The 56,197-nt window shown below is 56.3% G+C and carries 54 protein-coding genes and 1 other RNA gene (2 of these 55 running past the window's edge); 33 read left to right on the plus strand and 22 right to left on the minus strand.

What is annotated here, in order from left to right:
* The 4 genes from cyoB to RRF55_RS17080 form a co-directional block, all read right to left on the minus strand.
* On the minus strand, window positions 1–850 hold the 5' portion of the coding sequence (gene cyoB / locus RRF55_RS17065) for a cytochrome o ubiquinol oxidase subunit I (RefSeq protein ID WP_002891638.1). Its footprint begins 1,142 nt before the window's first position; 850 of the gene's 1,992 nt are visible here — the first part of the coding sequence; its start codon is at window positions 848–850; its stop codon lies off the left edge, out of view.
* Between the two features lie 19 nt (window positions 851–869).
* The gene (gene cyoA / locus RRF55_RS17070; RefSeq protein ID WP_002891641.1) at window positions 870–1,814 is read right to left on the minus strand and encodes a cytochrome o ubiquinol oxidase subunit II; all 945 of its coding nucleotides are present in this window, start codon (window positions 1,812–1,814) and stop codon (window positions 870–872) included.
* A 479-nt stretch (window positions 1,815–2,293) separates the two neighbouring features.
* On the minus strand, window positions 2,294–3,769 hold the full coding sequence (gene ampG, locus RRF55_RS17075) for a muropeptide MFS transporter AmpG (RefSeq protein ID WP_004178749.1): 1,476 nt from the start codon (window positions 3,767–3,769) through the stop codon (window positions 2,294–2,296).
* Window positions 3,770–3,812: 43 nt separating this feature from the next.
* Window positions 3,813–4,391: a lipoprotein gene (locus RRF55_RS17080; RefSeq protein ID WP_002891647.1), complete on the minus strand. Its 579-nt coding sequence runs from the start codon at window positions 4,389–4,391 to the stop codon at window positions 3,813–3,815.
* Window positions 4,392–4,693: 302 nt separating this feature from the next.
* On the opposite strand from RRF55_RS17080, the gene bolA reads away from it, so the two are divergent.
* From bolA to RRF55_RS17125, 9 genes are all read left to right on the plus strand, one after another.
* Entirely contained in the window at window positions 4,694–5,011 is a 318-nt protein-coding gene (gene bolA, locus RRF55_RS17085) for a transcriptional regulator BolA (RefSeq protein ID WP_002891649.1), read from the plus strand.
* Window positions 5,012–5,356: 345 nt separating this feature from the next.
* Window positions 5,357–6,655, plus strand: a complete 1,299-nt coding sequence (gene tig / locus RRF55_RS17090; protein WP_004147333.1) for a trigger factor — start codon at window positions 5,357–5,359, stop codon at window positions 6,653–6,655.
* Between the two features lie 309 nt (window positions 6,656–6,964).
* The gene (clpP, locus tag RRF55_RS17095) at window positions 6,965–7,588 is read left to right on the plus strand and encodes an ATP-dependent Clp endopeptidase proteolytic subunit ClpP (RefSeq protein WP_002891804.1); all 624 of its coding nucleotides are present in this window, start codon (window positions 6,965–6,967) and stop codon (window positions 7,586–7,588) included.
* A 250-nt stretch (window positions 7,589–7,838) separates the two neighbouring features.
* Window positions 7,839–9,113 carry an ATP-dependent protease ATP-binding subunit ClpX gene (gene clpX / locus RRF55_RS17100; protein WP_002891807.1) on the plus strand — a complete coding sequence of 425 codons (1,275 nt, stop codon included), beginning with the start codon at window positions 7,839–7,841 and terminating at the stop codon, window positions 9,111–9,113.
* A 183-nt stretch (window positions 9,114–9,296) separates the two neighbouring features.
* Window positions 9,297–11,651 carry an endopeptidase La gene (gene lon, locus RRF55_RS17105; RefSeq protein WP_004151336.1) on the plus strand — a complete coding sequence of 785 codons (2,355 nt, stop codon included), beginning with the start codon at window positions 9,297–9,299 and terminating at the stop codon, window positions 11,649–11,651.
* 209 nt (window positions 11,652–11,860) lie between these two features.
* Complete coding sequence (gene hupB, locus RRF55_RS17110; protein WP_002444653.1) at window positions 11,861–12,133, plus strand: nucleoid-associated protein HU-beta; 273 nt, start codon at window positions 11,861–11,863, stop codon at window positions 12,131–12,133.
* 214 nt (window positions 12,134–12,347) lie between these two features.
* Window positions 12,348–14,222 (plus strand): peptidylprolyl isomerase, encoded by a 1,875-nt coding sequence (gene ppiD / locus RRF55_RS17115; RefSeq protein ID WP_023284735.1) that lies wholly within the window; start codon window positions 12,348–12,350, stop codon window positions 14,220–14,222.
* Window positions 14,223–14,370: 148 nt separating this feature from the next.
* Window positions 14,371–14,739, plus strand: coding sequence for a helix-hairpin-helix domain-containing protein (locus RRF55_RS17120; RefSeq protein ID WP_002891859.1), 369 nt, complete (start codon window positions 14,371–14,373; stop codon window positions 14,737–14,739).
* Between the two features lie 111 nt (window positions 14,740–14,850).
* Entirely contained in the window at window positions 14,851–15,252 is a 402-nt protein-coding gene (locus tag RRF55_RS17125; RefSeq protein ID WP_002891860.1) for a YbgC/FadM family acyl-CoA thioesterase, read from the plus strand.
* 111 nt (window positions 15,253–15,363) lie between these two features.
* On the opposite strand, the gene queC is transcribed toward RRF55_RS17125, so the two are convergent.
* Window positions 15,364–16,065, minus strand: a complete 702-nt coding sequence (gene queC / locus RRF55_RS17130; protein ID WP_002891863.1) for a 7-cyano-7-deazaguanine synthase QueC — start codon at window positions 16,063–16,065, stop codon at window positions 15,364–15,366.
* Window positions 16,066–16,131: 66 nt separating this feature from the next.
* Window positions 16,132–17,832 carry an SgrR family transcriptional regulator gene (locus RRF55_RS17135; RefSeq protein ID WP_032414591.1) on the minus strand — a complete coding sequence of 567 codons (1,701 nt, stop codon included), beginning with the start codon at window positions 17,830–17,832 and terminating at the stop codon, window positions 16,132–16,134.
* Window positions 17,833–17,959: 127 nt separating this feature from the next.
* Here RRF55_RS17135 and cof point away from each other — a divergent pair, with 127 nt between their 5' ends.
* Entirely contained in the window at window positions 17,960–18,778 is an 819-nt protein-coding gene (gene cof / locus RRF55_RS17140) for an HMP-PP phosphatase (protein WP_004151335.1), read from the plus strand.
* Between the two features lie 44 nt (window positions 18,779–18,822).
* Here the strand turns inward: cof and RRF55_RS17145 are convergent, their stop codons facing one another.
* Window positions 18,823–19,875: a PLP-dependent cysteine synthase family protein gene (locus RRF55_RS17145; RefSeq protein WP_002891871.1), complete on the minus strand. Its 1,053-nt coding sequence runs from the start codon at window positions 19,873–19,875 to the stop codon at window positions 18,823–18,825.
* 115 nt (window positions 19,876–19,990) lie between these two features.
* On the opposite strand from RRF55_RS17145, the gene RRF55_RS17150 reads away from it, so the two are divergent.
* The 5 genes from RRF55_RS17150 (at window position 19,991) to amtB (ending at window position 25,938) form a co-directional block, all read left to right on the plus strand.
* Complete coding sequence (locus RRF55_RS17150; RefSeq protein ID WP_002891873.1) at window positions 19,991–20,449, plus strand: Lrp/AsnC family transcriptional regulator; 459 nt, start codon at window positions 19,991–19,993, stop codon at window positions 20,447–20,449.
* 43 nt (window positions 20,450–20,492) lie between these two features.
* The gene (locus tag RRF55_RS17155; protein WP_021312301.1) at window positions 20,493–22,265 is read left to right on the plus strand and encodes a SmdA family multidrug ABC transporter permease/ATP-binding protein; all 1,773 of its coding nucleotides are present in this window, start codon (window positions 20,493–20,495) and stop codon (window positions 22,263–22,265) included.
* The gene (locus RRF55_RS17160; protein ID WP_002891880.1) at window positions 22,258–24,036 is read left to right on the plus strand and encodes a SmdB family multidrug efflux ABC transporter permease/ATP-binding protein; all 1,779 of its coding nucleotides are present in this window, start codon (window positions 22,258–22,260) and stop codon (window positions 24,034–24,036) included. Before RRF55_RS17155 ends, RRF55_RS17160 begins: the two co-directional genes overlap by 8 nt.
* Before the next feature lie 243 nt (window positions 24,037–24,279).
* Window positions 24,280–24,618: a P-II family nitrogen regulator gene (gene glnK / locus RRF55_RS17165; protein WP_002891893.1), complete on the plus strand. Its 339-nt coding sequence runs from the start codon at window positions 24,280–24,282 to the stop codon at window positions 24,616–24,618.
* Window positions 24,619–24,651: 33 nt separating this feature from the next.
* Window positions 24,652–25,938, plus strand: coding sequence for an ammonium transporter AmtB (amtB, locus tag RRF55_RS17170; protein ID WP_004152876.1), 1,287 nt, complete (start codon window positions 24,652–24,654; stop codon window positions 25,936–25,938).
* 54 nt (window positions 25,939–25,992) lie between these two features.
* Here amtB and tesB read toward each other — a convergent pair whose 3' ends face one another.
* Entirely contained in the window at window positions 25,993–26,856 is an 864-nt protein-coding gene (gene tesB / locus RRF55_RS17175; protein WP_002891899.1) for an acyl-CoA thioesterase II, read from the minus strand.
* A gap of 216 nt (window positions 26,857–27,072) precedes the next feature.
* Here tesB and RRF55_RS17180 point away from each other — a divergent pair, with 216 nt between their 5' ends.
* The gene (locus RRF55_RS17180) at window positions 27,073–27,564 is read left to right on the plus strand and encodes a YbaY family lipoprotein (protein WP_002891903.1); all 492 of its coding nucleotides are present in this window, start codon (window positions 27,073–27,075) and stop codon (window positions 27,562–27,564) included.
* Between the two features lie 37 nt (window positions 27,565–27,601).
* Here RRF55_RS17180 and RRF55_RS17185 read toward each other — a convergent pair whose 3' ends face one another.
* Together RRF55_RS17185 and RRF55_RS17190 are read right to left on the minus strand one after the other, a co-directional pair.
* A complete protein-coding gene (locus RRF55_RS17185; protein WP_004142687.1) occupies window positions 27,602–27,913 on the minus strand; it encodes an MGMT family protein in 312 nt (103 codons plus the stop codon).
* A gap of 67 nt (window positions 27,914–27,980) precedes the next feature.
* Window positions 27,981–28,388 carry a dTDP-glucose pyrophosphorylase gene (locus RRF55_RS17190; RefSeq protein WP_004178755.1) on the minus strand — a complete coding sequence of 136 codons (408 nt, stop codon included), beginning with the start codon at window positions 28,386–28,388 and terminating at the stop codon, window positions 27,981–27,983.
* A gap of 240 nt (window positions 28,389–28,628) precedes the next feature.
* Between RRF55_RS17190 and ffs the strand changes: the two genes are divergently transcribed.
* The 3 genes from ffs to RRF55_RS17205 all read left to right on the plus strand — a co-directional run bounded on the left by ffs (window position 28,629) and on the right by RRF55_RS17205 (window position 29,504).
* Window positions 28,629–28,725: signal recognition particle sRNA small type (ffs, locus tag RRF55_RS17195), an RNA gene on the plus strand.
* Window positions 28,726–29,034: 309 nt separating this feature from the next.
* Window positions 29,035–29,292 (plus strand): hypothetical protein, encoded by a 258-nt coding sequence (locus RRF55_RS17200; RefSeq protein WP_004147352.1) that lies wholly within the window; start codon window positions 29,035–29,037, stop codon window positions 29,290–29,292.
* On the plus strand, window positions 29,289–29,504 hold the full coding sequence (locus tag RRF55_RS17205) for a hypothetical protein (protein ID WP_004142688.1): 216 nt from the start codon (window positions 29,289–29,291) through the stop codon (window positions 29,502–29,504). Before RRF55_RS17200 ends, RRF55_RS17205 begins: the two co-directional genes overlap by 4 nt.
* A gap of 134 nt (window positions 29,505–29,638) precedes the next feature.
* Here RRF55_RS17205 and RRF55_RS17210 read toward each other — a convergent pair whose 3' ends face one another.
* On the minus strand, window positions 29,639–31,066 hold the full coding sequence (locus RRF55_RS17210) for a PLP-dependent aminotransferase family protein (RefSeq protein ID WP_048333103.1): 1,428 nt from the start codon (window positions 31,064–31,066) through the stop codon (window positions 29,639–29,641).
* Between the two features lie 88 nt (window positions 31,067–31,154).
* On the opposite strand from RRF55_RS17210, the gene RRF55_RS17215 reads away from it, so the two are divergent.
* Entirely contained in the window at window positions 31,155–31,769 is a 615-nt protein-coding gene (locus RRF55_RS17215) for a YczE/YyaS/YitT family protein (protein ID WP_004177248.1), read from the plus strand.
* A gap of 44 nt (window positions 31,770–31,813) precedes the next feature.
* Here the strand turns inward: RRF55_RS17215 and RRF55_RS17220 are convergent, their stop codons facing one another.
* Entirely contained in the window at window positions 31,814–32,641 is an 828-nt protein-coding gene (locus tag RRF55_RS17220; protein WP_064153238.1) for a nickel/cobalt efflux protein RcnA, read from the minus strand.
* A gap of 164 nt (window positions 32,642–32,805) precedes the next feature.
* Between RRF55_RS17220 and RRF55_RS17225 the strand changes: the two genes are divergently transcribed.
* Window positions 32,806–33,078 (plus strand): metal/formaldehyde-sensitive transcriptional repressor, encoded by a 273-nt coding sequence (locus tag RRF55_RS17225; RefSeq protein ID WP_002891985.1) that lies wholly within the window; start codon window positions 32,806–32,808, stop codon window positions 33,076–33,078.
* Between the two features lie 34 nt (window positions 33,079–33,112).
* Here RRF55_RS17225 and RRF55_RS17230 read toward each other — a convergent pair whose 3' ends face one another.
* Together RRF55_RS17230 and RRF55_RS17235 are read right to left on the minus strand one after the other, a co-directional pair.
* Window positions 33,113–34,672 carry an EAL domain-containing protein gene (locus tag RRF55_RS17230; protein ID WP_009307950.1) on the minus strand — a complete coding sequence of 520 codons (1,560 nt, stop codon included), beginning with the start codon at window positions 34,670–34,672 and terminating at the stop codon, window positions 33,113–33,115.
* Window positions 34,673–34,905: 233 nt separating this feature from the next.
* Complete coding sequence (locus tag RRF55_RS17235; RefSeq protein WP_004213738.1) at window positions 34,906–36,015, minus strand: ABC transporter ATP-binding protein; 1,110 nt, start codon at window positions 36,013–36,015, stop codon at window positions 34,906–34,908.
* Between the two features lie 356 nt (window positions 36,016–36,371).
* On the opposite strand from RRF55_RS17235, the gene RRF55_RS17240 reads away from it, so the two are divergent.
* The 6 genes from RRF55_RS17240 to RRF55_RS17265 all read left to right on the plus strand — a co-directional run bounded on the left by RRF55_RS17240 (window position 36,372) and on the right by RRF55_RS17265 (window position 43,511).
* A complete protein-coding gene (locus tag RRF55_RS17240; RefSeq protein ID WP_002891991.1) occupies window positions 36,372–37,604 on the plus strand; it encodes a maltodextrin ABC transporter substrate-binding protein in 1,233 nt (410 codons plus the stop codon).
* Window positions 37,605–37,666: 62 nt separating this feature from the next.
* Window positions 37,667–38,974: a carbohydrate ABC transporter permease gene (locus RRF55_RS17245; protein WP_004177243.1), complete on the plus strand. Its 1,308-nt coding sequence runs from the start codon at window positions 37,667–37,669 to the stop codon at window positions 38,972–38,974.
* Between the two features lie 10 nt (window positions 38,975–38,984).
* A complete protein-coding gene (locus RRF55_RS17250) occupies window positions 38,985–39,836 on the plus strand; it encodes a sugar ABC transporter permease (protein ID WP_000079398.1) in 852 nt (283 codons plus the stop codon).
* A 4-nt stretch (window positions 39,837–39,840) separates the two neighbouring features.
* Window positions 39,841–41,043, plus strand: a complete 1,203-nt coding sequence (locus tag RRF55_RS17255) for a glycoside hydrolase family 53 protein (RefSeq protein ID WP_009307952.1) — start codon at window positions 39,841–39,843, stop codon at window positions 41,041–41,043.
* A 31-nt stretch (window positions 41,044–41,074) separates the two neighbouring features.
* Window positions 41,075–43,132 (plus strand): beta-galactosidase, encoded by a 2,058-nt coding sequence (locus RRF55_RS17260; protein WP_032414602.1) that lies wholly within the window; start codon window positions 41,075–41,077, stop codon window positions 43,130–43,132.
* A 64-nt stretch (window positions 43,133–43,196) separates the two neighbouring features.
* Complete coding sequence (locus tag RRF55_RS17265) at window positions 43,197–43,511, plus strand: glucose PTS transporter subunit EIIB (protein ID WP_002892003.1); 315 nt, start codon at window positions 43,197–43,199, stop codon at window positions 43,509–43,511.
* A 136-nt stretch (window positions 43,512–43,647) separates the two neighbouring features.
* Here the strand turns inward: RRF55_RS17265 and RRF55_RS17270 are convergent, their stop codons facing one another.
* Window positions 43,648–44,919: a maltoporin gene (locus RRF55_RS17270; protein ID WP_004177240.1), complete on the minus strand. Its 1,272-nt coding sequence runs from the start codon at window positions 44,917–44,919 to the stop codon at window positions 43,648–43,650.
* A 270-nt stretch (window positions 44,920–45,189) separates the two neighbouring features.
* On the opposite strand from RRF55_RS17270, the gene RRF55_RS17275 reads away from it, so the two are divergent.
* From RRF55_RS17275 to ykgO, 3 genes are all read left to right on the plus strand, one after another.
* Window positions 45,190–46,260: a LacI family DNA-binding transcriptional regulator gene (locus tag RRF55_RS17275; protein ID WP_002892007.1), complete on the plus strand. Its 1,071-nt coding sequence runs from the start codon at window positions 45,190–45,192 to the stop codon at window positions 46,258–46,260.
* 115 nt (window positions 46,261–46,375) lie between these two features.
* Window positions 46,376–46,639, plus strand: coding sequence for a type B 50S ribosomal protein L31 (locus tag RRF55_RS17280; RefSeq protein WP_002892011.1), 264 nt, complete (start codon window positions 46,376–46,378; stop codon window positions 46,637–46,639).
* Window positions 46,639–46,779 carry a type B 50S ribosomal protein L36 gene (ykgO, locus tag RRF55_RS17285; RefSeq protein WP_002892018.1) on the plus strand — a complete coding sequence of 47 codons (141 nt, stop codon included), beginning with the start codon at window positions 46,639–46,641 and terminating at the stop codon, window positions 46,777–46,779. Before RRF55_RS17280 ends, ykgO begins: the two co-directional genes overlap by 1 nt.
* On the opposite strand, the gene RRF55_RS17290 is transcribed toward ykgO, so the two are convergent.
* Entirely contained in the window at window positions 46,776–47,474 is a 699-nt protein-coding gene (locus RRF55_RS17290) for a GNAT family N-acetyltransferase (protein ID WP_032414604.1), read from the minus strand. The genes ykgO and RRF55_RS17290 overlap by 4 nt on opposite strands.
* A 100-nt stretch (window positions 47,475–47,574) precedes the next feature.
* Between RRF55_RS17290 and RRF55_RS17295 the strand changes: the two genes are divergently transcribed.
* The gene (locus tag RRF55_RS17295; RefSeq protein ID WP_002892023.1) at window positions 47,575–49,026 is read left to right on the plus strand and encodes a PLP-dependent aminotransferase family protein; all 1,452 of its coding nucleotides are present in this window, start codon (window positions 47,575–47,577) and stop codon (window positions 49,024–49,026) included.
* Here the strand turns inward: RRF55_RS17295 and RRF55_RS17300 are convergent.
* A complete protein-coding gene (locus RRF55_RS17300; RefSeq protein WP_002892026.1) occupies window positions 49,001–49,471 on the minus strand; it encodes a YlaC family protein in 471 nt (156 codons plus the stop codon). The genes RRF55_RS17295 and RRF55_RS17300 overlap by 26 nt on opposite strands.
* A 20-nt stretch (window positions 49,472–49,491) precedes the next feature.
* On the opposite strand from RRF55_RS17300, the gene RRF55_RS17305 reads away from it, so the two are divergent.
* Window positions 49,492–49,632: a hypothetical protein gene (locus tag RRF55_RS17305; RefSeq protein WP_004147370.1), complete on the plus strand. Its 141-nt coding sequence runs from the start codon at window positions 49,492–49,494 to the stop codon at window positions 49,630–49,632.
* On the opposite strand, the gene maa is transcribed toward RRF55_RS17305, so the two are convergent.
* The 5 genes from maa to acrA all read right to left on the minus strand — a co-directional run bounded on the left by maa (window position 49,604) and on the right by acrA (window position 55,796).
* A complete protein-coding gene (maa, locus tag RRF55_RS17310; protein WP_002892030.1) occupies window positions 49,604–50,170 on the minus strand; it encodes a maltose O-acetyltransferase in 567 nt (188 codons plus the stop codon). The genes RRF55_RS17305 and maa overlap by 29 nt on opposite strands.
* 158 nt (window positions 50,171–50,328) lie before the next feature.
* Window positions 50,329–50,547, minus strand: a complete 219-nt coding sequence (locus RRF55_RS17315; RefSeq protein WP_002892050.1) for an HHA domain-containing protein — start codon at window positions 50,545–50,547, stop codon at window positions 50,329–50,331.
* Window positions 50,548–50,573: 26 nt separating this feature from the next.
* On the minus strand, window positions 50,574–50,948 hold the full coding sequence (gene tomB / locus RRF55_RS17320; protein ID WP_002892066.1) for an Hha toxicity modulator TomB: 375 nt from the start codon (window positions 50,946–50,948) through the stop codon (window positions 50,574–50,576).
* 485 nt (window positions 50,949–51,433) lie between these two features.
* Window positions 51,434–54,580 (minus strand): multidrug efflux RND transporter permease subunit AcrB, encoded by a 3,147-nt coding sequence (gene acrB / locus RRF55_RS17325; protein WP_002892069.1) that lies wholly within the window; start codon window positions 54,578–54,580, stop codon window positions 51,434–51,436.
* A gap of 22 nt (window positions 54,581–54,602) precedes the next feature.
* Window positions 54,603–55,796 carry a multidrug efflux RND transporter periplasmic adaptor subunit AcrA gene (gene acrA, locus RRF55_RS17330; protein WP_002892072.1) on the minus strand — a complete coding sequence of 398 codons (1,194 nt, stop codon included), beginning with the start codon at window positions 55,794–55,796 and terminating at the stop codon, window positions 54,603–54,605.
* A gap of 142 nt (window positions 55,797–55,938) precedes the next feature.
* Between acrA and acrR the strand changes: the two genes are divergently transcribed.
* Window positions 55,939–56,197, plus strand: the 5' end (the start) of a protein-coding gene (acrR, locus tag RRF55_RS17335) for a multidrug efflux transporter transcriptional repressor AcrR (RefSeq protein ID WP_002892080.1). The gene runs 392 nt beyond the window's last position; 259 of the gene's 651 nt are visible here — the first part of the coding sequence; its start codon is at window positions 55,939–55,941; its stop codon lies off the right edge, out of view.

The following is a 56,197-nucleotide window of genomic DNA, read 5'->3' on the forward strand; positions in this document are numbered from 1 at the left end:
GACCCCAGGCCCAAATCAGGTTGATGTACATCATCATGTTGCCACCCATATCGTTGGTAAAGAAATGGGTGCCCAGGTAACGATCCAGGGTCAGCAGCGCGATGGTGACGGTCAGAATTGGGAACGAGGCGATAATCAGGATGTTAGCGCACAGAGATGCCCAGGAGAATACCGGCATCTTGAACATGGTCATGCCCGGGGCGCGCATCTTGATAATGGTCACGAAGAAGTTAATACCGGTCAGGGTAGTACCGATACCGGAGAGCTGCAGCGCCCAAATCCAGTAATCAACCCCTACGCCAGGACTGTACTCAATTCCCGACAGCGGCGGATAGGCCAGCCAACCGGTCTGCGCGAACTCACCAACGCCCAGAGACAGGTTAACCAGAATCACGCCCACAACGGTGAACCAGAAGCTCAGGTTGTTGAGGAACGGGAAGGCTACGTCGCGCGCGCCGAGCTGAAGCGGAACCACCAGGTTCATCAGACCGATAACAAACGGCATCGCCACGAAGAAGATCATGATAACGCCGTGGGCGGTAAAGATCTGATCGTAGTGATGAGGCGGCAGGAAGCCGGCTTCCCCGGCCGAAGCCAGCACCTGCTGGCTACGCATCATGATGGCGTCAGCAAAGCCACGCAGCAGCATGACGATTGCCACGATAACGTACATGATACCGAGACGTTTGTGGTCGACAGAAGTCAGCCACTCGTTCCATAGGTAGGACCACTTACCGAAGTAAGTGATGGCTGCCAGAAGCGCCAGTCCCCCAATGATAATCGCAGCCACCGTTACCACGATAATAGGTTCGTGGTAGGGCACTGCATCCAGTGTAAGTTTTCCGAACATCGTTTTCTTCCTCGGCCCCTTAGTGAGCGGTTTCCGCGTGGCTCATGTCCATGCCTTCCATCCCGTCGTGAGCAGCGTGCTCGCCTTCAGGTTTAGACATGTTCATGCTCTCGTGAGACATGAATTTGTTCACAACATCTTTGAACAGATCCGGTTTCACGTTAGAGAAATATTCCACTTTGTTGTATTCGCTAGGCACAGCCACTTTCTCGAACGCGGCCATGGAGTCCATGGAGTTCGGAGACTGTTTGGCTTTTGCAACCCACTGATCGAAAGTCGCCCGATCCGGGGTGGCAATCGCTTTGAACTTCATACCTGAGAAGCCCGGGCCACTGTAGCTAGCGGAGATACCGTCATAAGTACCAGCTTCGTCAGCAATGAGGTGCAGCTGAGTCTGCATACCGGCCATTGCATAAATCTGGCTACCTAAGCGCGGAATAAAGAACGAGTTCATCACCGAGTTAGAGGTCACTTTGAAGTGTACCGGTACGTTCGCCGGGAAGGCGATTTCGTTAACGGTAGCAATACCCTGTTCCGGATAGATAAAGAACCATTTCCAGTCCATCGATACGACTTCGATGGTGATTGGCTTCTCGTCATGGACAAGCGGTTTGCTTGGCTCCAGTGCGTGAGTGGTTTTCCAGGTCAGAACGGCCAGGAACAGGATGATCAGAATAGGTACCGTCCAGACCACAGCTTCCACTTTGTTGGAGTGTGACCAGTTCGGGCTATACTTCGCATCTTTATTGCTCGCGCGATACTTCCAGGCAAATCCTACTGCCATCAAGACGGCGGGAATAACGACAATCATCATCAGGCCGAAGGCCGTCAGAATCAAAGAGCGTTGCTCCAGTCCAATCTGTCCTTTTGGGTCAAGGAGTGCAGAATCACAACCACTGAGTAATACAGTACCTGCGATTAATGACATCCATCCCAAACTTTTATTGTATTTCCTGAGTCTCATTGAACGACCTCAATTCCACGGGATCTGGTGGCGTTTAAAGTGTATGGGCATTTTACGGTAAGGTTGCATTACTGTAAACATGATTGGATCTCTGTCAGTTCTGTGTTAGCGGCTTCTGCTTGGTTTGTCACATATGTAACGTAGTGTTACTTAATCGCTTGCAAAGCCTGATTTTCGCGGGATTGATAACGAAAGGGATAAGAAAAGGAGTGCTTAGCGGCTAATGGGCATAACCACCCACAAATTAGAACAATTGTTTAACATTTAATTATCAAATAAAAGACATTGTGAAAACGAAAAATAAAATCCCCGGAGCTGAATCGGTTAAATTATTTAAAGAGTCGAACGAAAACTGTCAATAATTTCCAGAAATCAAAAACGCACAAAACAACAAATAGCGCGGCGGACAATATAAAAGCGTTAATAAGCCGTTATAATTACGTTTCGTAATTACAACGGCTAATAATGATGCTGGATCCTTAAATCAGGCGGGTTTTACGCAGCGCCAGATAGTCAAGCAGGCCGCCGAACAAAATCCCGCCGACGGCGGTGAGCGCGGCAACCTCCAGCAGGCCGGACAGGAAGGAGAACGACGTATAATCCAGCGCGTTGAGGATCAGCAGCGCCAGCCACACCGCGAGCAGCAGGCAGCCCAGTGTCAGGATCCCCAGCGCCAGCGCATAGGCCTGCGGGAACTCGCTACGCGGCATAAAGCTTGCGGTGCGTTGGGTATGCTCAAGCGTTTGCCGGCACAGCAGCAATAGGGCAATCCCCGGCACCGCCGCAACGACAGAGAAGAGATAGAAGGTCGACCAGCCGTGAGCCTCGACAAACCAGCCGGCAATCGGCCCAACGTATACGCGACCGACCGCAGAGAGCGCCGAGAGCAGTGCGAACTGGGTGGCGGAGAAAGACTTATTACATAACGTCATCAGCAGCGCGACAAATGCCGCCGTCCCCATTCCCCCGCACAGGTTTTCAAAGAATACCGCGGTCGCCATGGAATAGAGGTGCTTATCGGTAATCGACAGCAGCCAGTAGCCGGCGTTAGAGACCCCCTGCAGCAAACCGAAAATGAGCAGTGCCCGAAACAGCGTCAGCCGCTGCATCAGGACGCCGCCGTACAGGGCGCCGAGAATGGTGGCGAACAGGCCTAAGGTTTTGTTCACCATTCCCACTTCGCCAGCGTCAAATCCCACGCCGCGGATCAGGAAGGTGGTGGTGAGGCTCATGGCAAACGCATCGCCAAGCTTATAAAGGACGATGAGCAGCAGAATCAGCCAGGCGTTGTTGCGGCCGAAAAAATCGCGCAGCGGTTCGGCTACCGCCTGCTCGAGCGATCTGGGAACCGGGATAACGTCGCTCGGTTCGGGCGCCAGCAGCGTGGCGATAATGCAGGGCACCAGCAGCGCCGCCATCAGCCAGTACATCCCCTGCCAGCCGAGATAGCGGTCGGCAAGCCACAGGGCCAGTCCACCGGAGACCAGCATCCCCAGGCGATAGCCCAGCACGCTGATCGCGGCGCCGGCTCCACGCTCTTCTGCTGGCAACACGTCGGTTTTCCAGGCGTCGAACACAATATCCTGCGACGCCGAGCAGAAGGCGATCACCACCGCCAGCGCCGCCATCCAGCGTAATTGGGTGACCGGCTCAAGAAAGCCCATCGCCGCGATCGCCAGCAGGAGTAATACCTGGGTGGTCAACAGCCAACCGCGACGACGCCCAAGAAACGGCGGCGTGTAGCGGTCCATCAGCGGGGACCAGAGGAATTTAAAGACATAGGCCTGGCCGACGAGCGAGAAAAAACCGATCGTTTTCAGATCGATATTTTCCACCGTCATCCAGGCCTGCAGGGTACCGGAGGTGAGAGCCAGCGGCAGACCGGAGGCGAAGCCAAGGATCAGCAAAATGGCTGATTTCGGCTGCTGAAAAATGCGTAAGTAATGACTGGACATAGCATAAAGCACGAACCCGGCGGAGGCCGGGTTCGCGATAGCATTAACGCGCGTTTTGCTTGATGAAATCGTGGATGCTGGTGTCCTGCGCCATATCGGCGATGGTATCGGTCAGGACGCTGTTGACGGCATCAGCGATGTTTTTGTTCGAGGCCTGGAAGGCGCCTTCAACGGAGTAGCTGGCGCGGTAGTTTTTGGTCATTTTCGTGCCGTTTGCCGCGGTGGCGATGATGGCGATATCGGCTTTGGTGGCGATGTTATAGCGCACGTTACCCTGAGAGACGTCAGCATAGAGTTTGTTGACGATGATCTGCAGATCGACCGCGCCGTTCGGGCCAATCATGTAGCCGCGAGACGTCATCTGTTTCTCCAGCACTTCCTGCAGCAGGAAGCGCAGATCGCGGGAGGCGGTGAGAGTGACCAGCTGATTGTCACGCGTCACTTTCGCCAGCGCCTGGTCCGGACGCTGATCGGCGCCGTTGATGCTGACGGTCACGCCCATCAGGCTTGGATCCTGCTGCGGCAGCGTGATTTTCGGCGATACTTCAATGGTGGTCGGCGGCGTGGCGCATCCTGCCAGCATAAACATGGCGACCAACGGGAAAAGAATCTTCTTAAGCATGTTCAGGTCTCAACGCATGGTGTTGTTATAAGGAAAATTACCGCCATCATAGCATTGCCAACGGCAAGGGGAAGTGGCAACGCGTGTAAATCCATCGTGCTGGCGGTTTTCTGAGCGTCCCGCCACGGTTAATGGCTCGTTCCCCGACGGATCTGGCGACCAGAGCCAGTAAACGTGATACTTTTGAATGAAAATATCAGAACAATGCTAATTTTTTGTTGTTTTCTCCTAATGGAAGCGGTAAAAGCGGCTAACATTTAAATGGAGTGGCGGCATCTCAGCGTTGTCGGAGGAGAAAATTCATGATGATACGTGAACAGATCGAAGCAAAACTTAGAGCAGCGTTCGACCCGATGTATCTCGAAGTCGTGGATGAAAGTTATCGTCACAACGTCCCTGCGGGCTCTGAAAGTCATTTTAAAGTGGTGTTAGTGAGCGATCGCTTCACTGGCGAGCGTTTCCTCAATCGCCACCGTATGATCTACGGCACGCTAACCGAGGAGCTGTCGAATACGGTGCATGCCCTGGCGCTGCACACCTACACGATTAAAGAATGGGAAGCATTACAGGATACGGTATTTGCTTCGCCGCCGTGCCGCGGCGCAGGGAGTATCGCTTAGAAATCCCATTTGCAACCGCTGGCGCTTTTCCAGTATGTTGCTTGCAGATTTAGCAAAAACGGCCTACGGGCCGTTTTGTTTTGCCTGGAAAATGCGCAAAGTCAGCGCTTTTGCGGGCAAATTTGAGCGGGAAATGTGAAAAATGCCGCAGCACCAGGCGACAACCGTTCTCGACTCACAAAAGTGATGCCGCTATAATGCCGCGTCTTATATATGAATGTCTTCGGGATGATTCTGACGACAGGGAATGTGTTTCTGATTTGAAGAGGGCATCCCGGTTCTGCGAAGCCACCTACACGCGCTTCCAGAGTTGACCGAGCACTGTGATTTTTTTGAGGTAACAAGATGCAAGTTTCAGTTGAAACCACTCAGGGCCTTGGGCGCCGTGTAACGATTACTATCGCCGCTGACAGCATCGAGAATGCTGTCAAAAGCGAGCTGGTCAACGTAGCGAAAAAAGTTCGCATTGACGGCTTCCGTAAAGGCAAAGTGCCGATGAATATTGTTGCTCAGCGCTATGGCGCTTCCGTTCGCCAGGACGTGCTGGGCGACCTGATGAGCCGTCATTTCGTTGACGCGATCATCAAAGAAAAAATCAATCCGGCCGGCGCGCCGAACTACGTTCCGGGCGAATACAAACTGGGCGAAGACTTCACCTACGCGGTAGAGTTCGAAGTGTATCCGGAAGTTGAACTGCAGGGTCTGGACGCGATCGAAGTTGAAAAACCGGTTGTTGAAGTCACCGACGCTGACGTTGATACCATGCTGGAAACTCTGCGCAAGCAGCAGGCGACCTGGAAAGAAAAAGAAGGCGCGGTTGACGCTGAAGATCGCGTAACCATCGACTTCACCGGTTCTGTTGACGGCGAAGAGTTCGAAGGCGGCAAAGCCTCTGACTTCGTACTGGCGATGGGCCAGGGTCGCATGATCCCGGGCTTCGAAGACGGTATCAAAGGCCACAAAGCGGGTGAAGAGTTCACCATCGACGTGACCTTCCCGGAAGAGTACCACGCAGAAAACCTGAAAGGTAAAGCGGCTAAGTTCGTTATCAACCTGAAGAAAGTCGAAGAGCGTGAACTGCCTGAGCTGACCGAAGAGTTCATCAAACGTTTCGGCGTGGAAGATGGTTCCGTCGCTGGCCTGCGCGCTGAAGTGCGTAAAAATATGGAACGCGAGCTGAAAGGCGCTGTGCGTAACCGCGTGAAGTCTCAGGCTATCGAAGGTCTGGTTAAAGCTAACGAGATCGACGTTCCGGCTGCCCTGATCGACAGCGAAATCGACGTGCTGCGTCGTCAGGCTGCTCAGCGTTTCGGCGGCAACGAGAAACAGGCTCTGGAACTGCCGCGCGAGCTGTTCGAAGAGCAGGCTAAACGTCGCGTCGTTGTTGGTCTGCTGCTGGGCGAAGTGATCCGCACCAACGAGCTGAAAGCTGACGAAGAGCGCGTAAAAGCCCTGATCGAAGAGATGGCTTCTGCGTACGAAGATCCGTCTGAAGTCGTTGAGTTCTACAGCAAGAACAAAGAGCTGATGGATAATATGCGCAACGTGGCGCTGGAAGAGCAGGCTGTTGAAGCCGTGCTGGCGAAAGCCAAAGTGTCTGAAAAAGCCACTTCCTTCAACGAACTGATGAACCAGCAGGCGTAATTTCGCCGCTATCGTTTAAGGTTCGAGCAAAAACCCGTTGCCGAAAGGCGGCGGGTTTTTTTTTAAGATAATGATAGCCACAGGCACGGTGCGAAAACGCATTAACCATGATAGCGTTACAGCAAAAGCTTGTTATGCTTGAAATATGGCAACACCATCCCCATTACCGGGGGAGGCAACTGCATCCGCAATCGCACGCGTATTGAAGAGGCGGTGACGCATTCAGCGGATAGAAACTGTGGCTGATAATCCGTCCGTAAGGTTACAATCAGTGCAGCAGGTATTTTAAAATTACTCCAGGAGACGGAAATGTCATACAGTGGCGAACGAGACAACTTTGCACCCCATATGGCCCTGGTGCCGATGGTCATTGAACAGACCTCACGCGGTGAACGTTCTTTTGATATCTACTCCCGTCTGCTTAAGGAACGCGTCATTTTTCTGACCGGCCAGGTCGAAGACCACATGGCAAACCTGATCGTGGCGCAGATGCTGTTTCTGGAAGCGGAAAACCCGGAAAAAGACATTTACCTGTACATTAACTCTCCGGGCGGGGTAATCACCGCCGGGATGTCGATTTATGACACCATGCAGTTCATCAAGCCGGATGTCAGCACCATCTGTATGGGGCAGGCCGCTTCTATGGGCGCGTTCCTGCTGACCGCCGGGGCGAAAGGCAAGCGCTTCTGCCTGCCGAACTCCCGCGTGATGATCCACCAGCCGCTGGGCGGCTATCAGGGACAGGCGACGGATATTGAGATCCACGCCCGTGAAATCCTGAAGGTGAAAGGACGCATGAATGAGCTGATGGCGCATCATACCGGCCAGTCTCTTGAGCAGATTGAGCGTGACACCGAGCGTGACCGCTTCCTGTCTGCTGCGGAAGCCGTGGAGTACGGGCTGGTCGACTCTATTTTGACCCATCGTAATTGATGCCCAAGGCGCAAGGGTGCCGCTTTACGCTTCATCCTTCTCGCCACGTCTGTGCGAGCGGTTGGCTTTTATTCGGCCGCTTGTCTGGCAGGCTTGCGGCCGGTGGCTTCGCTACCGGCTCGATGTAGCGCGAAGGATTTTGTGTATATACTAATGAAGGGCGGCACAACGCTATATGGCGGCTTGCGCCTGAGAATGGCATTTGCGTCGTCGTGTGCGGCACAAAGAACTTAAAAAGAGGTTTGGACTCATGACAGATAAACGCAAAGATGGATCGGGCAAATTGTTGTATTGCTCTTTTTGCGGCAAAAGCCAGCATGAAGTGCGTAAGCTGATCGCCGGGCCATCCGTGTATATCTGCGACGAATGCGTTGATTTATGTAACGACATCATTCGCGAAGAGATTAAAGAAGTGGCGCCGCACCGCGAGCGCAGCGCGCTGCCGACGCCGCACGAGATTCGCCACCACCTTGATGACTACGTCATCGGTCAGGAACAGGCGAAGAAGGTGTTGGCGGTCGCGGTATACAACCACTACAAGCGTCTGCGCAATGGCGATACCAGCAATGGCGTAGAGCTGGGTAAAAGCAACATCCTGCTGATCGGGCCGACCGGTTCCGGTAAAACGCTGCTGGCGGAAACGCTGGCGCGCCTGCTGGATGTGCCGTTTACCATGGCGGACGCCACTACCCTGACCGAAGCCGGTTATGTGGGTGAGGACGTCGAAAATATCATTCAGAAACTGCTGCAGAAGTGCGATTACGACGTGCAGAAAGCGCAGCGCGGCATCGTTTATATCGACGAAATCGACAAAATTTCGCGTAAATCCGATAACCCGTCGATTACGCGCGACGTCTCAGGCGAAGGCGTGCAGCAGGCGCTGCTGAAGCTTATCGAAGGGACCGTTGCCGCCGTTCCGCCGCAGGGCGGGCGTAAACATCCGCAGCAGGAGTTCCTGCAGGTTGATACCTCCAAGATCCTGTTTATCTGCGGCGGCGCGTTCGCTGGCCTGGACAAAGTGATTTCCCACCGTGTGGAAACCGGCTCCGGCATTGGTTTTGGCGCGACGGTAAAAGCGAAGTCCGACAAAGCGAGCGAAGGGGAACTGCTGGCTCAGGTCGAGCCGGAAGATCTGATCAAGTTTGGTCTGATCCCGGAGTTCATCGGCCGTCTGCCGGTAGTGGCGACCCTGAACGAGCTGAGCGAAGAAGCCCTGATCCAGATCCTGAAAGAGCCGAAAAACGCCCTGACCAAGCAGTATCAGGCGCTGTTTAGCCTTGAAGGCGCAGAGCTCGAATTCCGCGACGAAGCGCTGGACGCTATCGCCAAGAAAGCGATGGCGCGTAAAACCGGCGCCCGTGGCCTGCGCTCAATTGTGGAAGCGGCGCTGCTGGATACCATGTATGACCTGCCTTCGATGGAAGATGTCGAAAAAGTGGTCATTGATGAGTCGGTTATCGCCGGTCAGAGCAAACCGCTGCTGATCTACGGCAAACCGGAAGCTCAGCAGGCATCTGGTGAATAATTAACCATTTCACTCAAGCAGTTAACAAAAAGGGGGGATTTTATCTCCCCTTTTATTTTTCCTGCATTCCCGCCGTTGAATGTGTGGAATACATCCCCATATACTGGATTACATATTAACGACGATGCAGTGGAGTGTGGCGTCGTCGGCTACCTGGCGGACTTTAAACTAAGAGAGAGCTCTATGAATCCTGAGCGTTCTGAACGCATTGAAATCCCCGTATTGCCATTGCGCGATGTGGTGGTTTATCCGCACATGGTCATACCCCTGTTCGTAGGGCGGGAAAAATCTATCCGTTGCCTCGAAGCGGCCATGGACCATGATAAAAAAATCATGCTGGTTGCGCAGAAAGAAGCGTCGACGGATGAGCCGGGTGTAAACGATCTTTTCACCGTTGGAACCGTGGCGTCTATTTTGCAGATGCTGAAGCTGCCGGACGGCACCGTGAAGGTGCTGGTCGAAGGGCTGCAGCGTGCTCGCATTTCTGCGCTGTCTGATAATGGCGAGCATTTCTCGGCGAAAGCGGAGTATCTCGACTCGCCGGCGATTGACGAACGCGAGCAGGAAGTGCTGGTTCGCACCGCTATCAGCCAGTTTGAAGGCTATATCAAGCTGAACAAGAAGATCCCACCGGAAGTGCTGACGTCGCTGAACAGCATCGACGATCCGGCGCGCCTGGCGGATACCATCGCGGCGCACATGCCGCTGAAGCTGGCTGACAAGCAGTCTGTGCTTGAGATGTCCGACGTTAACGAACGTCTGGAATATCTGATGGCGATGATGGAATCGGAAATCGATCTGCTGCAGGTTGAGAAGCGCATTCGCAACCGCGTCAAAAAGCAGATGGAGAAATCCCAGCGCGAGTACTATCTGAACGAGCAAATGAAAGCGATTCAGAAAGAACTCGGCGAGATGGACGACGCCCCGGACGAAAACGAAGCGCTGAAGCGTAAGATCGACGCGGCGAAAATGCCGAAAGAGGCGAAAGAAAAAACCGAAGCGGAACTGCAGAAGCTGAAGATGATGTCGCCGATGTCAGCGGAAGCGACAGTCGTGCGTGGCTACATCGACTGGATGGTGCAGGTGCCGTGGAATGCGCGCAGTAAGGTCAAAAAAGACCTGCGTCAGGCCCAGGAGATCCTCGATACCGATCACTATGGCCTGGAGCGCGTGAAGGATCGCATCCTTGAATATCTCGCGGTGCAGAGCCGGGTGAACAAAATCAAGGGGCCAATCCTTTGTCTGGTGGGACCGCCGGGGGTAGGTAAAACCTCGCTGGGTCAATCCATCGCCAAAGCGACCGGACGGAAATACGTTCGTATGGCGCTTGGCGGCGTGCGCGATGAAGCGGAAATCCGCGGTCATCGTCGGACCTACATTGGCTCGATGCCGGGCAAACTGATCCAGAAAATGGCGAAAGTGGGGGTCAAAAACCCGCTGTTCCTGTTGGACGAGATCGACAAAATGTCTTCCGACATGCGCGGTGACCCGGCTTCCGCGTTGCTTGAGGTGCTGGATCCGGAACAGAACGTGGCCTTTAACGACCACTACCTGGAAGTGGATTACGATCTCAGCGACGTGATGTTCGTGGCGACTTCCAACTCCATGAACATTCCGGCGCCGCTGTTGGACCGTATGGAAGTGATTCGTCTCTCCGGCTATACCGAAGATGAAAAACTGAACATCGCCAAACGTCATCTGCTGCCGAAGCAGATCGAACGTAACGCGCTGAAGAAAGGCGAGCTGACCGTCGACGATAGCGCCATTATCGGCATTATTCGTTACTACACGCGGGAAGCGGGGGTACGTAGCCTGGAGCGTGAAATCTCCAAGCTGTGCCGCAAGGCCGTTAAGCAACTGCTGCTGGATAAATCGCTGAAACACATCGAAATTAACGGTGAGAATCTGCATGATTATCTCGGCGTACAGCGCTTCGACTATGGCCGCGCCGATAGTGAGAACCGCGTCGGTCAGGTGACCGGTCTGGCGTGGACGGAAGTGGGCGGCGATCTGCTGACCATCGAAACCGCCTGCGTGCCGGGCAAAGGCAAGCTGACCTACACCGGCTCGCTGGGCGAGGTGATGCAGGAGTCGATTCAGGCTGCGCTGACGGTGGTACGTTCGCGGGCTGACAAGCTGGGCATTAACGCCGACTTCTACGAGAAGCGTGACATTCACGTGCACGTGCCGGAAGGGGCGACGCCTAAGGATGGTCCGAGCGCGGGTATTGCCATGTGCACGGCGCTGGTCTCCTGCCTGACCGGTAACCCGGTACGCGCTGATGTGGCGATGACCGGTGAAATCACTCTGCGTGGTCAGGTGCTGCCGATCGGCGGTCTGAAGGAAAAACTGCTGGCGGCGCATCGCGGCGGCATTAAGACTGTTCTGATTCCTGATGAGAACAAACGCGACCTTGAAGAAATTCCGGATAACGTTATCGCCGATTTGGATATCCATCCGGTGAAACGAATCGAGGAAGTTCTGACACTTGCGCTGCAGAACGAACCGTTCGGCATGCAGGTTGTGACCGCGAAATAGTGATTCTGCGCAAATTGCGCTAATAAAAATAGGGCTGGTAAGTCATTTCGGACTTGCCAGCCTTTTTTTGTGTAGCTAACTTAGATCGCTGGCAGGGGGGTCATCGACAACTGCTGTTGTAAGGGCATGACAGTCCTGATATAACTGCTGCGCGGTCGCACTATGAAGGACTCAGGTGCGATATAAATTATAAAGAGAGGAAGAGAACAGTGAATAAATCTCAACTGATTGACAAAATTGCTGCGGGTGCGGACATTTCTAAAGCTGCAGCTGGACGTGCGTTAGATGCTTTAATCGCTTCTGTTACTGAATCTCTGCAGGCTGGGGATGACGTTGCGCTGGTAGGTTTTGGTACCTTTGCTGTTAAAGAACGTGCCGCCCGTACTGGTCGCAACCCGCAAACAGGTAAAGAAATTACTATCGCTGCCGCAAAAGTGCCGGGCTTCCGTGCTGGTAAAGCGCTGAAAGACGCGGTGAACTGATCGGCTTTCCCGTCAGGGAATGTGACGAAGTACAAGGGCGCATCGTGAGATGTGCCTTTTTTATTGCCTTTTCAGACCACTTTATGTGTGTTTATCGCCACTTGTGGGCTGACAATCACCCTGTTTTCTTGTCAAAATACGTCCTCACGCGCGGCGGCCATCACGTGCTATGCTGCGCGAGCTAAAGTCATCTACAGCGGAGCGTTGTTACACCATGATGGACAACCTACGCACGGCCGCCAACAGCGTCGTGCTCAAGATTATTTTCGGTATCATTATCGTCTCGTTCATTTTGACCGGGGTGAGTGGTTACCTGATTGGCGGTGGCAAAAACTATGCCGCAAAAGTGAATGGCCAGGAGATTGGCCGTGGGCAGTTTGAAAACGCCGTCGCCAGCGAACGTAACCGTATGCAGCAGCAGCTTGGCGATCAATTCTCCGAGCTGGCGGCGAACGAAAACTACATGAAAACCATGCGCCAGCAGGTGCTGAACCGCCTGATCGATGAGTCGCTTCTGGATCAGTATGCCCGCGAGCTGGGCCTCAGCATCAGCGATGAGCAGGTGAAGCAGGCGATCTTCCAGACCCAGGCGTTCCAGACGAACGGTAAGTTCGACAACCAGCGTTTCAGCGGTATTGTCGCCCAGATGGGGATGACCACCGATCAGTACGCCCAGGCGCTGCGTAACCAGCTGACCACGCAGCAGCTGATTAACGCCATTGCGGGTACCGACTTCATGCTGCCGGGCGAGTCCGATCAGCTGGCGGCGCTGGTATCTCAACAGCGGGTGGTCCGCGAAGCGACCATCAACGTAAATGCCCTGGCGGCAAAACAGACCGCCAGCGATGAGGAAATCAACGCCTTCTGGCAGCAGAATCAGGCCCGTTTTATGGCGCCGGAGCAGTTCCGCGTCAGCTACATCAAAATGGATGCCGCCAGCATGCAGGAGAGCGCCTCTGACGAAGAGATTCAGTCATGGTACGACCAGCACAAGGATCAGTTCACTCAGCCGCAGCGCAACCGCTACAGCGTGATTCAGACCAAAACTGAAGCCGATGCGAAAGCGGTACTGGCCGAGCTGCAAAAAGGAGCGGACTTCGCCACGCTGGCGAAAGAAAAATCGACCGATATTATCTCTGCCCGCAACGGTGGCGATATGGGGTGGATGGAAGATGCCTCTACCGTGCCTGAGTTGAAAGATGCCGGGCTGAAAGAGAAAGGCCAGCTGTCTGGCGTGATCAAATCCTCGGTTGGCTTTTTGGTAGCTCGTCTGGACGACGTCCAGCCGGCGCAGGTGAAGCCGCTGGCTGACGTGCGTAATGACATTGCGGCGAAAGTGAAGCAGGAAAAAGCGTTGGATGCTTACTACGCGCTGCAGCAGAAGGTGAGCGATGCGGCCAGCAACGATAATGAATCGCTGGCGAGCGCAGCGCAGGTCGCCGGGATGAAGGTCGTAGAAACCGGCTGGTTTGGCCGCGATAACCTGCCGGAGGAGCTGAACTTTAAACCGGTCGCTGACGCTATTTTTAACGGCGGTCTGGTGGGTGAGAACGGCGCGCCGGGCAGCAACTCCGATATCATTACCGTTGACGGCGATCGCGCTTTTGTTCTGCGCATTAGCGAACACAAAGCCGAGGCGGTGAAGCCGCTTGCCGAAGTGAAGGCACAGGTTAGCGATATCGTTAAGCACAATAAAGCGGAACAGCAGGCGAAACTGGAGGCCGACAAGCTGCTGGCGGCGCTGAAAGACGGCAAAGGCGATGAAGCGATGAAGGCGGCTGGCCTGAGCTTTGGCGCGCCGCAGACGCTTTCTCGTACCGGCCAGGATCCGCTGAGCCAGCTGGCATTTACCCTGCCGCTGCCGCAGCAGGGTAAACCGGTCTACGGCGTGGGCAGCAATATGCAAGGCGATGTGGTGCTGGTAGCGCTGGATGAGGTGAAAGCCGGCAGCATGCCGGAAGAGCAGAAGAAGGCCATGGTTCAGGGGATCACCCAGAACAATGCCCAAATCGCTTTCGAAGCGCTGATGAGCAACCTGCGCAAGGCGGCGAAAATTAAGCTCGGCGACAGCATCGACCAGCAGCAGTAATTTCGCGTCGTCTCGCAAAAATGAGCAACACGATGTAATCCTCAAGGGCCGCTTTCGCGGCCCTTTCCATTTCTGTGATTTGCCTTTTGTCGACCATCCGCACTGACGCTATCGTGACCTTGCTGTCTACACACAAGGAGATATCAGCATGAAATATGGAATAAAAGCACTGATGGCCGCGGGCGTTCTGGTTTTTGCGGTAGGGGTACAGGGGGCGCTGGCGGCACCCGCCAGCGGCAAAGCGGCGGTGAATAAAGAAAATGTGCAGGCTTCCTCTTCGGCGAAGGCGGAAGCGGTGCCCGGCGAGTCTGACATCGGGGCGACAAAGGTCAGCATTAACCGCGCCAGCGCCGAACAGCTGGCGCAGGCGTTGAATGGCGTAGGATTGAAAAAAGCCCAGGCTATTGTCAGCTACCGCGAAGAGTACGGGCCGTTCAAAACCCTCGATGATCTGAAGCAGGTCCCGGGAATGGGGAGCGCGTTGGTGGAGCGCAATTTAGCCCATCTGACGCTGTAAATTTTATGCCAGACCTTGCACAGCGGTGATTTTTTGCCAGGATAAAGAGGTTGCATCAAGTGGTGTGACCTCTTACCTCATAAACAACAATAACAGAAAGGCATTAGTGCTATGCAGACACAAATTAAAGTTCGCGGCTATCATCTGGACGTCTACCAGCATGTGAACAACGCTCGCTACCTGGAGTTCCTTGAGGAAGCCCGCTGGGACGGCCTGGAAAACAGCCCCGCGTTTCAGTGGATGATGGAGAAAAACATCGCCTTCGTGGTGGTGAATATCAATATTAACTATCGTCGTCCGGCGGTACTGGGCGATGTGCTGACGGTGAGCAGCAAACTGGAGCAACTCAACGGCAAAAGCGGCACCCTAAGCCAGGTGGTCACCCTCAACCCCAATGGCGAAGTAGTGGCCGATGCGCTGATTACCTTCGTTTGTATCGATTTGAAAACCCAGAAGGCGCTGCCGCTGGAAGGGGAATTGCGTGCGAAACTTGACCAGATGAACCTGCGCTGACAACCGTCGTGCGAGTGGCTGGCCCACGGCAGGTGATGAACCCGTAGCCCCGGTAAGCATCGCGCCACCGGGGAATTTGAGTCAAAGCTCCGGTAAATCGATCCCCGGAGATTATGCCTGCGCCAGTCCGGTTTTTTGCTGCATAACCGCCATTACCCCGACCTTGTCCGCCAGATACTGGTTGAGTCCGTTTGCGCGCAGGTTACAGGCGGCGCACTGGCCGCAGCCATCGCCCTTAATGCCGTTGTAGCAGGTGAGGGTTTCCCGGCGCACCAGATCCAGCTGACCCCAGTAGTCGGCGAGCGCCCAGGTCTCGGCTTTATTCAGCCACATCAGCGGCGTCTCAAAGCGAATGTCTTTCGCCATCCCCAGGCTGACGGCGTGGTGCAGCGCTTTGACAAACTCATCGCGGCAGTCCGGGTAGCCAGAGAAGTCGGTCTCGCACACGCCGGTGATGATGGCTTCGGCTTTTACCTGATAGGCGTAGATTGCCGTCAGGGTTAAAAACAGAATATTACGCCCGGGGACAAAGGTGTTGGGAATGCCCTCGGCATCAGGCTGATAGTCCGGTACCGGAATGTTATCGCGGGTCAGGCTGCTGACTGCCAGTTCGTTGAGCAGAGTGACGTCCAGCACTTTATGCGCGACGGCGCCCAGTTTCAGGGCGAGTTCGCGCGCAACGTCGATTTCCGCGCGGTGGCGTTGGCCATAATCAAAAGTGACGCAATGCACTTCATCATACTGTTGCAGAGCCTGCACCAGACAGGTGGTTGAATCTTGTCCTCCGCTGAAGACAACTACGGCGCGTTTCATGGCAATTCCTGACTAAATGAATAAAGGCGATATGGTAGCGCCAGACGCCCTCCATCACCAGCTCTCTCACGTCGACGAGGCCGGCAGCCAGGCGCTGGCGAAGTCGAACCAGCCCCGGGCGTTGAGGCGCAGACCATTGACCCCCGGTGGCGCGCTGATCCGATAGTTATACTTGAACAGCGGCGTCATGATGGCGTCTTCCATCAGGCTGTTAAATACGTTGCGCAGCGCATCGTTGCGGCTGCGAGCGTCGGGCTGAGACTGCACCGCGTCTAATGTCGCCTGCAGATGAGCATATTGCGCCCCGGTCAGCAAATTAGGCCACAGCATATCGCAGCGCAGCCACTGTTCCAGGGCGTACTCCGGCGCTTCGCCGATCAGACGGTCGCCCATCATCAGGTCGGCCTGCCCCAGATCCTGGCAGCCTTCCCAGTTTTTAGCGTCGTGGAACAGGAGCGTCAGCTCGCAGCCCAGCAGAGCCAGACGTTGCCTCAGCTGTTCGGCCATCGCATGTAGCTCGACCGGCAGATGATAGAGCAGGGTGAGCCTGGCCGGCAGCGGTACCGCGTTGTTTGCCGGTCCCTGCGGGATGGACCATCCCGGCAGCACCTCATGGCTTGGCGTAATCAGATCCTCCTCCAGCGGCAGCGTATCCAGTAGCGACGAGTGATGGATTATCGACACCAGCCGCTGGGCCTGCGCTTTGCTAAGCCGAGGGCTGTGGCGCAGGGTCAAATAGCAGAAGCCAAGGCTGATACGGTTGCTGACCTGACGCAGATTATGCAGCTCTTCGCGATCGCCGATGGTGATCTGCACCGGATGGCGGCAGCTGGTGCCGAGATCGCGGTCAAAGAGCTGAGGAGTGATCCAGTACTCCACCGCCTGGATCAGCGGATGCTGCAGGTGGTAGCGGGGATGGTTTTCCAGGCGGACGAGTTCCGGACTAAACCGCTTCAGGCGGAACGGTCCGCAGCCAATGGCCGGATCGTCGGGATGCGCCAGCACGCTGCAGTAGCTGGCGAGGCGGAACGGCAGCCAGTAGTCAGGGCGATGCAGGGTTATTGTTAAACACTGGGCATGGGTGACATCGATACGGCTGATGCTGGCGAAGAGGGTCCGCAAGGCGGGCAGCTCAAGCAGCAGCAGTAACCGCTGTCGCAACTGCGCGGTTTCCACCGTATCGCCATTGTGCCAGCACAGCGTGGAGCGGATATAAAAATGCCAGCGCAGGCCGTCCGGGGAGACCTGCCAGTGGTGCGCCAGATCGCCGATCGGCATATTGTCGCCTTTGTCGAAGCGCGTCAGCCCGGCATAGATTTGTCCGGCCAGATGCTGCTCGGCGCGGCCGGGGAGAAAGCCGGGACGCAGCGGCTCCAGCGGGCGATAGTAAGGAATACGCAGCGTGGGGGTATTGTTTTGCCACTGACCGCCGAGGAAGGGATGGAGCAGGGCTTTCAGCTCCACCGGGGCAAGCTGCGCCAGCTCCAGCGCGGTTTGTTGCTGACCGTTGTTCAGCGCCTGCTCCATCATCTCGTTGCGCAGACTTTCCGGGGTTTTGTGAAATAAGAGCTGTCCGCGTTTGCCGCGCCCGGAGCTGGCCTGCCAGCTTAGCCACCCGGCCTCCTGCGCCTGACGCAGCAGAGTACGGACGTGGCGCTCGCTGCAAAAACAGCGCTCCGCCAGTTCGCCGACGGTGACCTGCTGCGGCGCCCCGGCTGAGGGTTGCCATAGGCGCTGGTATTGATTTAAACGGTGTAAGAGTCGCATGGGGGCCGTCGTCCACCGGGCCGCTGTAAACCCGGAACAATTAATAATATCTATTCACTATTACTTCCGTATATCCCAGGTGATACTGCAACACAAGCGAAGCCCATCACACATCGGGGAATATACCATGGCAAAACTGGCGGCATTTGATATGGACGGCACCCTGCTGATGCCGGACCATCGTCTTGGAGAAAAGACGCTTTCCGCGCTGAAACGGCTGCGTGAGCGCGATATCACCTTGACCTTCGCCACCGGCCGCCATGTGCTGGAGATGCACCATGTGATTGGCGAATTTTCCCTTGATGCATTTCTGATCACCGGCAACGGGACGCGCATCCATTCGCTGGAAGGGGAGGAGCTTTATCGCCAGGATCTCGCTCCCGAGGCGGCGGAAGCGGTGCTGCACGGCAAATGGGATACCCAGGCCAGCATGCACGTCTTTAACGATGGCGGCTGGTTTACCGGCCAGGCAAGGCCTGAATTGTTGCAAGCGCATGTATTCAGCGGCTTTCACTATCAACTGTGCGATCTGAAGCGCATGTCGGCGCAGCATGTCACCAAGATCTGTTTCTGCGGCGATCATGACGATTTGCGCCGTCTGCGGATCCAGCTGAATGAGACGCTGGGCGATCGCGCATTTCTCTGCTTCTCGGCAATGGACTGCCTGGAGGTGCTGCCGGTTGGCTGCAATAAAGGCGCGGCGCTGGCGGTGCTCAGCCAGCATTTAGGCTTCACCCTGCAGGAGTGCATGGCCTTCGGCGATGCGATGAACGACCGCGAGATGCTGGGCAGCGTTGGGCGGGGGTTCATCATGGGCAACGCGATGCCGCAGCTGAAAGCCGAGCTGCCGCATCTGCCGGTAATTGGCGACTGCCGGAATCAGGCAGTCTCCCATTTTTTAACTCATTGGCTGGATAATCCTGATCTTCCTTATTCCCCCGAATAGAGAGACCCTTCCAGCAAGCCAGATAGGCTTCTATCTGGCTTTTTTTATCGCCTTTCGACCAGACCGGCGATCTCCGCCTGCCAGGGCGCAATATCGCCGATATTGTCCGCCACCCACTGCGGGTTGTAATAGCTTTCCAGGTAACGCTCGCCGCTGTCGCACAGGAGTGTCACTATCGAGCCGGTGCGACCTTCTTCGCGCATCCGCGCGGCCAGCTGCAATACGCCCCACATATTGGTGCCGGTCGAGGCGCCGACCTTGCGCCCAAGCTGCGTTTCCAGCCACAGGGCGGTGGCTACGCTCGCCGCATCCGGCACGCGCAGCATCTCATCGACAACGTCGGGAATAAACGACGGCTCGACGCGCGGCCGTCCGATGCCTTCAATTTTGCTGCCGACCGGGCTGCGTAGGCTGGCGTCGCGGGTCTGCCAGTAATCGAGGAACACCGAATTCTGCGGATCAACGACCATCAGCTGCGTCTCGTAGCCCTGGCTGCGAATATAGCGGCCAATGGTCGCTGAGGTGCCGCCGGTGCCGGCGCTCATGACGATCCATGACGGCTGCGGGTGCGGCTCATGGCTCATCTGGCGGAAAATACTGTCGGCGATATTGTTGTTGCCGCGCCAGTCGGTGGCCCGCTCGGCGAAGGTAAACTGATCCATATAATGGCCGTTCAGCTCGCGGGCCAGCGTTTCGGAAGCCGCGTAGATTTCGCCGGCGCTCTGCACAAAATGGCAGCGTCCGCCGTAGAACTCGATCTGTTCGATTTTGCGCTTGGCGGTGCAGGAAGGCATCACAGCGATAAACGGCAGCCCCAGCAGGCGGGCGAAATAGGCCTCCGAAACGGCGGTTGACCCTGAGGAGGACTCTATAATTGGCGTGCCTTCTTTGATCCAGCCGTTGCACAAGCCATAGAGAAACAGCGACCGCGCCAGGCGATGCTTCAGGCTGCCGGTGGGGTGGGTGCTTTCATCTTTCAGATACAGGTGGATGCCCGGAAAAGCGGGCAGCGGCAGACGGATCAGGTGCGTGTCGGCGGAGCGCTGATAGTCAGCGTTGATTTCGCTAATGGCATGTTTAACCCAGGCGCTATTCATCGTAATTTCCTGTTTGTCATTTTGTGCCTAGCTTAGCGGAAAGCGCAGGAAAAATTGTTGCCATTTAACCTGTGGATTACCATTATGAGAGCAAAATTTTCTCTGAGGATGCCCAATGCTAGATAAAATTGACCGTAAGCTGCTGGCGCTACTGCAGGAAGATTGCACCCTCTCTTTGCAGGCGCTGGCCGATGCCGTTAATCTGACCACCACGCCCTGCTGGAAACGCCTGAAACGGCTCGAAGACGAGGGCATTCTCCGCGGGCGCGTCGCCCTGTTGGACGCGGAAAAGGTGGGGCTGGGGCTGACGGCGTTCGTCCTGATCAAGACTCAGCATCATAGCAGCGACTGGTACTGTCAGTTCGTGAGCGAAGTGACGCAGATGGCGGAAGTGCTCGGCTTCTGGCGGATGGCGGGGGAGTATGACTACCTGCTACGGGTGCAGGTGGCTGATATGAAACGCTATGACGACTTTTATAAACGTTTAGTGAACAGTGTGCCTGGTCTGTCGGATGTCACTTCGAGTTTTGCCATGGAACAGATAAAATATACCACCGCCTTGCCTGTCGAATAACGGTATTGCGCCGTAACCCATTACAAAATCAGGATTTTATTGCTTGCGATTATTTGCTCAACTCAGCTGGTACTTCCGCCGGGAGTGGCGCCGCTATCTTGGCGCAATTGCCCTGCTGGTCATTATTGCCGTCCTGCAGCTTATTCCGCCGAAGGTGGTGGGCATTGTGGTCGACGGCGTGACGCAACAGCATTACACCGCGGAGAAGGTGTGGATGTGGATCGGCGCGCTGGTGCTGATCGCGGTGATGGTCTACCTGCTGCGCTATGTCTGGCGCGTGCTGTTGTTCGGCGCTTCTTACCAGTTGGCGGTTGAGCTGCGGGAAGATTTTTACCGGCAACTGAGCCGCCAGCATCCGGCGTTCTATTTGCGCCATCGCACCGGGGATCTTATCGCCCGCGCCACCAATGACGTGGACCGGGTGGTGTTTGCCGCTGGCGAAGGAGTATTAACCCTCGTGGATTCCTTGGTGATGGGCTGTGCGGTATTGATTGTAATGTCGACGCAGATTAGCTGGCAGCTTACTCTGCTGGCGCTGCTGCCGATGCCGCTGATGGCCCTGGCGATCAAACGCAACGGCGATGCGCTTCACGAACGTTTTCGCGTTGCTCAGGCGGCCTTTTCCAGCCTCAACGATCGCACGCAGGAGAGCCTGACCAGCATCCGCATGATTAAGGCGTTTGGGCTGGAGGATCGCCAGTCGGCGCAGTTTGCTGCCGATGCTGCCGATACCGGCGCGAAAAACATGCGCGTGGCACGCATTGACGCCCGCTTCGACCCCACCATCTATATCGCCATCGGGGCCGCTAACCTGCTGGCCATCGGCGGCGGCAGCTGGATGGTGATCCACGGCAGCCTGACCCTGGGCCAGCTGACCAGCTTCGTGATGTATCTTGGCCTGATGATCTGGCCGATGCTGGCGCTGGCGTGGATGTTTAACATCGTGGAGCGCGGTAGCGCGGCCTATGGTCGTATCCGCACGATGCTTGAAGAGGCGCCGGCGGTGGATGACGGGAGCGAGGCGGTGCCGGCAGGCCGCGGCGTCCTGCAGGTTGCTATCCGCGATTTCATCTATCCGCAGGCGAGCAAACCTTCGCTGGAGCATGTAAATTTTACTCTCCAGCCGGGGCAAATGCTGGGCATCTGCGGGCCGACGGGCGCCGGCAAAAGCACCATTCTGGCGCTGCTGCAGCGCCATTTTGACGTCACTCACGGCGAGATCCGCTTTCACGATCTGCCGCTGCCGATTCTGCAGCTCGACAGCTGGCGCGCCCGGTTGGCGGTGGTCAATCAGACGCCATTTTTATTCTCCGATACCGTCGCCAATAATATCGCGCTGGGAAAACCGGACGCGACGCAGGCGCAGATTGAGCGGGTTGCTCAACTGGCCAGCGTGCATGACGACATTCTGCGTCTGCCTCAGGGCTACGAGACCGAAGTGGGCGAGCGCGGCGTGATGCTCTCCGGCGGCCAGAAACAGCGCATCTCTATTGCTCGCGCCCTGCTGCTGGAGGCCGAAATTTTGATCCTCGACGATGCCTTATCGGCGGTGGATGGCCGCACCGAGCACCAGATCCTGCATAACCTGCGCCAGTGGGGGGAGGGGCGGACGGTCATTATCAGCGCCCACCGCCTGTCGGCGCTCACCGAGGCCAGTGAAATTTTGGTACTGCAGCATGGGCATATTGCCCAGCGCGGCCGCCACGAGGCGCTGGCCGTGCAGCCCGGCTGGTACCGCGACATGTATCGATATCAGCAGCTGGAGGCCGCGCTCGACGAGGTTCCGCAGACGCAAGAGGAGGCCCTGGATGCGTAGCTTTACCGAACTCTGGCCGACGCTTAAACGCCTGCTGGCCTATGGTTCACCGTGGCGCAAGCCGTTGGCCATCGCGGTGGCGATGATGTGGATTGCGGCGGCGGCGGAAGTGAGCGGCCCGCTGCTTATCAGCTATTTCATCGACAACATGGTGGCGAAACATACGCTGCCGCTGAAGCTGGTGGCCGGCCTGGCGGTAGCCTATATCGGCCTGCAGCTGCTGGCGGCGCTCCTGCACTATAACCAGTCGCTGCTGTTTAACCGCGCCGCGGTCGGCGTCGTCCAGCAGTTGCGCAGCGACGTGATGGATGCCGCCCTGCATCAGCCGCTCAGCGAGTTTGATACCCAGCCGGTTGGGCAGCTTATCTCACGGGTAACCAACGATACGGAAGTCATTCGCGATCTGTACGTGACGGTGGTGGCTACGGTACTGCGCAGCGCCGCGCTGATCGGCGCGATGCTGGTGGCGATGTTTAGCCTCGACTGGCGGATGGCGCTGGTGGCGATCGCGATTTTCCCGGCGGTGCTGATCGTGATGATTATCTATCAGCGCTATAGCACGCCGATCGTGCGGCGGGTGCGCGCCTGGCTTGCCGACATCAACGATGGCTTCAACGAAGTGATCAACGGCATGGGCGTCATCCAGCAGTTCCGCCAGCAGGCGCGCTTTGGCGAACGGATGCGCGAGGCCAGCTATGCCCACTATCTGGCGCGGATGCAGACGCTGCGCCTGGACGGTTTTCTGCTGCGCCCGCTGCTGAGCCTTTTTTCCTCGCTGGTGCTGTGCGGGCTGCTGATGCTGTTCGGCTTTAGCGCGGTGGGCACGATCGAGGTTGGGGTCCTGTACGCGTTTATCAGCTATCTTGGACGCCTTAACGAGCCGCTTATCGAGCTGACCACCCAGCAGTCGATGCTGCAGCAGGCGGTGGTCGCCGGCGAGCGCGTTTTCGAGCTGATGGATCGCCCGCGCCAGGCGTGGGGTACGGATGACGCGCCGCTGAGCAGCGGTCGGGTGGAAATTGACCATCTCTCCTTTGCTTACCGGGGGGACCGTCTGGTTCTCCAGGATATCACGCTGGATATTCCCTCCCGCAGCTTCGTGGCGTTGGTCGGACATACCGGCAGCGGAAAAAGTACCCTCGCCAGTCTGATGATGGGCTATTACCCGTTAACCCACGGCGAGATCCGCATCGATGGTCGACCGCTCGCATCCCTCAGCCACAGCGCGTTGCGTCGGGGCATCGCGATGGTGCAACAGGATCCCGTAGTGCTGGCGGATACCTTCTACGCCAACGTCGCGCTGGGCCGGGACATCAGTGAGGCGCAGGTTTGGGAAGCGCTGGAGGCGGTGCAGCTGGCGGCGGTGGCGCGCAGCATGAGCGATGGGCTGTACACCCAACTGGGCGAGCAGGGCAATAATCTCTCCGTCGGGCAGAAGCAGCTGCTGGCGCTGGCGCGCGTGCTGGTGGACACCCCGCAGGTACTGATTTTGGATGAGGCGACGGCAAACATCGACTCCGGTACCGAGCAGGCGATCCAGCAGGCGCTGGCGAAGGTCCGCCAGCATACCACCCTCGTGGTTATTGCCCATCGGCTGTCGACCATTGTGGAGGCCGATACCATCCTGGTTCTGCATCGAGGTCAGGCTGTCGAGCGGGGCACCCATCAGCAGCTGCTGGCGGCGAAAGGCCGCTACTGGCAGATGTATCAGCTGCAGCTGGCCGGCGAAGAGCTGGCGGCCAGCGCCAGAGAGGAGTCGCTCAGCGCCTGATGCACCACCAGCAGGCAGGGAACGCTGGGCGGCCTGCGATGGTGCAAAAACGTTACATCAAATGCACTGTTGTGGTGCATTTTTGCGCACCAGGCGCCGTTGCGCAGGATATTGCCTGACCTGTCCCCTGTTTTTTGCCATCAAAGGGCCGCTTTGCGGCCTTTTTTCATTTCTGGCATAGCCCTTGCTTTATATCCATCGTGTTAGCTGCGGCCATTACCGAATACTGACTGGAGGGGACTTATGAAGCTGGTTACCGTGGTAATCAAACCATTCAAACTGGAAGACGTGCGTGAAGCTTTGTCTTCCATCGGCATTCAGGGCCTGACGGTCACTGAAGTCAAAGGATTTGGCCGTCAGAAAGGTCACGCGGAGCTCTACCGCGGCGCCGAGTATAGCGTCAACTTTCTGCCAAAAGTGAAGATTGATGTGGCGATTGCCGACGATCAGCTGGATGAAGTCATCGATGTCATCAGCAAAGCGGCTTACACCGGAAAAATTGGCGACGGCAAAATTTTCGTCGCTGAATTGCAGCGCGTCATTCGCATCCGTACCGGCGAAGCTGACGAAGCGGCACTGTAATTTCCAGACCACACAGTGATGGGGAACGAAACAATGAAAATGGCAACAATGAAATCGGGCCTGGGGGCATTAGCCCTTCTGCCGGGGCTGGCGATGGCCGCGCCTGCGGTGGCGGACAAAGCCGATAACGCGTTTATGATGATTTGCACCGCGCTGGTTCTGTTTATGACTATCCCGGGGATTGCGCTGTTTTACGGCGGCCTGATCCGCGGTAAGAACGTTCTGTCCATGCTGACTCAGGTGATTGTCACCTTTGGCCTGGTCTGCGTATTGTGGGTGATTTATGGCTATACCCTGGCCTTCGGCACCGGCGGCAGCTTCTTCGGCAGCTTTGACTGGGTGATGCTGAAAAATATTGAGCTGAAAGCGCTGATGGGCACCTTCTATCAGTATATCCACGTGGCCTTCCAGGGCTCGTTCGCCTGCATCACCGTCGGGCTGATTGTCGGGGCGCTGGCGGAACGTATTCGTTTCTCCGCGGTACTGATCTTCGTGGTGGTGTGGATGACACTCTCCTACGTGCCGATTGCGCATATGGTTTGGGGCGGCGGTCTGCTGGCGACCCATGGCGCGCTGGACTTCGCCGGCGGCACCGTTGTGCACATCAACGCCGCGGTCGCCGGGCTGGTGGGCGCCTATATGATGGGCAAACGCGTGGGCTTCGGCAAAGAAGCGTTCAAACCGCATAACCTGCCGATGGTGTTCACTGGCACCGCTATCCTCTACGTGGGCTGGTTCGGCTTCAACGCCGGCTCTGCCAGCGCAGCGAATGAAATTGCGGCCCTGGCGTTCGTTAACACCGTCGTGGCGACCGCTGCGGCTATCCTGGCGTGGACCTTTGGCGAATGGGCTCTGCGCGGCAAACCTTCACTGCTGGGCGCCTGCTCCGGGGCAATTGCCGGTCTGGTTGGCGTTACGCCGGCGTGTGGTTATATCGGTGTCGGCGGGGCGCTGATCGTCGGTATCGCCTCTGGCCTGGCGGGTATCTGGGGCGTGACTGCGCTGAAACGCTGGCTGCGTGTGGATGATCCTTGCGACGTCTTCGGCGTTCACGGCGTCTGCGGCATCGTCGGCTGTATCCTGACTGGTATCTTCGCGGCGACTTCTCTGGGCGGCGTCGGTTATGCGGAAGGCGTCACCATGGGCCATCAGCTGCTGGTGCAACTGGAAAGTATCGCCATCACCGTGGTCTGGTCCGGCGTTGTGGCGTTCATCGGCTACAAAGTGGCGGATATGACCGTCGGGCTGCGCGTGCCGGAAGAGCAGGAGCGCGAAGGGCTGGACGTCAACAGCCATGGCGAAAACGCCTATAACGCCTGATAAAAAAGCCATTCTCTCCTGATAGCGAAAAGCCTCCCGTCCGGGAGGCTTTTTTTATGCGTTGCGGTTGCGCATCACCCCTTCCTGAACCGTTGAGGCAACCAGCGTGCCATCCTGGGTGTAGAATTCGCCGCGAACGAAGCCGCGGGCGCTGGAGGCCGAGGTGCTTTCGACGCTATACAGCAGCCATTCATTAATATTAAACGGCCGGTGGAACCACATAGAGTGGTCGATGGTGGCGACCTGCATGCCGGGCTCAAGGAAACCAACGCCGTGCGGCTGCAGCGCCACCGGCAGGAAGTTAAAGTCTGAAGCATAGCCCAGCAGATACTGATGAATACGCAGATCGTCAGGGACGGCGCCGTTGGCGCGCAGCCAGACCTGGCGCACCGGTTCGGCGATATGGCCTTTCATTGGGTTATGAAACTCCACCGGACGGATCTCCAGCGGTTTATCGCAGAGGAATTTGTCTTTCACCTGCGGCGGCAGGAGATGCGCCAGCTTGCGAGCGATATCGGTTTCCGAAGGCAGGCCGTCAGGGGAGGGGGCGGCCGGCATTGCTTTCTGATGCTCATAGCCATTCTCTGGCGCCTGGAAGGAGGCGGTCATATAGAAAATCGGCTTCCCGTTCTGGATGGCGGCGACCCGACGGGCGCTGAAGCTGTTGCCGTCGCGCAGCACCTCCACATCGTAAACGATCGGCTTCTGGCTATCGCCGGGGCGAAGAAAGTAGCTGTGAAACGAATGAACCAGACGCTCAACGGGCACGGTCTCTTTTGCCGCATACAGCGCCTGACCCACTACCTGGCCGCCAAAAACCTGACGTAACCCCAGGTCTTCGCTCTGCCCGCGAAACAACCCTTCCTCAATTTTTTCCAGATCTAATAATGCCAGCAGGTTAGAGAGTGCCTGACTCATACTTATCCTCAATTAACAATAGCGGCGCAGCGCGCGTAATGTGGCCAAGTATAACCTGGAATCGCAAGTGGTCCGATGGGTGTAATAATCTGAATAACGACCAGTTAACAGGAACAAATCTGAGATCTGTGCCACACTTATTGACGACACGAAAGTTCCTGCCGGCGAAGCGGCGGAACATCCTCCTGGGTATTAAGGGATGATAAGGAGAACATCATGAAATTTGCCTATATGTTTAGTGCCTTAGCCGTCGCCGCGACGCTGACCGCCTGTGCTAATCACCACTCGAACAATTCTTCGACGCAGGCGGCCGCGCCCGACCCTTACGGTATCGCGACGCTGAGCGTGGCGCAGCAGCAGCCGAGCGTCACGGGGACGATTAATATCCGCCAGAGAATCGCTTTACCGCCGGATGCGGTACTGACGGTGACCCTGTCGGATGCTTCTCTGGCAGATGCGCCAGCCCGCGTATTGTCGCAAAAAGCGGTGCGTACCGAAGGCAAACAGGCGCCATTTAACTTTGCGCTGCCTTACAACCCGGCAGATATTCAACCGAACGCTCGCATTCTGCTAAGCGCGGCGATCACGGTTAACGGTCAGTTGATGTTTATTACCGATACCGTGCAGACGGTAATAAACCAGGGCGGCACTCATGCCGACCTGACGCTGGTTCCGGTCCAGCAGACCGCCGTTCCTGTCGCCCAGTAAGCTCGCTACGCCCCCGGATGGGGGCTTTTTTTTGCCTTCAATAAACCCAGCGATAATGCTGGAGATCGATATGGCCGCTGCCGGAGACCTGCACACCCTCGGCCAGCAGCGCCTGACGCTGCCGCTGTAGATCGGGGCCGGTGAGGGAGATATCGCCATGGCGATTGACCACCCGATGCCATGGCAGGGTGGACCCTTCCGGCAGGCGCTTCAATACGCCGCCCACCTGGCGCGCCGCGCGCGGTGAACCTGCCAGCCGGGCGACCTCGCCGTAGGTCGTGACATACCCTTCCGGTATCGACGCCACGATGTGCCAGACGCGTTGGGGAAATGTGTCGTGCGGAGCCATTTTCTGTCCTGTTACCGGCAAAACGTCAGCATAAGCGCTAAGCCAGGAGCTGTACAGCCGGCCTGGGTCAGGCGGCCTGTTCGACGGTGAACGTCAGAGCGAGGCCGAGGATCTGCATGCCATGGACATTGTCGGAGGCTGAGCTGGCGATGAGACTCTCAAGAAATTTCAACCGCTGCGAAGTGGCGTTGATGATCAGCCTCGCGCGCAGGCCCGGCATGGTTAACGACGAGATAGGGTACACCACCCGACCGCTGATATAGACCGGCAGCTTGCGTAGCTCCACCTGGCGCAGCACGCCGACGGTGGAATAGAGCAGCGCCAGCGGCGTAACCGCCCGCACCGGCGCGGGACTGATGGTCGCGAAGTCGAGCATTTTTTCAGGACGCAGGTAGTTTACGCCCTGAAAGGCGATGGTCATCCCTTCAATAGCAGGTAAAGGCAGAGTGATGGTCTGTGGTGATGAGTCAGTCATTCGATTACCGTCGAGACAATGTACTGGTGATAAAAGAGGACGAAGAGGATAAGTATGGTGGATAACCCGGATGTGTGCTGAGCGCGGGCTCGCAATCTCACAGGCTGACCGTGAGTGGCTGGTTTTATTCGCGTTATTGCGCAATAAACCAGCAGGCGGACGGTGTGAGCTTGCAATTCACCAGGTCAGCAGGGATAATGCGCCAGCGCGTTAGGCAACTAACGCTCTCAATGGGGGCTCTGTTGGTTCTCCCGCAACGCTACTCTGTTTACCAGGTCAGGTCCGGAAGGAAGCAGCCAGAGCAGACGACGTGTGTGCCGGGATGTAGCTGGCAGGGCCCCCACCCATTTCTCCCGCCTGGTGTTTCCCTTATATTTGTCCGGTTTTTACTCCTGCAATAATTAATTTCTGATAAAGATCGCATATTAGTTTTTGTTGTTAAAACCCCCTGCTTTTATTCCATAATATTCACTTGTCATAAATCTGAAATACTACTGAAATATTAATGTCATTTGCATGTCATAAATAAAGCGCATCTTACTGATGGGAATTTGTTGCCAGGCTCATGCTGTAAAATATATCTCTGGATCAGCATGTTAACTTCGTGTATTAATTTTGATGATTTTATTGCACGGGAAGCGTAGCTATGACCACAGTGGTTTTGAATGTAAAAATTGACGCAGAGCTAAAAGAAAAGTTGCGTCATTTTGCGGAAGTTAATAACGAGAACCTGGGAACGGCAACGGAAAAGCTGCTGCAGCTGGCTTTTCAGCTGGAGGAGTCAGCAGGTGAGGCGGGGGTGACGGAAGAGGACATTGACAGCCAGCATACCGAAGAGGAAGCGACGCCACTTACCCCTAAAGAAATCAAAGCATTAAGAAAACTTCTGAAGAAGAAAAAATGAAACAACAATTCTCTACAGCCAGCAACTATAGCGAAGCTTGCGATATGTTGCGCTCAGGATACGTAAAACACGTCCGCCTGAACTGGAATATCGGTAGTGATGAGTTCTTTCGCATTGCTTCCGACTGGTGTGACACCGGCGCTAAAATCAAAAAAGATGAAGATGGCTTTATTATTTCCCTGAAAGGGTTTCCTATTCCGCGCCAGCATTAATGAAATTGCCTTCTTTCTGTCATTGGGTTGCCATAACCAGAGGGCAGGATAGCCAGGCAATTTTATAAAAACATCTCATATACCTCATGGATGAAGGCCATTTGACGGGCTGAAGTCAGCCCGTCGCTATTTTCTTATATTATTTTTCGCATACGTGTATTTTCCTTCTGTTCAGCAAGGCTTTGCCACAGCGGTTGTAGCGTGGAGAAGGCCCGGCGCAATGCTTCATCCGGCAGCGTAAACGGCAGACGTAAATAGCGATCGAACGCCCCTTCCAGCCCAAACCGCGTACCGGTGCCGATATGGATCCCCTGGCTTTCCGCACGCGCAGAGAACAGGGTGGCTAGCATGTCAGGAAGTTCCACCCAAAAAGAGAGCCCACCTTCCGGTGGCGAAAACCGCCAGCGGGGAAAATATTCCGCCATCAGCGTTTCGCACATGTCCCGGCGCGCCTTGAGCATATCCCGCCGCGGCGGCAGCAGTGTGGCGGCATTTTCCAGTAGCCAGCTGCAGGCCAGTTGCTCCAGCAGCGGCGTACCCAAATCCAGCGAATCGCGGGCCTGAATAAGCGAGGCGATGGTCCGCGCGCTGGCGCGGATCCAGCCGATACGTAGTCCCCCCCAGAAGCTTTTCCCGGCCGAACCAATGGTGAGCACCGCGGCATCGGGATTGAAGCTGGCCAGCGGCGGGGGCGGCGGCGCGTTATACCAAAGGTCGGCCATGGTCTCGTCGATTACCAGCGTTGTTCGCGTCCTGGCGGCGATGTCCGCAACCCGCTGGCGGGTGAGGGCATCCATACAGCGTCCGGTGGGGTTGTGAAAATCCGGCATCAGCCACGCCAGCCGCGGCGCAGTCTGCGCAATAGTCGCCGCCAGTCCATCGCAGTCCCATCCCTGCTGCGGAAGCGCAACCCCGACGGGGCGGCAGGAGGCGCCCTGAATGGCGCTGATGGCCATCGGATAGGTGGGGGCGTCAATAACCACCCGATCGCCCGGCCCGGTGAACAGGCGCAGGATCAGCGCGAAGGCGCTGAGCGCGCCGTTGACCACCATCACCTCATCGGGCCGCGTCGGCAGACCGCGTTCGCTGTAGCGCCGGGCAATCGCCTCCCGCAGCACCGGCAGCCCCTGCTGGTCATAGCCAGTCTGTGCGAGATAGGGCGGCAGCAGGGTCATAGCGTGCTGGAAGGCCTGATGGACCTCCGGCCCGGCGCTGAGGGCGGCGGTAGATAGATTAAGCGTAGATGAGATGCCGGCAGGCAGAGGAAGATCGGCGGGGCGTTCCGGCAAAACAATGCGTGACCCGCTCCCCTGGCGGCTGTAGAGAAAGCCCTCCTCCCGCAACTGGCCGAGGGCGCTGGCGATGGTGGTCCGGCTGACGTTCAGGGCCGCCGCCAGCTCGCGCTCGCCGGGCAGGCGCGTTTGCAGCGTCAGGCGACCATCAAGGATCAGCAGGCGGAGCGCTTCCGCCAGCTGGCGCCATAGCGGCGTGCGTGAGCTGGTCTCCTGCCAGTTGCCGAGCAGGCGTACCAGCGATTGGGTTCCAAAGCGTCGGGCTGACATAGCGATCCACTTTTCCAAAACTGGCCATTAATTATCAGTCCATTTTTGCTGATGATGAGGGCATTCGCAATGATGTTGAGGAAAAAATATGCTTCGTCGCCTGCTGCAGTTATATATTGGTCTGGTGCTTTACGGCGTGTCCACGGCGCTCTTCGTGCATGCCAATCTCGGCGCCGATCCGTGGGATGTTTTCCATCTCGGGGTGGCTAAACAGCTGGGTATCAGTTTCGGTACGGTGATTATCCTGACCGGCGCGGCGGTACTGCTGCTGTGGATCCCGATCCGGCAAATGCCGGGGCTCGGCACGGTGAGCAATGTCATCGTGCTGGGACTAGCGGCGGACGCCACGCTGGCCGTCCTGCCGCCGCTGGAGTCGATGGTGGCGCGCAGTGCGCTGCTGGTAGGAGCGATTGTGCTGAACGCTATCGCTACCGGAATGTATATTGGCGCGGGCTTTGGCCCCGGGCCGCGCGATGGCCTGATGACCGGTCTGCATGCTCGCACTGGTTGGTCACTGCGCGGTATCCGGACGGCGATCGAGCTTTCCGTACTGCTGATTGGCTGGCTGCTGGGGGGTAAATTTGGCGTCGGAACCGTCATCTACGCGCTGTCGATTGGGCCGCTGATCCAGCTGTGCCTGCCGTGGTTCAGCCAGCCCGTCAGCCGCAACGCGGTCAGCCCTCCCCGGGAAATAGTCTCCTGAATTAACCCATCGCCCTCTTCATCACGGAGAGGGCCTTTCATCGCTTACAGGCCGCTCAGGCCATGAAGCATCATGTAGATCCCCACCACAATAATCAGTAAGCCTGAGAACCAGGGCGCCTTGCGCGAGAGGTCGTTAAGCCACGGCCAGCGGCGGGTGGCATGTTTAAGGCTCAGGGCGGCGATGGCCCCGGAAGCCACCAGCGTCAGCGCCAGACCAACGCTAAAGCCCAGCACCAGCGTGGCGCCCAGCGAGAATTTCTTCAGCTGTAAACAGATAAGCAGCACGGTAATGGACGCCGGGCAGGGGATCAGCCCGCCGGTCAGGCCAAACAGCACGATCTGCCCGGTCGTCACCTGGCGGCCATCAAAGCGCCGGTTGATCTCCTGAGCATGGGCCCGCTGATGCGCGTCCTGCCACTCCTCCGCCACCAGCGGCGCGGCGGATGAGGACGCATGGTGATGGTCATGGTGGTGATCATGTTCGTGGTGATGATCATGTTCTTGATGGTGATCGTGGTGCGTGTGGGGCTGCGATTCGCGCCAGGTGCGCCAGAGCATCCAGCAGGCAATCAGCACAATGACAATCCCTGAGACCAGCTGAAACCAGGGTTCAGAGGTTTGGGCGTTCCAGCCGCGGCCAAACCACAGGCCGGCCATGGCGATCAGCCAGACCACTGCCGTATGCGAAACCGTGGCCGCCAGCCCCAGCAGTACCGCCTGTTTTAAGGTTCCTCGCACCGCCACGATAAAGGCGGCCATCATTGTTTTTGAGTGCCCGGGTTCGAGGCCGTGCAGCGCGCCGAGCAGTATTGCGCTGGGTATAAACAGCCAGGCATTGCCCTGCTGCAGAAGGGAAGTGAAATCGTTCATATCGGGATCCTTGCCAAAAGTGCGATTATCCTACTCCCCCCCAGTAGTAAAATACTACCCCCCAGTAGATAAAGCGGCTAATAAAAAGGATCATGGTATGCTGGCAGGCGTTGCTGACCACGCAGGTCGGTAATCCCGGACAGAATGAAACGGTGGATCGTGCAATGTCACATACAGTTCGACACAAAAAGATGTTACTGACCCGGCTGAAGAAAATTCAGGGGCAGAGTACCGCGTTAGAGAAAATGCTTAATCGCGAGCATGAGTGCGCTGAAATATTACAGCAGCTGGCGGCGATCCGCGGCGCGGTCAACGGCATGATGCTGCAGGTTATTCAGGGGCATCTTACCGACCATGTGGTGAAAGAGCCTGACGAGACGCAGCGCGAAGCGGATCTGGAGACGGTGATGCAGGTGATTAAATCCTATCTGAAGTAGCGCCCCCTGACGTTCCGCTCAAGCCACCCGCCGCTTAATGCGCATGGAGGTTATGCTCTGCCCACAGAATGAACTGCTCTTTTGGCAGCGCTTTGCTGTAAAGCCACCCCTGGGCGTACTGAACGCCATGCTGGCGCAGCCAGTCGCGCTGGCTTTCGGTTTCCACCCCTTCGGCGACGGTGGCCAGATTGAGCGCTTTGGCCATTTCAATAATGTGCGGCGTCAGCGGCCGGTACTCGAGGGTATCGACAAAAGATTTATCGATTTTCAGCGTGTCGACGTCCAGTTTCTGCAGATAGCTCAGGCTGGAGTAGCCGGTGCCAAAGTCATCAATCGAGATCCGATGCCCGGCCTGACGGTAGTGAGCGATCACCGGCATGGTGGTCTCCGGGTCGACAAACCCGCGCTCGGTGATTTCAAGGATGATCTGTTCGGCAGCGATCCCCCAGTGCTGCAGCTGATCGTGTAACAACGTCGGTAGGGTGGGCGAGCGTAAATCATCTACCGACAGGTTGATGGATATGTGCACTTCCGGCCGCTGCCGCAGCCAGGGACCGAGATCGGTAAAAATTTTCCTGACGATATCTTCCGTCAGCTGCGTGATGAGCCCGGTCTGCTCGGCCAGGGGAATAAAGATATCCGGCGATAAAAAAGTGCCATCGGGCTGCTGCCAGCGGGCCAGGGCCTCGGCCCCGGCAATTTTCCCGTCCTGCAACGAAATAATCGGCTGATAGTGAACCTGAATCGCTTCGGAATTGAGGGCGTCCAGCATGCTGTTGCGCGGTGAGCGCAGGTGCCTTAGCAGACGCAGCAGCAGCCAGGTGGCGAGCAGGCTGGTGAAAATGCCGGCAGGGAGCCAGAAGAACAGCTGCTGTCGAATGCGCTGCTGCAGCGGCAAGGTTGAAGACCAGGTTACGATGCCAGAGCCCAGCTCGGGAATGCGCTGGATCCGGTAGACTGTGTTATCCAGAGTAAGCATATCCACATGCGGATCTTTAATGCGTTGCCAGACTTTCGCCGGCAGCGGCTGACTGCTGATCACCATTTTCTGGTGGTCCAGGCCAAACAGCATGGTATGGATCTTCTCTTCGCTGGCGGGAACGACATCAATAAAGGAGACGGGGTCGATCATCACCATGTGCTGCCGGCTGCCCATGGCCGTCATCTGATGATCGAGGCCAAGATCGTTAATTGAGGTCAGCCAGGTGCGATAGCCGTCGGGGGCAATGTGGTCCGGCGGGGGGAAGGTGACCGCGACGCTATGGTCTTCCAGGGAGGAGCATTGCGGCACGGAATCACGCAGCCAGAGCACTTCCTGAATGTAGCGATGGGTATAGGCGATACGGCGGAGCGTAAGCAGATGTTCAGGGCTACAGGAGGCGGCGGTGTGTGCGTCAGCCTCTCGTAACGCTTCCCGGGCCTGGTCGGCAACCTGCAGCGTCCGAACGACGATACGGTTGGAATAATCATCCAGTTCACGATAGAACTGCATTTTGGCCTGCCGCGCCGCCTGCCAGATGCTGAGTGAAATGGGCAGGATGATGGCCAGTATCAGCACTCCTGTAAACAGCGCCATCAGATGCCGGGTCCTCATGCCTGTGTCCTTATCGTTCGCCGGGTGTCATCAGTATATGCGAAAGATAATTCGGGCGCAGCGGGAGAAAACGCGTCGTTTGGGGAAAAAGCCGGCATCACAACAGGCTGCGATGCCGGGAGAGAAGGATGATTCCGATGTAGCAGAATAAAAATGAGGGTGTGAATGCCGGGCAGGGTGTGTTCCGGCATTCAGTCGCAGCATACGCTGCGCAGATGACAGCAATATGTTGGCTAGTGTGCATCCGGCGCCGGGATATCAGCGCTGATGCGCAGGTCGTTCTCATCAAACACCATGCAGAAGCGCTCATCGAAAGCCAGCTTAATTTTCTGCCAGGGGCGGAAATGGACGTCGCCGGGCAGCAGAACCTTGACGTTGTCGTGGCCGTAGCACTGGCCGAACAGATAGGTATTGTTGCCCAGACGCTCCACCACTTCACATTGAAACTCCACCACGGTACCGGTGGTGACTTCCGGGGTGAGGTGCTCCGGCCGGATCCCCAGCGTCACCGCAGCGCCGGGCTTCAGCGGCTGGGTGGCGATATTCAGGGCCAGCTGATGGTCCTGCGCGAGGGTGACCGTTAAGCGTTCCGGCTGCCAGTCGCTGACGATAGCCGGCAGAAAGTTCATCTTCGGCGAGCCGATAAAGCCGGCGACGAATTTGTTGACCGGATTGTAGTACAGCGCCATCGGCGAACCCATTTGTTCGACTTTCCCGTAGTTCATGACCACGATTTTATCGGCCAGCGTCATCGCCTCCACCTGATCGTGCGTGACATACACCATAGTGGTCTTCAGCTCCTGGTGCAGACGGGCAATATGCAGGCGCATATCGACGCGCAGCTCCGCATCAAGGTTAGAGAGCGGCTCATCGAACATAAATACCCGGGGATTACGCACGATCGCCCGGCCAATGGCCACGCGCTGCCGCTGGCCGCCAGAGAGCTGCTTCGGTTTACGATCCAGCAGGTGCGAGAGCTGCAGCGTTTTAGCCACCATTTCCACCTGGCGACGGATCTCCGTTTTCGGCACTTTATTCACCTTCAGCCCGTAGCCCATGTTCTCTGCCACCGTCATGTGCGGATAGAGCGCATAGGACTGGAAGACCATCGCCACGCCGCGGCGGGCGGGCACGACATCATTCATCACCTCATCGCCGATCAGTACTTCTCCTTCGCTGACCTCTTCCAGCCCGGCAATCATGCGCAGTAGCGTCGATTTTCCACAACCGGAAGGGCCGACGAAGACGGCAAACTCGCCATCTTCAATATCGAGATTGACCTGGTGCAGCGTCACCGTGCTGCCGAACCTTTTGGTGACATTCCTCAGTCGTATATTGGACATCCACATTCCCCGGAGTGAGTAGCTGTTATTTGCCGTTGGCTTATCGCTATGTTGAGTGTGATTTGTATTACGTGTAACAAATCGGTGTGACGATGTTCAACAGCAGTAAAATCATGCCCTGACTATAACTTCCGCGGATTTTGCGCCATACAGGGACGTTTCATTTCTGCAAGGATGATCACACAACTGGCAGCTTATGGTAGTTTTATCAACGATCAAAGCGTAGCGTATAACAAAAGCGCATCAGAACATGTTTTCCACGTAATACGGCAGTTCGAAAAGATTTATTTTTCTAACTGGCAGACGGAAATCAAATAAAAACCATTAAATTGTTATACCTTCACATGAGGTTGATAATGAAAAAGAACACGCTTGCTGCACTGATCCTTACCACCCTGGCGGCGGGGCAACTCGCCAGCCTGCAGGCGCATGCCGCCGGGCAGCTCAACGTCTGGGAGGATATTAAAAAATCCGCTGGCATCAAAACCGCGGTTAGCGATTTTGAAAAGCAGTACAACGTGAAGGTCAATCTCCAGGAGATGCCCTACGCCCAGCAACTGGAAAAACTGCGCCTCGACGGCCCGGCGGGCATTGGGCCGGACGTGCTGGTGATCCCGAATGACCAGCTCGGCGGCGCCGTGGTTCAGGGACTACTCTCGCCGCTCAGCGTCGATCAGGCGAAACAGGATGCCTTTACGCCAGCCTCCATCAATGCCTTCCGCATGGACAACGCGCTGTATGGGATCCCGAAGGCGGTGGAAACCCTGGTGCTTATCTACAACAAGGACCTGATCGACAAGCCGCTGGACAGCCTGCAGGCCTGGCTGGACTACTCGAAAACCCAGCGCGAGCAGAACAAATACGGCCTGCTCGCCAAGTTTGACCAGATCTATTACAGCTGGGGGGCGATTGGCCCGATGGGCGGCTATATCTTTGCTAAAAACGACAGCGGCGGCTTTAACCCGCAGCAGGTGGGTCTCAATACCCCCGGCGCCGTCGAAGCCGTCACCTTCCTGAAAAAATTCTATGCCGAGAAGGTCTTTCCGGCGGGGATCCTCGGCGATAACGGGCTGAATGCCATCGATTCCCTGTTTACCGAGAAAAAAGCGGCGGCGGTGATCAACGGCCCCTGGGCCTTCCAGCCGTATGAAGCTGCTGGCATTAACTATGGCGTGGCGCCCCTGCCGACCCTGCCGGACGGCAAGCCGATGAGCTCCTTCCTCGGCGTCAAAGGCTATGTAGTATCGACCTGGAGTAAAGACAAAGCGCTGGCGCAACAGTTTATCGAGTTCATCAACCAGCCGCAGTATGTGAAAGCCCGCTATGTCGCCACTGGCGAAATTCCGCCGCTGAAGGCGATGATTGACGATCCGGTGATTAAAAACGACCAAAAGGCCAGCGCCGTCGCCATCCAGTCGGCGCGAGCGGTGGCGATGCCGGGCATTCCCGAGATGGGGGAAGTGTGGGGGCCGGCCAACGCCGCGCTTGAACTGAGCCTCACCGGTAAGCAGGCGCCGCAGGCCGCGCTCGATAACGCGGTGAAACAGATCACGATGCAGATCGAAGCGATGCAGGCCAGCAATCAGTAATTCACCGTCACGTGAAGTCACCGAGCGGGAGGGGGACCTCCCGTTTGTAGAAGGAGTCGAGTGTGAGCATCCATTCCAGCGAAAATTTTAGCGACGCACGCGGGCCCGGGCGCCATGCATGGTGCGGCCTGCTGCTGGCAATCGTGCCGGGTTTCGGTCAGTTTTATCATCGCCAGTGGCTGAAAGGGCTGGTCTTCCTGGTGCTGCTGAGCAGCTTTCTGGGGATTTTTTATGATTTCCTGCGTGAGGGGTTGTGGGGGTTATATACCCTGGGTGAAGAGGTACCGCGGGATAACTCTATCTTCCTGTTAGCCGAGGGGATTATCAGCGTGCTGATCGTCGCTTTCGGCGTGCTGATCTATTTTCTCTCGCTGCGGGATGCGTGGCTCAACGGAAAAAAACGCGATGAGGGGATCGCCCTCAACAGCGTGCGTAAGCAGTACCAGATGCTGCTGAGCGACGGCTTTCCGTACCTGATGATCACCCCGGGCTTTATTCTGCTGGTGTTTGTGGTGATCTTTCCGATTCTGTTCGGTTTCGCCATCGCCTTCACTAACTACAACCTGTACCACACCCCGCCGGCGAAGCTGGTGGACTGGGTGGGGCTGAAAAACTTTATTAATATTTTCACCCTCTCCATCTGGCGCTCCACTTTCCTGGATGTGCTGCAGTGGACCGTGGTGTGGACGCTGCTGGCGACCACCCTGCAGTGTACGGTGGGCGTGCTGCTGGCGATTCTGGTGAACCAAAAAGATCTGCGCTTTAAGCCGCTGATCCGCACCATCTTTATTTTGCCGTGGGCGGTGCCGGGGTTTGTCACCATTCTCGTTTTTGCCGGCATGTTCAACGACTCCTTCGGGGTCATCAACAACGCGATCCTGTCCTTTTTTGGCATCAGTCCGAAGGCATGGCTCACCGATCCGTTCTGGACCAAAACGGCGCTGATCATGATGCAGACCTGGCTTGGCTTCCCGTTTGTCTTTGCCATGACCACCGGCGTGTTGCAGGCGATCCCGGACGATCTGTATGAAGCGGCGACGATGGACGGCGCCAGCGCCTTTACCCGTCTGCGCACCATCACCCTGCCGCTGGTGCTGTATGCGATCGCGCCGATCATCATCACCCAGTACACCTTCAACTTTAATAACTTCAATATCATTTACCTGTTCAACAACGGCGGCCCTGCGGTGGCAGGCTCTAACGCCGGCGGGACGGATATTCTGGTGTCGTGGATCTATAAGCTGACGATGTCTTCGTCGCAGTACGCCATCGCGGCGACCATCACGATCCTGCTGTCGATCTTTGTCGTCGGCCTGGCGCTGTGGCAGTTCCGCGCCACCAAATCCTTCAAAAATGACGACATGGCGTAAGGGAAGCAACATGGCTCAATCACCCAGTATTAAACGCGAAAAGTGGATCCGGCTCTCTCTCACCTGGCTGGTGGTTATTCTGGTCTCGGTGGTGATTATCTATCCGCTGGTCTGGACGGTCGGGGCGTCGCTGAACGCCGGCAATAGCCTGCTCAGTACCTCAATCATTCCGGAAAATGTGTCGTTCCAGCACTATGCCGATCTGTTCAATGGCAATGTGAATTACCTCACCTGGTACTGGAACTCGATGAAAATCAGCTTCCTGACTATGGTGCTGACCCTGATTAGCGTTAGCTTTACCGCTTACGCCTTCTCCCGCTTCCGCTTTAAAGGGCGGCAGAACGGGCTGATGCTGTTCCTGCTGCTGCAGATGATCCCGCAGTTTTCCGCGCTGATTGCCATCTTTGTCCTGTCGCAACTGCTTGGCCTGATTAACAGCCATCTGGCGCTGGTGCTGATCTACGTCGGGGGGATGATCCCGATGAATACCTGGCTGATGAAAGGGTATCTCGACGCGATCCCTAAAGACCTGGATGAGTCCGCTCGCATGGACGGCGCCAGCAGCTTTCGCATCTTTATCGAGATCATCATGCCGTTGTCGAGGCCCATCCTCGCGGTGGTGGCGCTGTTCTCGTTCACTGGGCCGCTGGGGGATTTCATCCTCTCCAGCACCATCCTGCGTACCCCGGATAAATACACGCTGCCTATCGGTCTGTATAACCTGGTGGCGCAAAAAATGGGTGCCAGCTACACCACCTACGCGGCGGGGGCGGTGCTGATCGCCGTACCGGTGGCGATCCTCTACCTGGCGCTACAAAAATACTTCGTCTCCGGCCTGACCTCGGGCAGTACTAAAGGATAAGCACATGAAAAGATTCACACCCGCATGGCTTGCGGTTTGTCTGGCATGCAGTTTCTCCACCTCTTCTCTGGCCGCGGACGCGCTTGCAACCCGCGCGTTTCAGGGCATGCCGGCGGACTTTATCAAAGGCGCGGATATCTCCACGCTGCTGGACGCCGAAAAGCACGGGGCGACGTTCTACGATCAGAATAATCAGCGCAAGGATCCGATCGCTATTCTGAAAGAGAACGGCGTCAACTATGTCCGCCTCCGTCTGTGGGTGGATCCGCAATCGGCGAGCAGCGAGGACTATGGCGGAGGTAACAATGATCTGGCCACCACCCTGGCGCTGGCGAAACGGGCGAAAGCCCAGGGGATGAAGCTGCTGCTTGATTTTCACTACAGCGATTTCTGGACCGATCCCGGCAAGCAGTTCAAGCCGAAAGCCTGGGAAAAGATGGATTACCCGCAGCTGAAAACGGCGATTCATGACTATACCCGCGATACCATCGCCCGCTTTAAGCAGGCGGGCGTGCTGCCGGATATGGTGCAGATCGGCAACGAAATCAACGGCGGCATCCTGTGGCCGGAAGGGAAAAGCTGGGGGCAGGGCGGCGGAGAGTTCGACCGGCTGGCTGGCCTGCTGAACGCGGCTATCGCTGGCCTGAAGGAGAACCTGCGCCAGGGCGAGCAGGTGAAAATCATGCTGCATCTGGCCGAAGGGACCAAGAACGATACCTTCCGCTGGTGGTTTGATGAGATCGACAAGCGCCATGTACCGTATGACGTGATTGGTCTGTCGATGTACACCTACTGGAATGGCCCGATCAGCGCCCTGAAGGCCAATATGGATGACATCAGCAAACGCTATAACAAAGACGTCATCGTCGTCGAGGCGGCCTATGCCTATACCCTGGCCAACTGCGATAACGCGGAAAATAGTTTCCAGGCGAAAGAGGAAAAGGATGGGGGATATCCCGCCAGCGTACAGGGGCAATATAACTATATTCACGATTTAATGCAGGCGGTGGTTGATGTGCCAGACCAGCGTGGCAAAGGTATTTTCTATTGGGAGCCTACATGGATTGCCGTGCCGGGAAATACCTGGGCCACCCCGGCGGGGATGAAATATATCCACGACGAGTGGAAAGAGGGTAATGCACGTGAAAATCAGGCGCTATTTGATTGCCAGGGAAAAGTATTGCCGTCGGTAAAAGTTTTTAATTAATTTTTTTGTCGTCTTTTTCAGGAAGTTTATTATGAATAAATTTGCACCTTTACATCCGAAGGTTAGTACGCTGCTGCATGGCGCGGATTATAATCCGGAGCAATGGGAGAATGACCCCGATATTGTTGATAAAGACATTGCCATGATGCAGCAGGCAAAATGCAATGTGATGTCGGTGGGAATATTTAGCTGGGCGAAACTGGAGCCACGCGAAGGGGTATTTAATTTCGCCTGGCTGGATATTATCCTCGATAAACTGTATGCCGCCGGCATTCATGTGTTTCTGGCCACGCCGAGCGGCGCGCGTCCGGCGTGGATGTCGCAGCGCTATCCGCAGGTTCTGCGGGTGGGGCGCGATCGGGTGCCGGCCCTGCACGGCGGCCGTCACAACCACTGTATGTCGTCACCGGTCTATCGCGAGAAAACCCTTAAAATCAATACCCTGCTGGCAGAACGTTATTCCTCACACCCGGCGGTGCTGGGCTGGCATATTTCCAACGAATATGGCGGTGAATGCCATTGCGATCTCTGCCAGAACCGTTTTCGCGACTGGCTGAAGGCGCGTTACCAGACCCTGGAGAACCTCAACCAGGCCTGGTGGAGCACCTTCTGGAGTCATACCTATACTGACTGGTCGCAGATTGAATCGCCTGCGCCGCAGGGCGAGATGTCGATCCACGGTCTTAATCTTGACTGGCATCGCTTTAACACCGCTCAGGTGACCGATTTCTGCCGCCATGAAATTGCTCCGCTGAAGGCGGCGAATGCCTCCCTGCCGGTGACTACCAACTTTATGGAGTATTTCTACGATTACGACTACTGGCAGCTGGCGGAGGCGCTGGATTTCATCTCCTGGGACAGCTATCCGATGTGGCACCGCGATAAAGACGAAACCGCGCTGGCCTGTTACACCGCGATGTATCACGACATGATGCGCAGCCTGAAGGGCGGCAAACCGTTTGTGCTGATGGAGTCCACCCCGGGCGCCACCAACTGGCAGCCGACCAGCAAACTGAAGAAGCCGGGAATGCATATTCTTTCCTCGCTACAGGCGGTGGCGCATGGCGCCGACTCGGTGCAGTATTTCCAGTGGCGGAAAAGCCGCGGTTCGGTTGAGAAATTTCACGGCGCAGTGGTCGACCACGTCGGACATATTGATACCCGCATTGGCCGCGAAGTCTGCCAGCTCGGCGAGATCCTCAGCAAGCTGCCGGAGGTGAGAGGCTGTCGCACCGAGGCGAAAGTAGCGATTATCTTCGACCAGCAGAACCGCTGGGCGCTGGATGACGCCCAGGGGCCGCGCAATCTTGGGATGGAATATGAGAAGACGGTCAACGAGCACTACCGCCCGTTCTGGGAGCAGGGCATCGCCGTCGATGTGATTGACGCCGATGTCGATTTAACGCCGTATCAGTTAGTGATTGCCCCGATGTTATATATGGTGCGCGACGGCTTTGCCGGTCGGGCGGAGGCGTTTGTCGCCAACGGCGGCCACCTGGTGACCACCTACTGGACCGGTATCGTCAATGAGTCCGATCTCTGCTATCTCGGCGGCTTCCCGGGCCCGCTGCGCAATCTGCTGGGGATCTGGGCGGAAGAGATCGACTGCCTGAATGACGGCGAGTTTAATCTGGTGCAGGGGCTTGCCGGGAATCAGTGCGGTCTGCAGGGCCCTTATCAGGTGCGCCATCTCTGCGAACTGATCCATATCGAGAGCGCCCAGGCGCTGGCCACCTACCGGGATGATTTTTATGCCGGACGGCCGGCTGTGACGGTGAACGCGTTCGGGAAAGGCAAAGCCTGGCATGTGGCCTCCCGCAACGATTTAGCCTTCCAGCGCGATTTCTTTACCGCCCTGAGCAAGGAGCTGGCCCTGCCGCGGGCGATAGCGACGGAGTTACCACCCGGCGTGGTGGCGACTGCGCGCACCGACGGTGACAACGCATTTATCTTCCTGCAGAACTACAGCGCGCAAAACCATACCCTGACCCTGCCGCAAGGGTATCGGGATTGCCTGACCGACGCGGCGGTATCGGCTCCACTGACCCTGTCGGCATGGGATTGCCGTATTCTCCGTCGTCACGCGTAATTTCTTCTTCTCCACGCCTGCTCTGACGAGCAGGCTTTTTTTTATCTTAAACCTGGAGTTTATTATGGTGAGTTTAAAATCCTTCCTGCACTATTTCTCCCCAGCGCGTCCGGCACAGCCATTAAGCGAGGCGGAAAAACAGCAAATCGAGGCGCTGATTCAGGCCTTTGGTGGCGAAGCGAATATTACGCAAGTGGACGCCTGTATTACCCGTCTGCGGGTTAGCGTTCGCCATCTTGCGGCCGTGGACTCCGAAGCATTACAGCAGCAGGGCGCGCTGGGGGTTATTATTCTTGGTCAGCAGGTGCATGCTATTTTCGGTAAACAGTCCGATGCGCTGCGTCAGCTTCTGGATGAACATTTTGCCGCCCGGAAATAAATAAAACGGGATAACCTGAAAGCAGGTTATCCCGAAAATAAGACAAAGACAGCAGTGGCAATAAAGTTTACCGGAAGATAATTAACAGTCTTACAGCAGGAGATAAAAATAACGTATGAGTCTTAGCCGTGCGCAATTACCACCAGGCCTCAACCTGCACGCCGAAATTCCAGGTATTATTCGCCGTCTGGTCTTCAAACGGTTTACCATCTTCGGAATCATTCAAATATGAAGCAAAAATGCGTAATTCCGGACGTGACATAAAGTCTGGCCCGTCCGCCAGGCCCAACGCAATGGTGTATTTCTCACCGGCCTGTTTGTAGCTGGTGCCATTGTTGTAGCTGTCTTTCTGATAGAAACCGCCGACTTCGCCAATCAGGCGCACGTAGTCGGTGAACTGGTACTGCCCGCGGGCGACCAGCGACAGCATCCGCGTTTTGTCGGTATAGTCGGTAATGTCATCCGCCGAGCCCCAGGTCAGAACGTGGTTGATAGAAAACTTCTCTGTAATCGGGATCAGGCCGGTGTTAATCACGCGATAACCGGTGGCGTCGTTCACGTAGTTCCACATATCGTACCAGCCGCCGCCCTGGGAGACCATGTTCTGCGCCAGGCCTTTGTTGGCGTACTGCAGCACGGTTTTGTTATAGCCGCCCAGCATATCCTGACTGATTTCACCGGTCAGCATGACGCCGTTGTCAGCATCGTACAGTCCGCCGTAGCTATCCTGTTTTTTGGTGGTGTTTGGCATCGCGTAGTCGATACCGAATTCGGTCCACGAGCCCGCCCATGGCTTCCAGCCCGCGTAGCGTAAATCGATATAGTTGATATTGACGTTGCTGTCGCCATCGACGCGATAGTCAACATCGTTGGCATCGCCGCGGATCCAGGCCAGCGAGACGGCGCCCGGGCCGAGGGTGTAGTTTTCCACCCCGGCTCCGGAGCCGGAAATGTTCCAGTATTTGGTATCGATGATATGCAGATCATGGCGCTGGTAGTAACGTTTACCGCCCCAGATCACCGCATTCGGATCGCCAGGGATCAGCCCCTTTATCTGCAGGTTCAACTGACGTAAGCCGAACTGTGCATCATCGTTCAGCGTGGTTTCATTATCGTTAGAGCCGTCGGAGACCATGCTGACCATACTGTCGAGATAGAAGCTGACGTCATCTTTCTTATAGACCTCAGAGCCCAGCTCCAGCTCGCCGTAGGTATCCGACTCGTTCCCCAAACGGCCCAGCTTATTTTTTTGCCATTCCGCTTCGCTACCGTCGCCGGAGACCCCAACCCCGGCGCGCATATAGCCATGGAAATCGATCGTTGGGATCGCGGCGGTGGCCGCAAACGCGGAAGGAGCGATTAGCGCAGCGGCTAACGCGACTGAAAGGGCGCGCAGTGTAGTGTTCATCTCTATCCTCTTATTGTTTTGTATTACGTTCACATAACTGGTGTCATAAAATGCCTAAATGTAACTTCAGGCAAATGAGATATGATTATTGTGTGATTAACTGCAAATAATCACGGTGGTTTTTGTTGCGATGGGTGAGATGATTCACAATTCGTTGTATTGTGAACGTAATACTTTCATCGCTATTGTTTTGCAGTGAGAGGTGGCGGTGAGCGTTTTTTCAAATGGCCCCTGTTACAATCATGGGATAACAACATAAGGAACCGGACCATGAAGTCTAAAAGCGCTACTCTGGAAGACGTCGCACGCCATGCGGGCGTCTCTTACCAGACCGTGTCCAGGGTACTCAACAAATCAGCTAATGTATCCGAAGCGACGCGTCGCAAGGTGGAGAAATCAATAGAGGCCTTACGCTATGTGCCAAACCGGCTGGCGCAGCAGCTGGTGGGGAAGGAGAGCCAGACGGTCGGGCTGGTGACTATTTCTCTGGCCTGGCATGCGCCTTCCCAGGTGGCGGCGGCGGTAAAACGCTATGCCAACCTGGAAGGTTACCAGGTTCTGATTTCGATGATCGATGAGAGCGTCAACCAAAGCATCCAGGATTCCATCAATGAGCTGAAATCTCAGCGGGTGGATAAAGTCATTATCAACGTGCCGCTGGAGACCGAACAGGCGCAGAAAATCGCTGCTGACAACGATGATATCGTCTGCCTGTTTCTCGACGTTGATCCCTACAGTTCCGTGTTTAACGTTTCGTTTAACCCGGCGGACGGCACCCGGGCCAGCGTCAAATATCTCTATGAGATGGGGCATCGGGAGATCGCCCTGCTGGCGGGGCCGGACAGCTCAGTCTCGGCCAAACTCCGGTTAAAAAGCTGGCTGGAGACCCTGGATGGTTACGGTCTGAAGCCGGTGACCGTCCTGCACGGCAACTGGGATGCGCAGAGCGGCTACGCCGGCGCGCTGCAGATGCTGCGCGAAACGCCTAATTTCAGCGCTGTGCTGGTGGGTAATGATCAGATGGCGCTGGGGGTGCTCAGCGCCTTCCATCAGCATCAGGTGGCGGTGCCGGGTGAGAAGTCGGTTATTGGCTATGACGATACTTACGAAAGCTCCTTTTTCTATCCGGCGCTGAGTACCGTGTCGCTCGACCTCGACCTGCAGGGGAAAGAGGCGGTGCGGCGGATCCTCGCCAGCACCAGCGGGGCGCCTCATACCTCATCCATTCTGCCGGCGCGCCTGGTGATACGCCATTCCAGTGGCGCCCGAATCGAGCAGGGAAAAGATCTACAGGCCATTGCGGAACAGCTCCGCGCCATCGCCCACCGTCTGGCACCCTGACGCCAAAGGCGGGGAAACTCGCCTTATCACCTTACCCCTAAACTGAGCAGGGTTGATCTTTGTCACAGCACGGCGTAACCTTATTGTTATGTTATAACGTAATAAAGAGGTCATCATGAAAGCCCATATCCATCCTCCCTATCGTACGGTGGTGTTTCACGACACCAGCGCGAATGAGTATTTTAAAGTCGGCTCAACTATCCGCACCGATCGCGTGATTGAACTCGATGGCGAAACTTTTCCGTATGTGACGATCGACGTCTCCTCGAAATCGCATCCGTACTACACGGGCAAACAAAAAACCTTCGCCAATGAAGGCAGTGCAGCCCGATTCCGCCAGCGCTTCGGCGGCTTTATTGATGCGAAAAGGAAAGCATGATGCAGGTCGTCAACTCATTACGTAGCGCTAAACAGCGCCACCCGGATTGCCAGCTGGTTAAACGCAAAGGGCGGCTGTACGTTATCTGTAAGAGCAACCCCCGCTTCAAAGCGGTGCAGGGGCGCAAAAAACGCCGTTAACGGAAACTCTCCAGCGAGCGGCGCTGTTGGCCGTCGGCGGTAAAATTGTCGGCGGCCAGCCATTGGCGCATGGCGTTATCCAGCTCCGGCCATTCGCCGTCTATCACCGAAAACCAGTCCGTGTCCCGGTTGCGTCCTTTACTCACCAGCGCCTGGCGAAAACGTCCTTCGTACTGAAACCCCAGCCGCCTTGCCGCCCGGGCTGATGGGATATTAAGACTGTTGCATTTCCATTCATAGCGACGGTAGCCGAGCGTATCAAAGACATACTGCATCAACAGCCAGTGCGCTTCGGTGGCCATGGCCGTTCGGCTCAGTAACGGTGAAAAATGCACATGCCCCACCTCTACCACACCGTGAGCGATATCGATACGCATTAACGCCAGCGAGCCGACCGCTTTCCCTCGCTGCTGGTCAACGACGGCAAAATGAATCGGGTCTGCCAGCGTGGCGACCTGCTCCACCCAGGCACTGAATTCTGCAAGGTTGCTCTCAGGTTCACGCAGCAGCCACGTCCAGCTGCGGGCGTCTGGCGCCAGCTGGTGAGCGGCGAACAGATCGCTGGCATGAGCAAGAGTCAGCGGTTCGAGTCGACAACGGCTGCCCTGTAATACCTGTCGTGTCGGCCAGGGGCGCGGCTGCCAGTCAGGCAGCGCGACGCCGAGCGCCTGGCCAAACTGATTATATTCGCACATTGCGGTTTCCTTATTGGGGATTTACAGGCAGCGTACGCGCTCGCTGGTTCCATAAAAAGTGCCATTAGAGTATGTTTTTATGGGGCCACGAGGAGGCAATATGAATATACCGGACGAGGGGTTTTTTACGCTGTTGACGCAGGGGATGCGGAACCGCACGGTCGAAACCTTACAGCGCGCCCTTTACCACACCTTGCGTGACGCTATCCTGCAGGGAACCCTGACGGCCCGCTGCCGTTTACCCGGATCGCGGGTGATGGCCGAACGGCTACACCTGTCGCGGAATACGGTCAATGCCGCACTGGAACAGCTGGCGCTGGAGGGGTACCTGACACGGAGCCGTCAGGGAACGCAGGTGGCACCACTCGCCTCCTGCCGCCAGGAGGCGGGTCAGATGCCGCCCGTCGTGCTGCCTGAGCGGCTGCAAAGGCTGCCAGCCGCGATGCGCCGCGACTCACCGACGCTGGCATTTACGCCAGGCATGCCGGCGGTAAACTATTTCCCGCTGCCGCTGTGGCGGCGACTGATGGATAACGTGCTACGCGAAGATGGTAGCGCGCTGCTGGGTTATGGCGAAGCCGCGGGCGATCCTTTGCTGCGAGAGGCTATCGCTCGTCATCTGGCGCTCTCCCGGGGCATCCGGTGCGATATCCGGCAGATCGTCATCACCGAAGGCGCGCTGGAAGGCGTCAACTTATGCGCCTCGCTACTGACCAACCCGGGCGACAGCGTGTGGCTGGAAGAACCGGGGTACCTGGGGGCGAGGAGTGGCTTTCAGCGGGCGGGACTGCGGGTCAGAGGAATGGCTGTCGACGATGAAGGGATGTGTATTGCCAACGGCGTCGCGGAGCCGCCCCGGCTCATTTTCACCTCTCCTTCACACCAGTATCCCTGTGGGAGCATCATGAGCGCCGGGCGCCGTCTGGCGCTCGTGGAATATGCCCGCCGGCACGGGGCGTGGATTGTGGAGGATGACTACGACAGCGAGTTTCGCCATAGCGGAGAACCGATCCCGGCGATGCTGGGAATGGTGCCTGATGCCCCGGTGGTCTATCTCGGCACCTTCAGCAAAACGCTGTTTCCGGCGTTGCGTATCGGTTTTATGGTTATGCCGCCCGCGCTGGCGGATGCTGCTCAGGACGCCATTGGCGCGCTGCTGCGCGGGGGACACCGTGCTGAACAGCGGGCGCTGGCCAGCTTTATCGAGAAGGGACACTATGCGCGCCATCTGGCAGCGATGCGCCGCCTGTACCGTAAACGTCAGCAACAGCTGCGCGAGGCGCTGGCGCAAGAGATAACCGTGCCGTGCGACGTTCTCGGCGGGGGAGGGGGGATGCACCTGACGGTGGCGATGGAGGGCGTTAATGACCGGACGCTTGCGCAGCAGGCGCGCCAGTTTCAGCTGGCGCCCGCCGCGTTAAGTCATTTCTATCTCGACCCGCAGCGAGCGCGGAGCGGACTGGTGCTTGGGTATGGCAATACCTCTGCTTCTCGCTATCTCCCGGCGCTGCGGACCCTAAATCGCCTTATTGCGCAGCACCGGCGCGCGTGAGGGTAAAGACGTCGTAGAAGGAGAGCTCGCCTTTGGTGGCGACCATCTTTTTGAGCTGCGCCTTCTGCTCGCTATCGACGTCTGGCGACTGCAGGATACGGTCGATCAGCTGCCGGGGGACAAAGCGGGTGTTGTACCATTCCCCGTTGTAGCACACGCGAAAGTCGAGGACATCGATATCCTCGTAGCGATAGCGTGGATAGACGTCAAAGAAGAAAAAGGCGTTGAACAGAATGAACAGCACCACCAGCAACCAGACCGAGTCTACCAGCGTTTCAGAGCGCAGCATGACCACCAGCGTCGCCAGAAACGCGGCATACATGGCAACAAACAGTCCCGGATGATTGCGGATAAAACTGATGCTAAAACGCGGGCGATTATCGCGTTTTTCCTGGACGTTGAGTTCGTCAATGGTGTGAATCAGCAGGCGTTGTATTTCTGTCATCTTGGTCCTCGAATTCTGCAATGAGCCTGCCGCGCCCGGCGGACCAGGCGCGGCAGGCTCAGCCTGAAGGCTATTTTATGTTGCAATATTCTGCGGAGAAAGTAACAGATCAGTTACAGAAAAGCATAACAGTTACGGATTTGTCGGCGGAAGGCGCTTAATGATCTGTGCCGGGTTACCGCCGACGACGGTACAGGCAGGGACGTCTTTGGTGACCACCGCGCCGGACGCAATGACCGCATTATCGCCAATGGTCACGCCGGGATTGATCACTGCCCGACCCCCAATCCACACATTGTGGCCAATAGTTACCGGCTTGCCGTATTCCTGGCCGCTATTACGCGCATCGGCGTCCAGCGGATGAGTGGCGGTATAAATATGGACGCCTGGCGCCAGCATACAGTTATCGCCAATATGGATAGGGCAGACGTCGAGCATCACGCAGTCAAAATTGGCGTAAAAACCGGCGCCGAGAAAAATATTATAACCATAGTCGCAGCGAAAGCTTGGCTCGATATACGCATCGCCGGCGCGAGCGAACAGCTCGGCCAGAATATGCTGACGTTGTTCCTGGTCATCCGGGGCGGAATGATTATAACGGTGCAACAACTGTCTGGCGCGCAGGCGATCGGCGCGAAGCGTTGGGTCGCCAGATAAATAGAGCTCACCGGCGATCATTTTGCGTTTTTCTTCACTCATGGGTCTTCCTTATACCTGACTGTTGATGGCCGTAGCAGTATAAAAAAGAAACCGGTTACAGGGTTGCTGTTGGCTGAATGATGTGATGTCTATCACAAAGATACCCTGCGGCGGCTGACCCGTACCGTCCGGCCAGCAGACCACGTAGTACGCGTAAATTAGCGGATAAATTTCCAGACAGAGGTCGGGATTTTATCGTATAGCTTATTCATGGTCAGTTCCGCCAGACGATGGTCGGCAGCTGAGTAAAATACCGCCAGCTCATTATCAGACAGTTCATATTTATTTTTTTCAATGACGCGCTCCAGCGTGTCAATTGTCTGGCAACGACGTAAGCGCATCAAATAGTCTGTTTTAGTTAATGGCTTATCAGACATAATTCCACCTTTTGATTGTAATAATTCTAACACGATAGACTGGCCGGGTTTTCCCGGCTGGCGTTGACAAAGCAACGAAATAGTCGGTTACCGGATTTTTTCCACTTTTGCAAATCCGTAGAGTTAATGCCGTAGTTACTGAACAACGTAAAAGTGTCGTCCAGATATTCGTCAACCTGAGCGATCAGCTTATTATCCTCTGCATACTTAATTTTATAATTAAGAGCGAATGTGGCAATGTGCTCGATCAATTCATTTAACTGGAGATTGACAGCCGACGTCGGGTCGTTGACCCAGCCATGGTTGCTCTCTTCCAGGTTTGCAAGGCAGTCATGATACAGCGTTTCGCAGAGAAAGCGTAGCTGTGCAATATCATGTCTTTTTGGCGAGTATTCGTCCATAACGCATCCCCTTTTGAGTGGTTTAAACGACGACTAGCAAACACCGTTGTGGGATGAACACGACTAACTGACCTGACACTAACTGAGTAATCCTGCTGATTTAACTATAATCCACTCTCCAACAGATTTCATCGTGCTATTACGAAAAATTACAATTATCAGCGAGAAATTATCTTAAAAATAGACGAATTAATTTCGCAGGCGCTGGCCCACAGCCGGAGAAATAGAGAAATCTTATGAATCATTGGTTTAAGGCAGGCAGCTGTCGCGTTCAGAAACCGCCGACCCGTGGATAATGATAGTAGGATTATTCCTGGTAAATGAGTGTTTGCCGATCCCGAGTTGTTGAACAAGCTGCTAAAAATAGCCTGCGCCATATCAATATATATTAAATGCAGAACGAAAAATAAACAATGGCAATATGTGCCTTGCCAGCCAGTGATAAAAAAGGGCCGCGGTAGCGGCCCTTTGTTCAGGAGTGAAGATTAATGATGCTCAACCTGATGGCTGTGCTCTATATCTTCCGATTTTTTGCTAAAGCGGCGACGAACCACCACAAAGAACACCGGCACGAAGAAGATCGCCAGGATCGTCGCGGTCACCATCCCGCCCATTACGCCTGTACCGACGGCGTTCTGCGCACCGGAGCCGGCGCCGGAGCTGATAACTAGCGGCATTACCCCGAGGATGAACGCCAGAGATGTCATCAGGATTGGACGTAGACGCATACGTACTGCTTCAAGCGTCGCCTCAATCAGCCCTTTGCCCTCTTTCTCCATCAGGTCTTTGGCGAATTCAACGATCAATATTGCGTTCTTCGCCGACAGGCCGATGGTGGTCAGCAGACCCACCTGGAAGTAAACGTCGTTGGTTAGCCCGCGGAAGGTGGCGGCTAACAGCGCACCGACCACACCCAAGGGGACGACCAGCATAACCGAGAACGGAATCGACCAGCTCTCATACAGCGCCGCCAGACACAGGAAGACGACAATCAGCGAGATGGCATACAGGGCAGGGGCCTGGTTGCCGGACAGTCGCTCCTGATAAGACATCCCGGTCCAGTCGTAGCCGATACCGGAAGGCAGTTTACCCGCCAGCTCTTCCATCAGCGCCATCGCCTCACCGGTACTCTTGCCTGGCGCGGCCTGACCGAGGATTTCCAGTGACGGCAGACCGTTGTAGCGTTCCAGACGCGGCGAACCGTATTCCCAACGCGAGGTCGAGAAAGCAGAGAACGGCACCATCTGACCATCGCTGCCGCGAACATACCACTTGCCGATATCTTCCGGCAGCATACGGTATTTCGCTTCGGACATGATGTACACTTTCTTCACGCGGCCGCGGTCGATAAAGTCGTTGACATAGCTTCCGCCCCAGGCTGCGCCCAGCGTGGTGTTAATGTCGCTGATGGAGACGCCCAGCGCCTGAGCTTTCTCCTGATCGATATCGATTTTAAACTGCGGTGTATCTTCCAGACCGTTAGGGCGCACGCCGGTCAGCACGTCAGGATGCTGCGCCACCATGCCAAACAGTTGGTTACGCGCCTGGGTCAGTTTTTCGTGGCCCAGACCGCCCTGGTCAATCAGCTCGAAGTCAAAGCCGGTCGCGGTACCCAGTTCAACGATAGCCGGCAGGTTAAAGGCGAAGACCATCGCATCTTTAATCTGCGAGAAGTAGCCCATTGCTCTCGCGGTGATCGCTTCAACTTTGTTTTCCTCACCCGGACGCTGGCTCCAGTCTTTCAGCGAAACGAACGCGATACCGGTGTTCTGGCCGCGGCCGGCGAAACCGAAGCCGTTAACCGCAAACACGGATTCCACGTTGTCCTTCTCTTTGGTGAGATAGTAATTCGTCATCTCATCCAGCACTTTCTGCGTACGCTCCTGGGTGGCGCCGGCAGGCAGCTGCGCCATACTCAGGAATACACCCTGGTCCTCGTCCGGCAGGAACGAGCTCGGCAGACGGACGAACAGCCATGCCATACCCACCACGATGATCAGATACAGCACCAGATAACGACCGGTGCTGCGCAGAATGTTGCCTACGCTGTCGGTGTAATGGTGCGTGCTCTTATCAAACATGCGGTTAAACCAGCCGAAGAAGCCGGTGGTCGCGCCATGGCTGCCTTTCTGAATGGGTTTCAGCATCGTGGCGCACAGCGCCGGCGTCAGGATTAACGCCACCAGTACCGACAGCGCCATCGCGGAAACGATAGTGATGGAGAACTGGCGATAGATGGCCCCGGTTGAGCCGCCGAAGAACGCCATCGGGATAAATACCGCCGACAGCACCATAGCGATACCTACCAGCGCGCCCTGAATCTGTCCCATCGATTTACGCGTCGCTTCTTTCGGCGGCAGACCCTCTTCCGCCATCACGCGCTCGACGTTCTCTACCACCACGATGGCGTCATCCACCAACAGGCCGATGGCGAGCACCATCCCGAACATCGTCAGGGTGTTTATCGAGAAGCCAAACGCCGCCAGCACCGCGAAGGTGCCTAACAGGACCACCGGTACCGCGATGGTGGGGATCAGGGTGGCGCGGAAGTTCTGCAGGAACAGATACATGACCAGGAACACCAGGATGATCGCTTCCACCAGCGTTTTAACCACTTCGTGAATAGAAATTTTCACGAACGGGGTGGTGTCATACGGGTAAACGATCTTCATCCCCGACGGGAAAAACGGCTCCATCTTCGCCAGTTCAGCGCGAATAGCGTTGGCGGTATCCAGCGCGTTCGCGCCGGTAGCCAGTTTAATACCCAGACCGGATGCCGGCTGGCCGTTAAACTTCGCCACTACGTCATAGCTTTCGCCGCCCAGCTCAATTTTGGCGACATCACGCAGACGAACCTGGGAACCGTCCTGGTTCACCTTCAGCAGGATGTTGCCAAACTCTTCCGTATTGGTCAGACGCGTCTGCGCGATGATCGAGGCGTTAAGCTGCTGGCCTTTCACCGGCGGCGTACCGCCTAACTGGCCCGCGGCCACCTGGGCGTTCTGCGCTTTCAGGGCGCTGATCACATCCACCGGCGTAAGCTGGAAGTTGTTCAGTTTGTTTGGATCCATCCAGATACGCATCGCATACTGGGAACCGAATAGCTGAACGTCGCCGACGCCGCTGGTACGGCTAATCGGATCCTTCATGTTGGCCGCCACGTAGTCCGAAATATCGTCCTGGTTCATGGTGCCGTTGGTGTTAATGACGCCGACAACCATCAGGAAGCTGCTGGACGCTTTCTCAACGCTAATCCCTTGCTGCTGTACTTCTTGCGGCAGCAGAGGCGTCGCCAGCGCCAGCTTGTTCTGAACCTGAACCTGGGCGATATCCGGATCGGTACCGGATTCGAAGGTCAGCGTAATGGTTGCCGTACCGGTGGAGTCGCCATTTGAGGACATGTACATCAGGTGATCGATACCGTTCATATTCTGTTCGATAACCTGAGTTACGGTGTTCTGCACCGTTTCGGCGTCAGCACCGGGGTACATGGCGGTAATGGAAATTGCTGGCGGCGCAATCGTCGGATATTGCGCCACCGGCAATTTGAGGATCGATAATCCCCCAGCCAGCATGATGATAATGGCGATCACCCATGCAAATATGGGGCGATCGATAAAGAAATTAGGCATGTCTTAACGGCTCCTGTTTAAGTTAAGACTTGGTTTGTTCTGATGGCGCGTTGCCTGCGGCTTGCTGTTTATCATCAGAAGCTACTTCCTGCGCTTTTACCTGCACACCTGGTTTGATTTTTTGCAGGCCGGTGACGATAACGCGATCGCCGGATTTCAGACCGTCAGTGACCAGCCATTTATCGCCGATCGCCTGAGAAGCAGTGACCTGGCGGACTTCGACTTTATCGCCTTCCCCCACTACCATGACGCTGGCGTCGCCGCGCGGCGTACGGGTAACACCCTGTTGCGGTACCAGCAGGGCGTCAGGGTTAATCCCTTCTTCCAGACGGGCACGGACGAACATCCCCGGTAGCAGGGTGTGATCCGGGTTCGGGAAAATAGCGCGTAGCGTGATTGAGCCGGTGGTCTGATCGACGGTGACATCCGAGAATTCCAGCGTGCCGGACTGCGGATACTTAAGACCGTCATTAGTCACTAGCTCCACTTTCGCTTTGCCGTTTTCCTGTTTCAGGCGGCCGTCGGCTAGCTCCTGCTTCAGGCGCAGGAAATCATTGCTCGACTGGGTGACGTCAACATAGATCGGATCCAGCTGCTGAACGGTTGCCAGGGCGGTCGTTTGACCATTCTGTACCAGCGCCCCTTCGGTCACGGTGGATTTACCAATCCGGCCGCTGATCGGCGAGGTGACTTTGGTGTAGGCCAGATTGATGCGCGCGGTTTCAACGGCCGCTTTCGCCGCGACCACGGCCGCATTGCTCTGCTGCGCCGTCGCAACGGCGGTATCGTAGTCTTGTTGACTAATATATTTGGTGCCCAACAGTTTCTGATAACGCTTGACCGTCAGTTGATCCATGTTTGCCGCCGCCTGGGCTTTTGCCAGGTCGCCTTTGGCGCTGTCATAGCTGGCCTGATAGGTGGCTGGATCGATCTGATACAGGGAGACGCCGGCCTGGATATCGCTACCTTCCACGAAGTTACGTTTTAAAATAATGCCACTGACCTGAGGACGGACTTCCGCAATGCGATAGGCGCTGGTGCGGCCTGGCAGTTCGGTGGTTATTTGTAGAGGTGCGGATTTGAGCGTCACAATACCGACTTCCGGCATGTGCTGGGCTCCCTGTTGAGCCGGTTTATCGTCACATCCTGTTAGCGCTAAGCTGCCTGAGAGCATCAGAACGACCGCCAGAGGCGTTAACCCTCTGTTTTTGTTCATATGTAAACCTCGAGTGTCCAATTTCAAAATGTTCAGTGGCTCAAACAACCACAAACCCACTACAGTCTTTCTATTATGGTCATGCTATGGTACATACATTCACAAATGTATGTAAACGTAACCTCTGTAAAGTCATTAACCTATGGCACGAAAAACCAAACAACAGGCACGTGAAACCCGGCAACTGATTCTGGATGTTGCTCTGCGTCTGTTTTCGCAGCAAGGCGTATCATCTACCTCGTTGGCAACAATTGCAAAAGCTGCGGGTGTAACGAGGGGGGCTATCTACTGGCATTTCAAGAATAAATCAGATTTATTCAACGAAATTTGGGAGCTGTCAGACGCCAGTATTAGCGATCTCGAAATTGAGTATCGGGCAAAATTCCCCAACGATCCACTCT

This window comes from Klebsiella sp. K47, from assembly GCF_051858335.1.
Taxonomy (GTDB): Bacteria; Pseudomonadota; Gammaproteobacteria; order Enterobacterales; family Enterobacteriaceae; genus Klebsiella; species Klebsiella pneumoniae.

What these genes read in the sequence shown, in the direction of transcription:
- cyoA (WP_002891641.1), bottom strand. Translation starts at nt 1,814, where the DNA reads ATGAGACTCAGGAAATACAATAAAAGTTTGGGATGGATGTCATTAATC.
- ampG (WP_004178749.1), bottom strand. Translation starts at nt 3,769, where the DNA reads ATGTCCAGTCATTACTTACGCATTTTTCAGCAGCCGAAATCAGCCATT.
- RRF55_RS17080 (WP_002891647.1), bottom strand. Translation starts at nt 4,391, where the DNA reads ATGCTTAAGAAGATTCTTTTCCCGTTGGTCGCCATGTTTATGCTGGCA.
- bolA (WP_002891649.1), top strand. Translation starts at nt 4,694, where the DNA reads ATGATGATACGTGAACAGATCGAAGCAAAACTTAGAGCAGCGTTCGAC.
- tig (WP_004147333.1), top strand. Translation starts at nt 5,357, where the DNA reads ATGCAAGTTTCAGTTGAAACCACTCAGGGCCTTGGGCGCCGTGTAACG.
- clpP (WP_002891804.1), top strand. Translation starts at nt 6,965, where the DNA reads ATGTCATACAGTGGCGAACGAGACAACTTTGCACCCCATATGGCCCTG.
- clpX (WP_002891807.1), top strand. Translation starts at nt 7,839, where the DNA reads ATGACAGATAAACGCAAAGATGGATCGGGCAAATTGTTGTATTGCTCT.
- lon (WP_004151336.1), top strand. Translation starts at nt 9,297, where the DNA reads ATGAATCCTGAGCGTTCTGAACGCATTGAAATCCCCGTATTGCCATTG.
- ppiD (WP_023284735.1), top strand. Translation starts at nt 12,348, where the DNA reads ATGATGGACAACCTACGCACGGCCGCCAACAGCGTCGTGCTCAAGATT.
- RRF55_RS17120 (WP_002891859.1), top strand. Translation starts at nt 14,371, where the DNA reads ATGAAATATGGAATAAAAGCACTGATGGCCGCGGGCGTTCTGGTTTTT.
- RRF55_RS17125 (WP_002891860.1), top strand. Translation starts at nt 14,851, where the DNA reads ATGCAGACACAAATTAAAGTTCGCGGCTATCATCTGGACGTCTACCAG.
- queC (WP_002891863.1), bottom strand. Translation starts at nt 16,065, where the DNA reads ATGAAACGCGCCGTAGTTGTCTTCAGCGGAGGACAAGATTCAACCACC.
- RRF55_RS17135 (WP_032414591.1), bottom strand. Translation starts at nt 17,832, where the DNA reads ATGCGACTCTTACACCGTTTAAATCAATACCAGCGCCTATGGCAACCC.
- cof (WP_004151335.1), top strand. Translation starts at nt 17,960, where the DNA reads ATGGCAAAACTGGCGGCATTTGATATGGACGGCACCCTGCTGATGCCG.
- RRF55_RS17145 (WP_002891871.1), bottom strand. Translation starts at nt 19,875, where the DNA reads ATGAATAGCGCCTGGGTTAAACATGCCATTAGCGAAATCAACGCTGAC.
- RRF55_RS17150 (WP_002891873.1), top strand. Translation starts at nt 19,991, where the DNA reads ATGCTAGATAAAATTGACCGTAAGCTGCTGGCGCTACTGCAGGAAGAT.
- RRF55_RS17160 (WP_002891880.1), top strand. Translation starts at nt 22,258, where the DNA reads ATGCGTAGCTTTACCGAACTCTGGCCGACGCTTAAACGCCTGCTGGCC.
- glnK (WP_002891893.1), top strand. Translation starts at nt 24,280, where the DNA reads ATGAAGCTGGTTACCGTGGTAATCAAACCATTCAAACTGGAAGACGTG.
- amtB (WP_004152876.1), top strand. Translation starts at nt 24,652, where the DNA reads ATGAAAATGGCAACAATGAAATCGGGCCTGGGGGCATTAGCCCTTCTG.
- tesB (WP_002891899.1), bottom strand. Translation starts at nt 26,856, where the DNA reads ATGAGTCAGGCACTCTCTAACCTGCTGGCATTATTAGATCTGGAAAAA.
- RRF55_RS17180 (WP_002891903.1), top strand. Translation starts at nt 27,073, where the DNA reads ATGAAATTTGCCTATATGTTTAGTGCCTTAGCCGTCGCCGCGACGCTG.
- RRF55_RS17185 (WP_004142687.1), bottom strand. Translation starts at nt 27,913, where the DNA reads ATGGCTCCGCACGACACATTTCCCCAACGCGTCTGGCACATCGTGGCG.
- RRF55_RS17190 (WP_004178755.1), bottom strand. Translation starts at nt 28,388, where the DNA reads ATGACTGACTCATCACCACAGACCATCACTCTGCCTTTACCTGCTATT.
- RRF55_RS17200 (WP_004147352.1), top strand. Translation starts at nt 29,035, where the DNA reads ATGACCACAGTGGTTTTGAATGTAAAAATTGACGCAGAGCTAAAAGAA.
- RRF55_RS17205 (WP_004142688.1), top strand. Translation starts at nt 29,289, where the DNA reads ATGAAACAACAATTCTCTACAGCCAGCAACTATAGCGAAGCTTGCGAT.
- RRF55_RS17210 (WP_048333103.1), bottom strand. Translation starts at nt 31,066, where the DNA reads ATGTCAGCCCGACGCTTTGGAACCCAATCGCTGGTACGCCTGCTCGGC.
- RRF55_RS17215 (WP_004177248.1), top strand. Translation starts at nt 31,155, where the DNA reads ATGCTTCGTCGCCTGCTGCAGTTATATATTGGTCTGGTGCTTTACGGC.
- RRF55_RS17220 (WP_064153238.1), bottom strand. Translation starts at nt 32,641, where the DNA reads ATGAACGATTTCACTTCCCTTCTGCAGCAGGGCAATGCCTGGCTGTTT.
- RRF55_RS17225 (WP_002891985.1), top strand. Translation starts at nt 32,806, where the DNA reads ATGTCACATACAGTTCGACACAAAAAGATGTTACTGACCCGGCTGAAG.
- RRF55_RS17230 (WP_009307950.1), bottom strand. Translation starts at nt 34,672, where the DNA reads ATGAGGACCCGGCATCTGATGGCGCTGTTTACAGGAGTGCTGATACTG.
- RRF55_RS17235 (WP_004213738.1), bottom strand. Translation starts at nt 36,015, where the DNA reads ATGTCCAATATACGACTGAGGAATGTCACCAAAAGGTTCGGCAGCACG.
- RRF55_RS17240 (WP_002891991.1), top strand. Translation starts at nt 36,372, where the DNA reads ATGAAAAAGAACACGCTTGCTGCACTGATCCTTACCACCCTGGCGGCG.
- RRF55_RS17250 (WP_000079398.1), top strand. Translation starts at nt 38,985, where the DNA reads ATGGCTCAATCACCCAGTATTAAACGCGAAAAGTGGATCCGGCTCTCT.
- RRF55_RS17255 (WP_009307952.1), top strand. Translation starts at nt 39,841, where the DNA reads ATGAAAAGATTCACACCCGCATGGCTTGCGGTTTGTCTGGCATGCAGT.
- RRF55_RS17260 (WP_032414602.1), top strand. Translation starts at nt 41,075, where the DNA reads ATGAATAAATTTGCACCTTTACATCCGAAGGTTAGTACGCTGCTGCAT.
- RRF55_RS17265 (WP_002892003.1), top strand. Translation starts at nt 43,197, where the DNA reads ATGGTGAGTTTAAAATCCTTCCTGCACTATTTCTCCCCAGCGCGTCCG.
- RRF55_RS17270 (WP_004177240.1), bottom strand. Translation starts at nt 44,919, where the DNA reads ATGAACACTACACTGCGCGCCCTTTCAGTCGCGTTAGCCGCTGCGCTA.
- RRF55_RS17275 (WP_002892007.1), top strand. Translation starts at nt 45,190, where the DNA reads ATGAAGTCTAAAAGCGCTACTCTGGAAGACGTCGCACGCCATGCGGGC.
- RRF55_RS17280 (WP_002892011.1), top strand. Translation starts at nt 46,376, where the DNA reads ATGAAAGCCCATATCCATCCTCCCTATCGTACGGTGGTGTTTCACGAC.
- ykgO (WP_002892018.1), top strand. Translation starts at nt 46,639, where the DNA reads ATGCAGGTCGTCAACTCATTACGTAGCGCTAAACAGCGCCACCCGGAT.
- RRF55_RS17290 (WP_032414604.1), bottom strand. Translation starts at nt 47,474, where the DNA reads ATGTGCGAATATAATCAGTTTGGCCAGGCGCTCGGCGTCGCGCTGCCT.
- RRF55_RS17295 (WP_002892023.1), top strand. Translation starts at nt 47,575, where the DNA reads ATGAATATACCGGACGAGGGGTTTTTTACGCTGTTGACGCAGGGGATG.
- RRF55_RS17300 (WP_002892026.1), bottom strand. Translation starts at nt 49,471, where the DNA reads ATGACAGAAATACAACGCCTGCTGATTCACACCATTGACGAACTCAAC.
- RRF55_RS17305 (WP_004147370.1), top strand. Translation starts at nt 49,492, where the DNA reads ATGAGCCTGCCGCGCCCGGCGGACCAGGCGCGGCAGGCTCAGCCTGAA.
- maa (WP_002892030.1), bottom strand. Translation starts at nt 50,170, where the DNA reads ATGAGTGAAGAAAAACGCAAAATGATCGCCGGTGAGCTCTATTTATCT.
- RRF55_RS17315 (WP_002892050.1), bottom strand. Translation starts at nt 50,547, where the DNA reads ATGTCTGATAAGCCATTAACTAAAACAGACTATTTGATGCGCTTACGT.
- tomB (WP_002892066.1), bottom strand. Translation starts at nt 50,948, where the DNA reads ATGGACGAATACTCGCCAAAAAGACATGATATTGCACAGCTACGCTTT.
- acrB (WP_002892069.1), bottom strand. Translation starts at nt 54,580, where the DNA reads ATGCCTAATTTCTTTATCGATCGCCCCATATTTGCATGGGTGATCGCC.
- acrA (WP_002892072.1), bottom strand. Translation starts at nt 55,796, where the DNA reads ATGAACAAAAACAGAGGGTTAACGCCTCTGGCGGTCGTTCTGATGCTC.